54 protein-coding genes and 1 pseudogene are annotated in these 55,610 nt (G+C 70.7%); 25 read left to right on the top strand and 30 right to left on the bottom strand.

Annotated elements, in window-relative coordinates; genetic code table 11:
* Positions 1–195: 195 nt before the first annotated feature.
* Positions 196–1,167: an asparaginase gene (locus ADK57_RS41420; protein ID WP_053754900.1), complete on the bottom strand. Its 972-nt coding sequence runs from the start codon at positions 1,165–1,167 to the stop codon at positions 196–198.
* Positions 1,168–1,258: 91 nt separating this feature from the next.
* Entirely contained in the window at positions 1,259–1,852 is a 594-nt protein-coding gene (locus ADK57_RS41415; RefSeq protein WP_053754899.1) for a hypothetical protein, read from the bottom strand.
* A gap of 156 nt (positions 1,853–2,008) precedes the next feature.
* Between ADK57_RS41415 and dtd the strand changes: the two genes are divergently transcribed.
* A complete protein-coding gene (gene dtd, locus ADK57_RS41410) occupies positions 2,009–2,434 on the top strand; it encodes a D-aminoacyl-tRNA deacylase (protein ID WP_053754898.1) in 426 nt (141 codons plus the stop codon).
* Positions 2,435–2,494: 60 nt separating this feature from the next.
* Here dtd and ADK57_RS41405 read toward each other — a convergent pair whose 3' ends face one another.
* The 6 genes from ADK57_RS41405 to ADK57_RS41380 all read right to left on the bottom strand — a co-directional run bounded on the left by ADK57_RS41405 (position 2,495) and on the right by ADK57_RS41380 (position 7,397).
* Positions 2,495–3,460, bottom strand: a complete 966-nt coding sequence (locus ADK57_RS41405; protein WP_053754897.1) for a YgfZ/GcvT domain-containing protein — start codon at positions 3,458–3,460, stop codon at positions 2,495–2,497.
* 10 nt (positions 3,461–3,470) lie between these two features.
* On the bottom strand, positions 3,471–3,908 hold the full coding sequence (locus ADK57_RS41400) for a Fur family transcriptional regulator (protein ID WP_053754896.1): 438 nt from the start codon (positions 3,906–3,908) through the stop codon (positions 3,471–3,473).
* A 45-nt stretch (positions 3,909–3,953) separates the two neighbouring features.
* Complete coding sequence (locus ADK57_RS41395) at positions 3,954–4,529, bottom strand: FABP family protein (protein ID WP_053754895.1); 576 nt, start codon at positions 4,527–4,529, stop codon at positions 3,954–3,956.
* A gap of 248 nt (positions 4,530–4,777) precedes the next feature.
* Positions 4,778–5,776, bottom strand: a complete 999-nt coding sequence (locus ADK57_RS41390) for a hypothetical protein (protein ID WP_234390572.1) — start codon at positions 5,774–5,776, stop codon at positions 4,778–4,780.
* On the bottom strand, positions 5,773–6,678 hold the full coding sequence (locus ADK57_RS41385) for a hypothetical protein (RefSeq protein ID WP_199830796.1): 906 nt from the start codon (positions 6,676–6,678) through the stop codon (positions 5,773–5,775). The genes ADK57_RS41390 and ADK57_RS41385 overlap by 4 nt, the downstream gene beginning before the upstream one ends.
* Positions 6,675–7,397 carry a hypothetical protein gene (locus tag ADK57_RS41380; protein ID WP_199830795.1) on the bottom strand — a complete coding sequence of 241 codons (723 nt, stop codon included), beginning with the start codon at positions 7,395–7,397 and terminating at the stop codon, positions 6,675–6,677. The genes ADK57_RS41385 and ADK57_RS41380 overlap by 4 nt, the downstream gene beginning before the upstream one ends.
* A 228-nt stretch (positions 7,398–7,625) precedes the next feature.
* Here ADK57_RS41380 and ADK57_RS41375 point away from each other — a divergent pair, with 228 nt between their 5' ends.
* The gene (locus ADK57_RS41375) at positions 7,626–7,988 is read left to right on the top strand and encodes a DsrE family protein (RefSeq protein ID WP_053754893.1); all 363 of its coding nucleotides are present in this window, start codon (positions 7,626–7,628) and stop codon (positions 7,986–7,988) included.
* Between the two features lie 43 nt (positions 7,989–8,031).
* On the opposite strand, the gene ADK57_RS41370 is transcribed toward ADK57_RS41375, so the two are convergent.
* The 9 genes and pseudogenes from ADK57_RS41370 to ADK57_RS41335 form a co-directional block, all read right to left on the bottom strand.
* Positions 8,032–8,418: a VOC family protein gene (locus ADK57_RS41370; RefSeq protein ID WP_053754892.1), complete on the bottom strand. Its 387-nt coding sequence runs from the start codon at positions 8,416–8,418 to the stop codon at positions 8,032–8,034.
* A 10-nt stretch (positions 8,419–8,428) separates the two neighbouring features.
* Positions 8,429–8,689: a DUF3099 domain-containing protein gene (locus tag ADK57_RS41365; protein ID WP_053754891.1), complete on the bottom strand. Its 261-nt coding sequence runs from the start codon at positions 8,687–8,689 to the stop codon at positions 8,429–8,431.
* Positions 8,690–8,773: 84 nt separating this feature from the next.
* The gene (locus ADK57_RS41360) at positions 8,774–9,061 is read right to left on the bottom strand and encodes a DUF1416 domain-containing protein (protein WP_004986406.1); all 288 of its coding nucleotides are present in this window, start codon (positions 9,059–9,061) and stop codon (positions 8,774–8,776) included.
* A 30-nt stretch (positions 9,062–9,091) separates the two neighbouring features.
* Positions 9,092–9,931: a sulfurtransferase gene (locus ADK57_RS41355; RefSeq protein WP_053754890.1), complete on the bottom strand. Its 840-nt coding sequence runs from the start codon at positions 9,929–9,931 to the stop codon at positions 9,092–9,094.
* 129 nt (positions 9,932–10,060) lie between these two features.
* Entirely contained in the window at positions 10,061–10,141 is an 81-nt protein-coding gene (locus ADK57_RS52690; RefSeq protein WP_350310325.1) for a putative leader peptide, read from the bottom strand.
* Between the two features lie 290 nt (positions 10,142–10,431).
* On the bottom strand, positions 10,432–11,169 hold the full coding sequence (locus ADK57_RS41350; protein WP_053754889.1) for a DUF2993 domain-containing protein: 738 nt from the start codon (positions 11,167–11,169) through the stop codon (positions 10,432–10,434).
* Positions 11,170–11,309: 140 nt separating this feature from the next.
* A pseudogene (locus ADK57_RS41345) lies at positions 11,310–12,588 on the bottom strand (hypothetical protein).
* A gap of 2 nt (positions 12,589–12,590) precedes the next feature.
* Complete coding sequence (locus ADK57_RS41340) at positions 12,591–12,845, bottom strand: MoaD/ThiS family protein (protein WP_053754888.1); 255 nt, start codon at positions 12,843–12,845, stop codon at positions 12,591–12,593.
* Positions 12,846–12,882: 37 nt separating this feature from the next.
* Complete coding sequence (locus ADK57_RS41335; RefSeq protein ID WP_199830794.1) at positions 12,883–13,755, bottom strand: alpha/beta hydrolase; 873 nt, start codon at positions 13,753–13,755, stop codon at positions 12,883–12,885.
* Between the two features lie 180 nt (positions 13,756–13,935).
* On the opposite strand from ADK57_RS41335, the gene ADK57_RS41330 reads away from it, so the two are divergent.
* From ADK57_RS41330 to ADK57_RS41280, 11 genes are all read left to right on the top strand, one after another.
* A complete protein-coding gene (locus tag ADK57_RS41330) occupies positions 13,936–14,715 on the top strand; it encodes a winged helix-turn-helix transcriptional regulator (protein WP_053754886.1) in 780 nt (259 codons plus the stop codon).
* A 94-nt stretch (positions 14,716–14,809) separates the two neighbouring features.
* Positions 14,810–15,832 carry a LacI family DNA-binding transcriptional regulator gene (locus ADK57_RS41325; protein ID WP_078973622.1) on the top strand — a complete coding sequence of 341 codons (1,023 nt, stop codon included), beginning with the start codon at positions 14,810–14,812 and terminating at the stop codon, positions 15,830–15,832.
* Between the two features lie 142 nt (positions 15,833–15,974).
* Positions 15,975–17,189, top strand: a complete 1,215-nt coding sequence (locus tag ADK57_RS41320) for a S1C family serine protease (RefSeq protein ID WP_053754884.1) — start codon at positions 15,975–15,977, stop codon at positions 17,187–17,189.
* 33 nt (positions 17,190–17,222) lie between these two features.
* On the top strand, positions 17,223–17,405 hold the full coding sequence (locus ADK57_RS41315; RefSeq protein ID WP_053754883.1) for a hypothetical protein: 183 nt from the start codon (positions 17,223–17,225) through the stop codon (positions 17,403–17,405).
* Between the two features lie 105 nt (positions 17,406–17,510).
* Positions 17,511–18,248, top strand: a complete 738-nt coding sequence (locus ADK57_RS41310; protein WP_053754882.1) for a response regulator transcription factor — start codon at positions 17,511–17,513, stop codon at positions 18,246–18,248.
* The gene (locus ADK57_RS41305; RefSeq protein ID WP_053754881.1) at positions 18,245–19,702 is read left to right on the top strand and encodes a HAMP domain-containing sensor histidine kinase; all 1,458 of its coding nucleotides are present in this window, start codon (positions 18,245–18,247) and stop codon (positions 19,700–19,702) included. Before ADK57_RS41310 ends, ADK57_RS41305 begins: the two co-directional genes overlap by 4 nt.
* Positions 19,703–19,760: 58 nt before the next feature.
* Positions 19,761–20,702, top strand: coding sequence for an aminoglycoside phosphotransferase family protein (locus tag ADK57_RS41300; protein ID WP_053754880.1), 942 nt, complete (start codon positions 19,761–19,763; stop codon positions 20,700–20,702).
* A gap of 162 nt (positions 20,703–20,864) precedes the next feature.
* Positions 20,865–21,752 (top strand): hypothetical protein, encoded by an 888-nt coding sequence (locus ADK57_RS41295; RefSeq protein WP_053754879.1) that lies wholly within the window; start codon positions 20,865–20,867, stop codon positions 21,750–21,752.
* 192 nt (positions 21,753–21,944) lie between these two features.
* On the top strand, positions 21,945–24,014 hold the full coding sequence (locus ADK57_RS41290) for a pectinesterase family protein (RefSeq protein ID WP_053754878.1): 2,070 nt from the start codon (positions 21,945–21,947) through the stop codon (positions 24,012–24,014).
* A 149-nt stretch (positions 24,015–24,163) separates the two neighbouring features.
* Positions 24,164–24,898 (top strand): PH domain-containing protein, encoded by a 735-nt coding sequence (locus ADK57_RS41285; RefSeq protein ID WP_053754877.1) that lies wholly within the window; start codon positions 24,164–24,166, stop codon positions 24,896–24,898.
* 67 nt (positions 24,899–24,965) lie between these two features.
* Positions 24,966–25,661: a response regulator transcription factor gene (locus ADK57_RS41280; protein ID WP_053754876.1), complete on the top strand. Its 696-nt coding sequence runs from the start codon at positions 24,966–24,968 to the stop codon at positions 25,659–25,661.
* Positions 25,662–25,755: 94 nt separating this feature from the next.
* Here ADK57_RS41280 and ADK57_RS41275 read toward each other — a convergent pair whose 3' ends face one another.
* The 8 genes from ADK57_RS41275 to ADK57_RS41240 all read right to left on the bottom strand — a co-directional run bounded on the left by ADK57_RS41275 (position 25,756) and on the right by ADK57_RS41240 (position 36,793).
* Complete coding sequence (locus tag ADK57_RS41275; RefSeq protein WP_053754875.1) at positions 25,756–26,793, bottom strand: hypothetical protein; 1,038 nt, start codon at positions 26,791–26,793, stop codon at positions 25,756–25,758.
* Between the two features lie 10 nt (positions 26,794–26,803).
* Positions 26,804–28,021, bottom strand: a complete 1,218-nt coding sequence (locus tag ADK57_RS41270; protein ID WP_053754874.1) for an ABC transporter permease — start codon at positions 28,019–28,021, stop codon at positions 26,804–26,806.
* Positions 28,018–28,761, bottom strand: coding sequence for an ABC transporter ATP-binding protein (locus tag ADK57_RS41265; RefSeq protein ID WP_199830797.1), 744 nt, complete (start codon positions 28,759–28,761; stop codon positions 28,018–28,020). The genes ADK57_RS41270 and ADK57_RS41265 overlap by 4 nt, the downstream gene beginning before the upstream one ends.
* An 11-nt stretch (positions 28,762–28,772) precedes the next feature.
* Positions 28,773–30,461 (bottom strand): hypothetical protein, encoded by a 1,689-nt coding sequence (locus ADK57_RS41260; RefSeq protein ID WP_234390571.1) that lies wholly within the window; start codon positions 30,459–30,461, stop codon positions 28,773–28,775.
* Positions 30,462–30,581: 120 nt separating this feature from the next.
* Positions 30,582–31,079: a hypothetical protein gene (locus ADK57_RS41255; RefSeq protein WP_234390570.1), complete on the bottom strand. Its 498-nt coding sequence runs from the start codon at positions 31,077–31,079 to the stop codon at positions 30,582–30,584.
* Between the two features lie 233 nt (positions 31,080–31,312).
* The gene (locus ADK57_RS41250) at positions 31,313–33,061 is read right to left on the bottom strand and encodes an ABC transporter ATP-binding protein (protein ID WP_053754872.1); all 1,749 of its coding nucleotides are present in this window, start codon (positions 33,059–33,061) and stop codon (positions 31,313–31,315) included.
* A 621-nt stretch (positions 33,062–33,682) separates the two neighbouring features.
* Entirely contained in the window at positions 33,683–34,837 is a 1,155-nt protein-coding gene (locus ADK57_RS41245) for a DUF2993 domain-containing protein (RefSeq protein ID WP_053754871.1), read from the bottom strand.
* A gap of 141 nt (positions 34,838–34,978) precedes the next feature.
* A complete protein-coding gene (locus ADK57_RS41240; RefSeq protein ID WP_053754870.1) occupies positions 34,979–36,793 on the bottom strand; it encodes a bifunctional metallophosphatase/5'-nucleotidase in 1,815 nt (604 codons plus the stop codon).
* Positions 36,794–36,951: 158 nt separating this feature from the next.
* Between ADK57_RS41240 and mshD the strand changes: the two genes are divergently transcribed.
* A complete protein-coding gene (mshD, locus tag ADK57_RS41235) occupies positions 36,952–37,878 on the top strand; it encodes a mycothiol synthase (RefSeq protein ID WP_053754869.1) in 927 nt (308 codons plus the stop codon).
* Between the two features lie 426 nt (positions 37,879–38,304).
* Here the strand turns inward: mshD and ADK57_RS41230 are convergent, their stop codons facing one another.
* From ADK57_RS41230 to ADK57_RS41210, 5 genes are read right to left on the bottom strand one after another with little or no spacing between them, the layout of a single operon-like run.
* Positions 38,305–39,003 carry a hypothetical protein gene (locus tag ADK57_RS41230; protein ID WP_053754904.1) on the bottom strand — a complete coding sequence of 233 codons (699 nt, stop codon included), beginning with the start codon at positions 39,001–39,003 and terminating at the stop codon, positions 38,305–38,307.
* Positions 39,004–39,045: 42 nt separating this feature from the next.
* The gene (locus ADK57_RS41225; RefSeq protein ID WP_063786096.1) at positions 39,046–40,578 is read right to left on the bottom strand and encodes a hypothetical protein; all 1,533 of its coding nucleotides are present in this window, start codon (positions 40,576–40,578) and stop codon (positions 39,046–39,048) included.
* The gene (locus ADK57_RS41220) at positions 40,575–41,438 is read right to left on the bottom strand and encodes an ABC transporter ATP-binding protein (RefSeq protein WP_053754868.1); all 864 of its coding nucleotides are present in this window, start codon (positions 41,436–41,438) and stop codon (positions 40,575–40,577) included. Before ADK57_RS41220 ends, ADK57_RS41225 begins: the two co-directional genes overlap by 4 nt.
* Positions 41,435–42,271, bottom strand: coding sequence for a hypothetical protein (locus ADK57_RS41215; RefSeq protein ID WP_053754867.1), 837 nt, complete (start codon positions 42,269–42,271; stop codon positions 41,435–41,437). Before ADK57_RS41215 ends, ADK57_RS41220 begins: the two co-directional genes overlap by 4 nt.
* Before the next feature lie 31 nt (positions 42,272–42,302).
* Positions 42,303–42,854 carry an RNA polymerase sigma factor gene (locus tag ADK57_RS41210; protein WP_053754866.1) on the bottom strand — a complete coding sequence of 184 codons (552 nt, stop codon included), beginning with the start codon at positions 42,852–42,854 and terminating at the stop codon, positions 42,303–42,305.
* A gap of 111 nt (positions 42,855–42,965) precedes the next feature.
* Here ADK57_RS41210 and ADK57_RS41205 point away from each other — a divergent pair, with 111 nt between their 5' ends.
* From ADK57_RS41205 to pstB, 11 genes are all read left to right on the top strand, one after another.
* Positions 42,966–43,391 carry a GntR family transcriptional regulator gene (locus ADK57_RS41205; protein WP_053754865.1) on the top strand — a complete coding sequence of 142 codons (426 nt, stop codon included), beginning with the start codon at positions 42,966–42,968 and terminating at the stop codon, positions 43,389–43,391.
* Positions 43,388–44,278 carry an ABC transporter ATP-binding protein gene (locus ADK57_RS41200; RefSeq protein ID WP_053754864.1) on the top strand — a complete coding sequence of 297 codons (891 nt, stop codon included), beginning with the start codon at positions 43,388–43,390 and terminating at the stop codon, positions 44,276–44,278. The genes ADK57_RS41205 and ADK57_RS41200 overlap by 4 nt, the downstream gene beginning before the upstream one ends.
* Positions 44,275–45,300: an ABC transporter permease gene (locus ADK57_RS41195; RefSeq protein WP_107091778.1), complete on the top strand. Its 1,026-nt coding sequence runs from the start codon at positions 44,275–44,277 to the stop codon at positions 45,298–45,300. The genes ADK57_RS41200 and ADK57_RS41195 overlap by 4 nt, the downstream gene beginning before the upstream one ends.
* Complete coding sequence (locus ADK57_RS41190) at positions 45,297–46,127, top strand: hypothetical protein (RefSeq protein WP_063786095.1); 831 nt, start codon at positions 45,297–45,299, stop codon at positions 46,125–46,127. Before ADK57_RS41195 ends, ADK57_RS41190 begins: the two co-directional genes overlap by 4 nt.
* A gap of 221 nt (positions 46,128–46,348) precedes the next feature.
* Positions 46,349–48,715 carry an RNA degradosome polyphosphate kinase gene (locus ADK57_RS41185; RefSeq protein WP_107091777.1) on the top strand — a complete coding sequence of 789 codons (2,367 nt, stop codon included), beginning with the start codon at positions 46,349–46,351 and terminating at the stop codon, positions 48,713–48,715.
* Positions 48,696–50,087, top strand: coding sequence for a CHAD domain-containing protein (locus ADK57_RS41180; RefSeq protein WP_053754862.1), 1,392 nt, complete (start codon positions 48,696–48,698; stop codon positions 50,085–50,087). Before ADK57_RS41185 ends, ADK57_RS41180 begins: the two co-directional genes overlap by 20 nt.
* A gap of 45 nt (positions 50,088–50,132) precedes the next feature.
* Positions 50,133–50,564, top strand: a complete 432-nt coding sequence (locus ADK57_RS41175; RefSeq protein WP_053754861.1) for an NUDIX hydrolase — start codon at positions 50,133–50,135, stop codon at positions 50,562–50,564.
* A 260-nt stretch (positions 50,565–50,824) separates the two neighbouring features.
* Entirely contained in the window at positions 50,825–51,949 is a 1,125-nt protein-coding gene (gene pstS, locus ADK57_RS41170; RefSeq protein ID WP_053754860.1) for a phosphate ABC transporter substrate-binding protein PstS, read from the top strand.
* Between the two features lie 140 nt (positions 51,950–52,089).
* Complete coding sequence (gene pstC / locus ADK57_RS41165; protein ID WP_053754859.1) at positions 52,090–53,100, top strand: phosphate ABC transporter permease subunit PstC; 1,011 nt, start codon at positions 52,090–52,092, stop codon at positions 53,098–53,100.
* The gene (gene pstA, locus ADK57_RS41160; protein WP_053754858.1) at positions 53,097–54,155 is read left to right on the top strand and encodes a phosphate ABC transporter permease PstA; all 1,059 of its coding nucleotides are present in this window, start codon (positions 53,097–53,099) and stop codon (positions 54,153–54,155) included. The genes pstC and pstA overlap by 4 nt, the downstream gene beginning before the upstream one ends.
* 39 nt (positions 54,156–54,194) lie before the next feature.
* A complete protein-coding gene (pstB, locus tag ADK57_RS41155) occupies positions 54,195–54,971 on the top strand; it encodes a phosphate ABC transporter ATP-binding protein PstB (protein WP_053754857.1) in 777 nt (258 codons plus the stop codon).
* Positions 54,972–55,610 lie beyond the last annotated feature (639 nt).

The raw sequence follows: 55,610 nt of genomic DNA, 5'->3' as shown, positions 1-55,610 counted from the left end.
GGCCCCGCCCCCTCCGCCCCCCCCCAGGGGGCACGGCCCCCTGGACCCCCGCCATCCGCCCCCCCGCCACCCGACTCGGGCGGTCAAGAAGTAGCACCCGCCACCAGGCTCGGTCGGACAACAAGCGCACCCCGAAAACAACCCCGCCGACCACCTCGGCCAGTCAGCAGCGCACCCCGAGAACAACCCCTCCCGTCAGAAAGTCGCCCGGATCTCCCCCACCACCCGGCCCCCGCCCTCCAGCGGTGCCCGTCCGATTCGCTCCACCACCGGCGACTCCACCCCCATCAGCGCCAGCGCCCGCCCCAGGACCGGCCCCAGTGCCCGCCCGCCGCCGTCCTCCACCTTGAACGCCAGCGCCCGCCCGTCGGGCAGGGCAACCGCCTGGACCGCCTCCGCGCCCATCTTCGACAGGGTGCCCGGGACCTCGCGCATCAGCCAGGTGTCGGGGCGGCGGGTGCCGGCGACGTACTCGGGGTGGGTGCGCATGGCGTCCGCGACCCGGCGTTCGGCGGAGCCGGGGGCGGCGAGGACGAAGGTGCGGTAGGCGCGGGCCAGGCCCGTGAGGCTGATCGCCATCAGGGGCGCCCCGCAGCCGTCCGTGCCCACCGCGGCCACCTCCTCGCCCGCCGCCTCCTCCACAACCCTGTGGATGAGCTGCTGCAACGGATGGTCGGCCGCCAGATACGTGTCCAGCGGCCAGTCCCGCAGCGCGCACACGGCCAGCATCGCCGTGTGCTTGCCGGAGCAGTTCATGGTCACGCGGGAACGCACCGCCCCCGACGCCAGATACGTCTCCCGCTCCTCCGCGTCCAGCGGCAGGTCCGGCGGGCACTGGAGCCGGGAGGCGTCCAGCCCGTGTTCGTCCAGCATCTTCTGGACCAGGTCGCGGTGGAAGGACTCCCCGGAGTGGCTGGCCGCGGCCAGTGCCAGCCGTTCCCCCGCCAGGTCCAGGCCCGCCCGCAGCACGCCCGCCGCCTGCATCGGCTTGTTCGAGGAGCGCGGGAAGACCGGGGACGTCACATCGCCGAGCGCCAGCTCCACCGCCCCGTCCGCGTCCAGCAGGACCAGACTCCCCCGGTGCCGCCCCTCGACGAACCCGGAGCGCACGACCTCGGCGAGGACGGGCGGTATGGCAGGCAGGACAGCGGAACGGGACTCGGACATCGGCGGTGGCCTTCCGGAGATCGGGAGATCGCGAGATCGGGGTGACCCGCCCCGACCGCGGGCCCCCGGGATCGCCGGTGCGGCCGCCGCCTCAGGTGAGCAGGTCGTCGACTTGTGCTTCCCCTTCACGGTACCTGCGGGCGATCTCCGCGCTGCAGTCGTCGGCCGTGCGCTGCAGCCGCTGCCGGCGCCGGGACACCTGCTGCTCGTACCGCACCAGTCGGCCCATCGCGGTGCTCAGCTCCAGGTCGGTCCGGGCCCCCAGGTCCGACAGCTCGACCTCGGCGAGCATCTCCGCGGCCAGCAGCCGGTACTCCTCGCTGTGCGGAGTGCCCAGCGTCACATGGCGGGCGGAGGAGCGGTGCCGGGCCGGGGCGTCGGTGAGGATCTCCGGCAGCCGGTCGACCACGGACATCGCCCCCACCGCCACGACGGACGCCGCCCCCGCGGGGGCTCGCCGCACCAGCTCCGCCCGCAGGATGTCGATACGGCCCTGGAGCAGTCGCCGTACGTAGCTGAGGTCGGCCTCGTCCCGCTGCGCGTCCCGGCGCAGGGTGCGCAGTTCGGGCAGGCTCAGTACGGCCAGATGGTGCTCGGTCGGGTCCGCGGGCAGCAGCGGGCTGTCCGTGCGCTGCATGGGGGGCCGCTGGGTGCCCAGCCGCCCCTCGGTACTCGGTGTGCTCATGTGCCTCTACCGTCCCCTCGACCGGATGTGGAAGCATCGTGCCACCCCAAGTGGCCGCTATGTGACCGAGTGCCCCCGATCAGCCCCAGATGGCCTGTTAAGGATCAAAAAAAACCACGTGAAAGAGCACCACCCGCCGCCCGGCATGATGGTCGTATGCGTGCAGTGGTGCAGAGAGTGGACGGCGCGAGCGTCGTCGTGGACGGCGAGACGGTCGGGGAGATCAACGGCGAGGGACTGTGTGTCCTGGTCGGCGTGACCCACGAGGACACCAAGGAGAAGGCGGCTCAGCTCGCCCGCAAACTCTGGTCGATCCGCATGCTCGCCGACGAGCGGTCGTGCAGCGACATCGACGCCCCGCTCCTGGTCATCAGCCAGTTCACCCTTTACGGCGACGCCTGCAAGGGCCGCCGCCCCACCTGGAACGCGGCCGCCCCCGGCGACGTCGCCGAGCCCCTCGTCGACGAGGTGGTCGCCCAGCTGCGCTCCCTGGGCGCGACGGTGGAGACGGGCCGCTTCGGCGCGCGGATGCGGGTGTCGCTGACGAACGACGGCCCGTTCACCGTGCTCGTGGAGATATAGGGCTCTGCAGACCTAGGACTCAGCAGACCTAGGACTCAGCAGCCCTAGAGCTCTACAGCCCTAGGGCTCTACGACGACTTCCTGCGCCGCGGCCGTCGTGTCGGCCAGCAGCCGGGCGTCCAACGGCACGTTCCGCTTCACCAGCGCCAGCGCGACCGGGCCCAGCTCGTGGTGTCGTACGGACGTCGTGATGAAGCCGATCTTGCGGCCGTCGGGGCCCTCGTCCGCGAGGCGGATGTCCGTGCCGGCGGTCGGGAGGTGGACCTCGCTGCCGTCGAGGTGGAGGAAGACGAGCCTCCTCGGCGGCTTCCCGAGATTCTGCACCCGGGCCACCGTCTCCTGGCCGCGGTAGCACCCCTTCTGGAGGTGCACCGCGCTGCCGATCCAGCCCAGCTCGTGCGGGATCGTACGGTGGTCGGTCTCGAAGCCGAGGCGGGGGCGGTGGTGCTCGACGCGGAGCGCCTCGTACGCGAGGATCCCGGCCGCGGGGCCTGCCTTCTCGGCGTACGACTCCAGGTCCGCGCGGGGGAGGAAGAGATCACGGCCGTACGCCGTCTCACGTACGACGACGCCCTCGGGCACCCCGGCGATGGAACCGGCCGGCAGGTGGACGAGCGCGAAGTCGGCGGTGCGGTCGGCGACTTCGACCCGGTAGAAGAACTTCATCGACTCCAGGTAGGCGATCAGCGCCTCCTGGGTGCCGGGCTCGACGTGGATCCAGACCGTCCCGCCGTCGTCCACCAGGTACAGGGCGTGCTCGATGTGACCGTGCGCGGACAGGATCAGGGCCTCGGTGGCCTGCCCGGTCGGGAGGTCGCTGACGTGCTGGGTGAGCAGGAGGTGCAGCCAGTTCAGCCGGTCGTCACCGGTGACGGTGACGACGCCGCGGTGCGAGAGGTCGACGAATCCGATGCCGTCGGCAAGGGCGCGCTGTTCGCGGAACAGGTCGCCGTAGTGGGCGGCGACGCCTTCGTCCACACCCTCGGCGGGAACGGCGCCGGACAGGGACAGCAGAGGGCTCTTCATAGGCCTAAGCCTACGACTCGGTAGTTGAACCCTTCAGAGAGCAGTCCTTGCACCGGCCGAAGATCGCGAAGTGCTTCATGTCGGTCTCGAAGCCGAACTCCTTGCGGAGCTTGGCGGTGAACTCGGCCGCCACCGAGACGTCGGCCTCGATGACGTTCGTGCAGTCGCGGCAGACCAGATGGATGTGGTGGTGCCGGTCGGCCAGGTGGTACGTCGGCGCGCCGTGCCCCAGGTGGGCATGGCTGACCAGCCCGAGCTCCTCCAGGAGCTCCAGGGTCCGGTAGACCGTGGAAATGTTGACCCCCGACGCGGTCTTCCTCACCTCGATGAGGATGTCGTCGGGGGTCGCGTGCTCCAGGGCGTCCACGGCTTCGAGCACGAGTTGCCGCTGCGGCGTCAGCCGGTAGCCGCGCTGCCTGAGGTCGCTCTTCCAGTCGGTGCTCACCACACCAGAGAGTCTAGGACCACTGGGAAGCCGACCCGGGAGGTCGGCCTACTTGAAGAACGCGATGCCGTCGTCCGGCATGTCGTCGGGGAGGGCCTTGGCCCAGCGCTCGACGTCCTCGGGGGTGACGACCTTCTTCAGGTGGGCGGACATGTAGGGGCGCAGCTCGACCTCGGGGGTCTGCTTCTCGCCGACCCACATGAGGTCGCTGTTGACATAGCCGTACAGCCGCTTGCCGCCGGTGTACGGGCCGGAGGCCGCCGTACGCGCCACCGCGTCCGTGACCAGGTCGATCTGCGGCTTCTTGGCGGCCAGTTCGCCGTACCAGACCTCGACGACACCGTCGTCGCGGACCATGGTGACCTCGACCTTGCGGTCGGCGTCGATCCGCCAGAAGCCGGACTCGGACTCCAGCGGCCTGACCTTGTTGCCGTCGTTGTCGAGCACCCAGGTGTGGGAGTGGTACTCCAGGAAGTCCCGACCGTCGTGCGTGAAGGTGACCTCCTGTCCGAAGTTGCACTTCTCGGAACCGGGGAAGTCGTGCACGCCCGCGCCCGCCCAGTTGCCGAGCAGGAAGACGAGGGGGACGAGGTCCTTGTGGAGGTCGGACGGGATCTCGATCATGAGCAGCAGTTCCTAGACGTGGGTCAGCGCTGGCCCTGGTACAGCTTCTTCACCGTCAGCCCGGCGAAGGCGAGCACGCCGACGCAGACCAGAACCAGCAGGGCTTCGAAGAAAACCTCAAGCACGGAGTGCTCCTCGGACGATCGTGGATGGCAGTACACAGTGGGATGGCAGTACACAAAAGCCGGGCCCCAGCTTACGCGGCCGGGGCCCGGCTCCCTGCGTGAGGTGTGCCCTCGCGCGGGGGGTCACCCGAGCAGCTGGCTCTGCAGGGTCACCGTCTGCTGGAACGGAACGGCCTTCGCCGTGCCCTTCCGGGACTGGATGATCACGGCGAGGACGTCGCCGGCGGCCAGGTAGGCCTGCCGGACGTGCTCGGCGCCGTACGGCTTCGCCTCCGTGTAGACCGAGCGCTGGACGTCGTCGACCCGGGCCGGCTCCGGGAAGTCCTCGTCGGTGACGGAGTCCGGGGCGCCGCGCACCGCGCGGCCGGGGCCGCTGTAGGGGCCGATGTCCCCGGAGAACACCTCGTCCACCACGGCCGCGGTGTCGAAGTGCAGGAGATAGATCCGCGTGTGCGTGCCGTCCTCGGTGGTCCAGCCGCGGGCCGCGATGTGCCGCAGGCCGTCGTCGACGAGTTGCTGACGGAGGTCGTCGCGCTCGTCCGACTCGTACTCCGCCAGGAAGTCCTTCGTCGCCAGCCAGCCGTCCTCGCCGCGCAGCGCCTTGTCGTCCGTGGCGCCCGTGGGGGCGGGCAGGACGAGCGCCCGCAGGTCGGCGTAGTGCGCGCCGGCCTTGTTCGCCTCGGCGAAGGGCTCCGGGCTGCCCGACGGCAGCGGCGGCTTCGTCAGCTGCGGGTAGTCCCACCGCCCGTCCGACTCCGTGGCAAGGCCCGGTACGTCCGTCCGCTCCATCCGCGTGATCCCGTACGCGGCCGACGCCCCGACCGCCGCGAACACGACGACGGCGGCGGTCCAACGCAGGACGGCGCGCAGGACTCGGCGGTCCTTGGGCGCGGGGGGTGCCTGGAGGGGCGGCCCGTAGGGCGGGGGCGGGGAGAGGGGCGGTGCCGCAAGGGGCGGTGCCGCGGGGGGCGGGGAGAGCACGGACTGTGGTTGGTCCACGACGGCTACGGGGGTGGTGTCCTGCGTCGCCGTCGGTTCCGTCGCTGCCGGTTGGGTGGTCTGCGGCTCGGTGGCCGTCGGCTCCGTGGCTGTCGGCTCCGTGGTCTGCGACTGCTCGGTCATACCGCCTCCCCCGGTTCGGCTATGCGGTCGAGCTGCTCGCTCAGCAGCATCGCGACCCCCTTGGTGTCGAGTGGCTTGACGCCGTCCGCGGTGGCGGTGACCAGGACGTCGCCCTGGTAGGCGGAGCAGTACATGGTGTCGAGGTCCGTGTCGTCGTCCGCGGGCGGCAGGAAGCACTCGGCGTTCTTGTGGCCCTTGATCTCGGGGCCCTTACGGAAGACGTCCAGGGCGTCGAGGAACTCGTTCTGGAACGTGGCCATGTCCCGCACGGCCGCCCGGCTCTCCATCTGCGCCAGCACGATGCTCACCGTGAAGGTGCCCTCGTTCTCGCTGAGGGCGTCGGCGTCTCCGCTGAGGTAGCTGCGCATCGCCATGCCCGTGACGCGCTGCCGGTCGATCTCCTTCTCCAGCTTCTTGCGCTGGGTGCGGGGCAGATCGCTCAACGACTCCTTCCGCAGGGCGGTCGCCTGGGCACCGCTGAGCTGCGCGTCCGAGCCGAACTCACCGAGGTCGGGGCCCCGGGTCCAGCCGTCGGTGCCGTACGGCACGAGCACGCCGGCGAGGCCCTTGGCGGTGGCCGCCTTCTCGTCCTCGGCCGTGGTCTTCGGGAACTTCCAGACGGGGGCGCCGGCGTCACGGTCGGCGTCGTTCACGGTCACCACGGTGTAGCCGACACCGGCGACGACGGCGCCGACCAGCACGAGGGATCCGACCACGGCGGCGACACGGCCACGGAGGAAGGGCTTCTTGGCGGGCGGCGGGACGGGCCCGGGAACGGGGCCGCCGTAGGCGTCGGACGCGGCGGGCGCCGGAAGTTGGACGAACTCGACGGGCCCGACCTGGCCGACCGGCTCGCTCGGGGCCTGGGCGCTCGGAACCGGCTCGTTCTGGTTCTCGGTCACAGCCGCTCCATCTGCCGCTCGGCCAGGTCCATGATCTTCTTCTTGCTGATCCGCTTGGTGTCGTAGATCAGAATCTCCATGGCGATGTCGCCACGCGAGGCGTAGGCCTCCGCGCTGTACAGCGGCAGGTATCCGGCCTCGCGCTCGGGCTCCGTGTGGACGTACGCCATGCCGTTCCCGGTGCCGGGGATGGTCCAGCTCTCGGTGGCATCCTCGGCCTCCGCCCAGTACTGGCTGTTGTCCGTCGAGTCGGCGGCCGCGGGGGCCTCCTCCTGGCGGAACTGGATCAGACGGATCTCCAGGGTGGTCGTGCCGGACTCCCACCCGGTGACGGCCGCGCGGCGGAACTCGTCGCCGACGAGGTCGCCGAAGATCTCGTCCGGCGACTCGTACAGGTCGGCGTAGGCGGCCAGGTCCATCCAGCCGTCGGCGCCGGTCAGCCAGTCGGCGTCCTTCGCGCCGCCCGGCTTCTTCAGCAGCAGCTTGCGCAGGTCGCCGTCGGTCTTCACCCGGCGGTCCCGGGCGGCGGACAGCGGCTCGGGCCCCTTGCCCTTCGCCTGCGGCAGCGCCGGCTGGGAGAGCGGGGGCAGCTTCGTCGGCTCGCGGTCGGCCTGCACGAGGTAGCCGCCGCAGGTGCCGGCGACCAGGCCCAGGACGGCGGCACCGGCGATCAGCAGTGCGGTACGCCCGCGACGGCGGGGCCGGGGCGCGACCTGCACAGACGGAGCAAACGCACCGACCGGGTCGACAGGGCCGACCGGATCGACAGGGCCGACCGGATCAAACGGGTTTACCGGAGCAACCGGGTCGACTGGGGCGTCGGCTACTTCTTCGGGTACTTCCAAGACGTCCCCCCACAGAACGTGAAGTGCGCATTCCGTATGCGCGCTCACAGGAGACTCTTGGTCGACGCACCGAGTTGTAAGGGAGTTGATTACGATTCGGCCATGGCTAAGAAGCTCGTGATCAAGGTGACGGCGGGGGCGGATTCCCCCGAGCGGTGCTCGCAGGCGTTCACGGTGGCGGCGGTGGCCGTGGCCAGCGGGGTCGACGTCTCCCTGTGGCTGACCGGCGAGTCCGCGTGGTTCGCCCTCCCGGGCCGGGCAGCCGAGTTCGAGCTCCCGCACGCGGCCCCGCTGCCCGACCTCCTCGACTCGGTACTGGCGGCCGGCCGCGTGACCCTGTGCACCCAGTGCGCGGCCCGCCGGGACATCACGGAGAAGGACGTCATCGAGGGCGTACGCATCGCGGGAGCCCAGGTGTTCGTCCAGGAGGCACTGGGGGACGAGACGCAGGCGCTCGTCTACTGAGATGTACCGAGTACTGCCGGGACCTACGGCGGCCTACGGAGACCTACGGAGACTCCTGCACCCACAGACAGAAGGGGTGCCCCGACGGGTCGTACAGCACGCGTACGTCGCTCTGGGGCTGGTACTCGGCGAGCCGCGCCCCCTCGGCGACGGCCCGCGCGGTCTCGGCCTCCAGGTCGTCGACCTCGATGTCCAGGTGCAGCATCATCTGCTGGTCGCCGGGCCTGCGGGTGGGCCAGACGGGCGGGACGTACTCGGGTTCGGTCTCGAAGGAGAGCGCCGTGCCCCCGGCGCCGGGCGGCGGGCCGATGAGCACCCAGTCGGGCTCCTCGGCGCGCACCTCGTATCCGAGCAGACGCAGGTAGAACCCGGCCAGCTCGTGCGCGTCACGCGCGTCGAGCACCACGGTGGACAGCCTCGCAGGCGACATGCGCCTCTTCCTACTGCCGCCGCCTCTTCCCGTCCAGCTCGTCCCACCACTCGTCGGACTTCGGGTCGCCTGAGGGGTCGTCCCACCAGCGGTCGTCAGGGCCGCGGCGGTTGGCGACCACGGCGGCGAGCGGCGGAATCACCATGGCCACCACGCACATCCCCACGGCCACGGGGACCGACCAGAGGCGCACGACAGCCCAGGCCAGGACGAACAGACCGATGCAGCTGCCCATCATGGCGAAGTAGATGTGCCGGCGCCGTGCGTACATGACTCCAGCGTAGGTCGGTGCACGCCGAAGGGCCGCACCCCAGGTGTCGGGGTGCGGCCCTTCAGTCGTTCATGAGGCGCTGCCTCAGACCGCGATCGCGACCTCCGCGAGACCGCCCTGCTGGGCGACGACCGTGCGGTCGGCGGTGCCGCCGGGCACGAGGGCGCGTACGGTCCAGGTGCCTTCGGCCGCGTAGAAGCGGAACTGGCCCGTCGCGGAGGTCGGGACCTCCGCCGTGAACTCGCCGGTCGAGTCCAGCAGTCGGACGTAGCCGGTCACCGGCTCACCGTCGCGGGTCACCTGACCCTGAATCGTGGTCTCACCGGGCTTGATCGTCGAGGCGTCCGGGCCGCCGGCCTTCGCTCCACACATGTCTGTCTCCAGAGGTCGTTCAGGTCGGGATTACTTGTTGGCGCCGAGCTCGATCGGCACGCCCACGAGGGAGCCGTACTCGGTCCACGAGCCGTCGTAGTTCTTGACGTTCTCCACACCGAGCAGCTCGTGCAGCACGAACCAGGTCAGCGCGGAGCGCTCACCGATGCGGCAGTAGGCGATGGTGTCCTTGGCGAGGTCGACCTGCTCCTCGGCGTAGAGCTCCTTGAGCTCTTCGTCCGACTTGAAGGTGCCGTCGTCGTTGGCGTTCTTCGACCACGGGATGTTGCGGGCGGACGGGACGTGACCCGGACGCTGCGACTGCTCCTGCGGCAGGTGGGCGGGGGCGAGCAGCTTGCCGGAGAACTCGTCGGGCGAGCGGACGTCGACCAGGTTCTGCACGCCGATCGCGGCGACGACGTCGTCACGGAAGGCACGGATGGCCGTGTTCTGCGGCTTGGCCTTGTAGTCGGTCGTGGCGCGCTCGGGCACGTCCTCGACCAGCTCACGGGCGTCCAGTTCCCACTTCTTGCGGCCGCCGTCGAGAAGCTTGACGTTCTCGTGGCCGTACAGCTTGAAGTACCAGTAGGCGTACGACGCGAACCAGTTGTTGTTGCCGCCGTAGAGGATCACCAGCGTGTCGTTGGCGATGCCCTTCGCGGAGAGGAGCTTCTCGAAGCCCTCCTGGTCGACGAAGTCGCGGCGGACCGGGTCCTGGAGGTCGTCGGTCCAGTCGATGCGGATCGCGTTGCGGATGTGGTTCTTCTCGTAGGCGGACGTGTCCTCGTCCACCTCGACGATGGCGATGCTCGGGCTGTCGAGGTTGGCCTCGACCCAGTCGGCGTCAACCAGGACGTCGCTGCGGCTCATGCTCTTTCTCCTCCGGGGCAGTTACGGCGGGGCGTGCAAGTGAGAGGCGTGCGCGTGCAGGCCGGAAGCGGCGTATGCGCACGAGTGCCCTGGGCAGGGCGGCGGGGATGCGGAAGGCAGCGCTTCCACTCAGAAGGTGCGACAGAGCATGGCGGCGACGCGGCACAGGTCTACTGCCCGCCGCTTCGTGAGATCCGCCTGTCGCTTCATGGCCTCGATCGTAGGGACGGACAGGCGCGCGTGTCACCGGCGTGTCGTATTTTGAGACGCGATCGTCCGGGATGTGAGAACAGACGACAGCCCGGGCCGTGGGGGCACGGTTCCCGGGCGGCTGTATCCGTCGTCACATCTGCGGTACGGACAGCGGCGTCTCGCCTTTCGGACAGCCCTGTCAGGACAGCCCTGTCAGGGCACCGCCTGCCGGGACACCCCCTGCCGGATGAACCCTGGCCTATGAGCCCTGACCTATGGACCCTGGCCCATGAACCCTGTCGTCCGCCTTACCCGGCCAGCCGGACGTTCGAACCCTTCACCGTGATCTCCACACCGTTCTCCGCCGCCTGCACCTTGTCGAGCTGGATGCCGCCCGGGAGCCCGTCGATCTTCTGCTCGAAGTCGGTGACCGTCCGGGCCCGGTTCTCGGCGAGGTCGACACCGCCGAACGACGGCAGCGTGTCGGCGTGCACCTTCACGGTGTCGCCCTCGGCGGTGACCGTGCTGAGCACGTAGACCGGATCGGGCAGTTCGGTGCCGAGCACCGTCGCCTTGATCTCGACCTTGATCTTCCCGCTGCCGCCGTCGGAGAGGCCGACGACCTCGGCGGTGACGCCGGGGGCGACCTGCGTGGGCTCGGACTTGGCGGTCTTGAGCAGCTCGTCGTACGTGATGGACGCGGTGCCGGTGGCGCTGTTCGCGGTGGCGGAGCTGTAGTCGCCGGAGAACTCGACGCCCTTCATGTTCGCCTTGAGGTCGTCGATACGGATCTTCCCGTCACTGGTGCCGGTGTCCGCCTCGTAGTCCTTGATGCCGACCTCGACGTCGTCGAGCACGCCGCCGACGACCTGGGTGAGGAAGGGGAAGCCCTTGATGGAGACGTCGGGGGTGGCGGCCAGGCCCTCGGTGGTCTTCAGCTTGTCCGCCGCCTCGTCCTCCGCGAAGTTGACCGCGAGACGGTCGGCGAGGACGAAGAGACCGCCGACGATCACGACGAGGATCAGAAGTATTCGCAGTGCACGCATGCGGTGTCCCCCACAACGGCGGTCAGACGACGGTCGGTTGACGGACCGGGTGGCCGTCGAGCGTGAGAGTAACCCTGCATCGGTCAGGGGCCGGCAAATTGTCGATCACCTGTGACAGGGGAGGTGGCGGCCCGGAAGGGTCAGATCAGCGCCCGTCCCAGCAGGTACACGGCGGGCGCAGCCGCCGCCAGCGGCAGGGCAACACCCGCCGTGAAGTGCACGAACCGCGACGGGTAGTCGTAGCTCGCCACGCGGTGGCCGATCAGCGCGCAGACCGCCGCGCCCGCGCCGAGCAGCGCGCCCTTCGCACCCAGCCCCGTCATTCCGCCGACCGCGATGCCCGCGCCCGCCGCGGCGAGCAGGGAGACGACCACGGAGGCCGGGGTCGGCAGGGGCAGTGCGCGGGCCAGGACGGCGACCGCCACCGCGGCCGCGCCGACCGTGACCGCGTCCGGCTCGGCCGCGAGGTGGCCGGCCGCGATGACCGAAAGTGCCGCCGAGGCGACCGTCGCCATCAGGCCGTACATCCGCTCGTCCGGGTCGGCGTGCGAGCGCAGTTGGAGGACGAGGGAGAGGAGGACCCAGACGCCCAGCGTGCCGAGAATCGCGGCGGGCCCGTTCTCCCGGCCGGCCGCGAGGAGCACGGCGTCCGCCACCAGCGCCCCCAGGAACGCCAGCGCGATGCCCTGCCGGGCGGGCCACATGCCGTTGAGCCGGAACCAGCCCGCCGCCGTGACGGCCTGGAGGACGACGAGCGGTACGAGGAGGGCGTACGACCCGATCGCCGCCGTACCGGAGAGGAGCAGGCCGAGCAGCGCGGTGAGCGCGGCGGGCTGCATGCCGGGCTCGATGATCGGGGAACGCCCTTCGAGGCGGGCCCGCTGCGCGTCGGTGATGCGGGCGTTGCCCGCGACGGTGGCGGGGCCGTAGCCGGCGGCCGTCTCCTCGGATGCGGGCGCCTGCGGCTGAGGAGCCGCGGGCTGCTGCGCCTGCTGTGCTCGGTGGGCGCCGTGAGACGGCTGCGCCTGCTGTGGTGCTCCCTGGGCGCCGTACGACGGCTGCCCCGTACGACGGCTGCCCTTGCTGTCCTCCATGGGCGCCGTGAGACGGCTGCGCCTGCTGTGGTGCTCCCTGGGCGCCGTACGACGGCTGCCCTTGCTGTGCTCCATGGGCGCCGTGAGACGGCTGCGCCTGCTGCACCGGCGCCTGCTGTGGCAGATACGCCGTCTCGGCCGCCGGCGTCGGCGACACCGGCGGCTGCTGCATCTGGGTCTCCCAGGTCTGCCCCTGCCACTGCTGCGTGTACTGCTGGGCGGCCTGCGGATCCTCGTAGGCCTGCTGCCAGTACGGGTCGTACCCCTCGTATCCCTCGTACCCCTGCTGGTACGGGGTACCGCCCTCATACGGCTGGTCGCTCATCGTCACCCTCCTGCGAACGGCGGCAGCACCTCGACCGTGCCGCCGTCGGCCAGCCGAACCGTCTCATGTCCGCGGGTACCCACGGGGTCACCGTCGACGAGGAACGAGCATCGCTGCAGGACGCGCACGAGCTCGCCGGGGTGTCGCCCGCGCACGGCGTCGAGCGCCTCTGCGAGCGTCGCCGCGTCGAACGACTCCTCGGCGATCCCGGCCGCGGCCTTCGCGGCGGCCCAGTAGCGCACCGTGACCTTTGCCATCGGGTTCCTCAATCAATCGGCGGTGTACACGGTCAGGCTAGCCCGGCCGCGAGAGCACCCAGTCCCCGATCCGGGCCAGCAGCTCGTCGGTGGCCGCGTGCTCCGCGTGCCCCATACCGGGCTCCAGCCAGAGTTCGCCGTGGTCACCGGCGGCGGTGGCCAGCATGCGGGGGTGGTCCAGCGGGAAGTAGCCGTCCCGGTCGCCGTGCACGATCAGCAGCGGGGTGGGCGCGATCCGGGGCGCCGCCTCCACGGGGGACAGCGGCACCGGGTTCCACTCCCGGTGGTGGATGCGCGTCCGGAGCCCGTACCGGCCCACCAGGCGGCCTTCGGGGCGGGTTACCAGCCAGTGGAGGCGGCGCATAGGGGCCGTGCCCCGGTAGTACCAGCGGGCGGGAGCGCTCACCGAAACCACCGCATCCGTTCCCGCTTCCGTGCGCCCCTCGCGCCCCGATCCCTCCGGCGAATGCAGCGCCGCGTGCCGCAGCACCACCGAGCCGCCCATGGAGAAGCCGACGGTGGCCACGCGCGCGTGCCCGAAGGAACGTGCCCACTCCACCGCGGCGGCGAGGTCGAGCACCTCCTTGTCGCCGACCGTGGAGCGCCCGCCGGAGGCTCCGTGGCCTCGGAAGGAGAACGTGACCACGGCCCCGTACTGGGCGAACGCCCGCGCGATCCGGCGTACGTGCGGGCGGTCCACATCGCCGGTGAACCCGTGCGCGATCACGAACACGAGGTCACGGGAAGATGGCCTTCCGGCGTCGTATACGACCGCACCCGGGTCGTATACGGAATCAATGGAAATGCCGTCGGCCGTGTGCAGAAACGTCCGGAAAGGTGCGCGTCTGCTCGTCTCGGAGTACGGACGAACGGTGGAACGCGCCACATGACCTGCCCGACCAGTGCTCATGTGGGCTATTCTCCTAAGCAGAGGACTCGGGCAGCGTAGCCCCCGGGTCCTTTTGTGCTTTCGGACGCGTTGTATACGAAGCGGAAAACCGCAGGTGTACGGGGCCCCGGGAATGCAGAGCAGTCCGCAGTGCCGCAGTGCCGCAAACGTCCTCGCAGGGACCGAGGAGGAACCAGACGTATGAGTTCTCTGCTGCTCCTGACCAATGCCCTCCAGCCGTCGACGGAGGTGCTTCCCGCCCTCGGCCTGCTCCTGCACAACGTGCGAGTGGCTCCGGCGGAAGGCCCCGCCCTCGTCGACACCCCGGGTGCCGACGTCATCCTCATCGACGGACGCCGCGACCTCCCGCAGGTCCGCAGCCTGTGCCAGCTGCTGCGGTCCACCGGGCCCGGCTGTCCACTCATCCTCGTAGTGACCGAAGGCGGCCTCGCCGCCGTCACCGCCGACTGGGGCATCGACGACGTCCTGCTGGACACCGCCGGACCGGCGGAGGTCGAGGCGCGCCTGCGCCTGGCCATGGGCCGCCAGCAGATCGTCAACGACGACTCCCCCATGGAGATCCGCAACGGCGACCTGTCGGTCGACGAGGCGACCTACTCCGCCAAGCTCAAGGGCCGCGTCCTCGACCTCACCTTCAAGGAGTTCGAGCTCCTGAAGTACCTCGCCCAGCACCCGGGCCGCGTCTTCACGCGCGCACAGCTGCTGCAGGAGGTCTGGGGCTACGACTACTTCGGCGGCACCCGCACGGTCGACGTGCACGTACGACGACTGCGCGCCAAGCTCGGACCCGAGCACGAGTCGCTCATCGGGACCGTCCGGAACGTCGGTTATCGATTCGTTACTCCGGAGAAGGCCGACCGCACCACGGACGAGGCGAAGGCCAAGTCGGCCCCGTCAAAGCCGGAGGATGCGGACGAGGCGGCCGCCCTGGACGGCACGGAGATCCCGGCAGAAGCATGACGGACGCACGGACGCTCGGGCCGGGCACCGCTTCCGCACAGGGAGCCTGCTTGACGCCCTGCCCAGAGCGGGTCCATCCGCGTAGACTCCGCGCGTGGCCAAGGTAACCAGGGATGACGTGGCGCGGCTGGCAGGGACGTCCACTGCCGTCGTCAGTTATGTCATCAACAACGGACCCCGGCCGGTTGCCCCGGCCACGCGCGAGCGTGTCCTCGCCGCGATCAAGGAACTGGGGTACCGGCCGGACCGGGTCGCCCAGGCGATGGCGTCCCGGCGCACGGATCTCATAGGCCTGATCGTGCCGGACGCGCGCCAGCCCTTCTTCGGGGAGATGGCGCACGCGGTCGAACAGGCCGCATCCGAGCGCGGAAAAATGGTACTCGTCGGCAACTCCGACTACATCGGCGAGCGCGAGGTCCACTACCTGCGCGCCTTCCTCGGGATGCGCGTCTCCGGGCTCATCCTCGTCAGCCACGCGTTGAACGACAACGCCGCCGCCGAGATCGAGGCCTGGGACGCCCGCGTCGTCCTCCTGCACGAGCGGCCCGAGGCCATCGACGACGTCGCCGTCGTCACGGACGACCTGGGCGGCGCCCACCTCGCCGTGACCCATCTGCTGCAGCACGGCTACGAGTACGTCGCCTGTATGGGCGGCACCGCGGAAACCCCCGCGGTCGGCGACCCGGTCTCCGACCACGTCGAGGGCTGGCGGCGCGCGATGGAGGAGGCCGGCGTCCCCACCGAGGGCCGGCTCTTCGAGGCGCCGTACAACCGCTACGACGCCTACGAGATAGCCCTGGGCATCCTCTCCGGTCCCCGGCGCCCGCCCGCGATCTTCTGCTCCACCGACGACCAGGCCATCGGCCTGCTGCGCGCGGCGCGCGAGCTGCGTATCGACGTGCCGGGCGAGCTGGCGGTCATCGGCTTCGACGACATCAAGGAAGCCGCCCTCGCCGACCCGCCTCTGACGACGATCGCCTCGGACCGCTCCGCGATGGCGCGCGCCGCCGTCGACCTCGTACTCGACGAGGGGCTGCGGGTGGCGGGGTCCCGGCGGGAGCGGCTGAAGGTGTTTCCGTCGCGGCTGGTGGTCCGGCGGTCCTGCGGCTGCCTGTGAGGTCCCGAGAGCCTTTATGAGGGCTCTCTGAGAGACGTCGCCGAGCTGCGAGAGACGCCTTTACATCGGACGAACGAGGTTCTGCCGGGCTTCTCAGGGAGCGCTCAGGGAGCTCTCATGGTCGACGGACAAGCTACTTGCCATGACCGAGAGCTTCCGCCGCAGCGGCGAGTACGAGAACCCCGAGCAGTACCAGGGTCACGGCGAGCAGACTCCCGACCCCCTGCAGTCGGCGTACCCCCAGCAGCACGCCTCCTCCCCCGTGAACCCCGAGTGGCCGCCCCCGCCGGCACACCAGCCGGTGCAGCCGGTCACCGTCGAGCCGGGCACCACCGTGTGGCCGTCCCAGGCCTCGCAGGCGTCCACGCCGGCCGGATACGCGGCCGCGGGTGCCTACGGCGGCGGTGACGGCAACGGCGGCGGTACGGCCGTGATGACGGCGGTCCCCGCCGAGCCCGCGGCGCCTGCGCCCGCGCCGACGAAGCGCACGCGGGGCCCGCTCGCCCTGCTCGCCGCCGTGGCGATCGTCGCCGCGGCCATAGGCGGCGGTACCGCGTACGGCATCCAGGAGCTGACCGGCAACGACACGGTCGCCACCAGCAGCACCAGCACCAGCGTGATCCCGTCCGCCGACAAGGGCACGGTCGCCGGGGTCGCCAAGGCGGTCAGCCCGAGCATCGTCGAGATCAACGCCACCTCCAACGCCGGCGAGTCCACCGGCTCCGGCGTGATCATCACCGGCGACGGCGAGATCATCACCAACAACCACGTCATCTCCGGCGCCTCCTCGATCAAGGTGAGCACCAGCGACGGCAAGACGTACACCGCGAAGGTCGTCGGCACCGACAGCAAGAAGGACCTCGCCCTGATCAAGCTGGAGAACGCCTCCGGCCTGACCGCGGCCACCCTCGGCGACTCCTCCGGCGTCCAGGTCGGCGACACGGTCGTGGCGATCGGCTCCCCCGAGGGTCTGACCGGCACCGTCACCAGCGGCATCGTCTCCGCCCTGGACCGTGACGTCACGGTCTCGACCGACGAGAGCCAGAGCCAGGGCCAGAGCGGCGGCAGCGGCCAGTGGCCGTTCGAGTTCGGCGGCCAGCAGTTCAACGGCGACACGGGTTCCTCGACGACCACGTACAAGGCGCTCCAGACCGACGCCTCGCTGAACCCCGGCAACTCCGGCGGCGCGCTCATCGACATGAACGGCAACATCGTCGGCATCAACTCCGCGATGTACTCGGCCGCCGACGCCACCAGCTCGTCGAGCGCCGGCAGCGTGGGCCTCGGCTTCGCCATCCCGATCAACACCGTCAAGTCCGACCTGGCCACGCTGCGGGCCGGCGGTTCCGACAGCTGAGCCCAACCCCACCCAGTCCGTAGGGAGTACGTCATGATCAAGCAGGTTTCGCACACGGTGGCCGGCACCGACCCGGCCGGCTTCGCCCTGGCCCTTGAGGTGGCGTACGAGCTGCACGCGCCGGAGACGACGCGGGCGCCCGAAGTGGCCGCCGCCCACGGCGCGGGGCGCCGCGCGGTTGCCGCCCGCAGCCGCCGCCGTACGGTTCGGGGCTGATCTCACCCGACTCTTCCTTCAGCGCCAGCCGGGAACCATGCGAGGCTGAAAGCGTTCAGTAGTTTCAGCCCTCCTGTCCCACCGCACCCGAGGAATTCGAAGCCCATGAGCCCCGCCGATGGCGACCGTGACACCCAGCGCATCCTGATCGTCGACGACGAGCCGGCAGTGCGCGAAGCACTCCAGCGCAGCCTCGCCTTCGAGGGCTACGACACGGAGGTCGCGGTCGACGGCGCCGACGCCCTGGAGAAGGCGACGTCCTACCAGCCCGACCTGGTCGTCCTCGACATCCAGATGCCCCGCATGGACGGCCTGACGGCCGCCCGCCGGATCCGCGGTGCGGGCGACACCACCCCCATCCTGATGCTGACGGCCCGTGACACGGTCGGCGACCGGGTGACGGGGCTGGACGCGGGGGCGGACGACTACCTGGTCAAGCCCTTCGAACTCGACGAGTTGTTCGCCCGCGTCCGTGCGCTGCTGCGCCGCAGCTCGTACGCGGCGGCGGCCGGGGCGGGCGCGGTCGAGGTGGACGATGCGCTGACCTTCGCGGATCTGCGCATGGACCTCGCGACGCGGGAAGTCACCCGTGCCGGGCGGCCGGTGGAACTGACCCGGACCGAGTTCACGCTGCTGGAGATGTTCATGGCGCACCCTCGCCAGGTCCTCACGCGTGAGCAGATCCTGAAGGCGGTCTGGGGCTTCGACTTCGAGCCCTCCTCCAACTCCCTCGACGTGTACGTGATGTACCTCCGCCGCAAGACCGAGGCGGGCGGCGAGCCGCGGCTCGTGCACACGGTTCGGGGCGTGGGGTATGTCCTGAGGCAGGGCGGGGCGGAGTGAACAGGGTTGTACGACGGTTCCGGACGCTGCCGATCCGGGCGCGGCTGTCGATGCTGGTCGCTGCCGCGGTGGCGTTTGCCGTGGCGGCGGTTTCGGTGACCTGTTGGTTCATCGTGCAGGGGAAGCTGTACGACCAGCTGAACAGCGATCTGCAGAGGGGAATGAAGGGACCGGGGCAGATGGGGCAGATCCAGCAGGCCCAGACCGCCCTCGCCAACTGCTCCGCGACCCCGCAGGGCAACGGTTTCTTCCGGAACAACTACTCCCAGGTGGTGACGGAGACCGGAAAGATCTGTGTCACCGACGACTCCACGGGCACGGTCAAGGTCACGCAGTCCGACAAGGACAAGATCAAGGACGGCGACATCAGCCGGATCTACTTCCGCAACGGCACCGACGAGGACGGCAACGAAGTCCGCGTGATGACCCGTCCGCTGGGTGCCACCACTACCGTCACCGGGGAGGCCGGACCCAACGTCGGGCTCGTCGTCGCCGTACCGCTGAAGAGCACCCAGTCCACCCTCAACGAACTCGCCCTGATCCTGCTCCTCGTCTCCGGCGTCGGAGTCGTCGGTGCCGGAGCCGCCGGCCTCATGGTCGCCCGGGCCGGTCTCCGACCGGTCGACAAGCTCACCGAGGCCGTCGAGCACGTGGCCCGCACCGAGGATCTGAGCATCCGCATCCCCGTCGAGGACGACAGCGACGACGAGGTCGCCCGCCTCTCCCGCTCCTTCAACTCGATGACGTCGTCCCTGGCCAACTCCCGCGAGCTGCAGCAGCAGCTCATCGCGGACGCCGGTCACGAACTCCGCACCCCCCTCACCTCCCTCCGAACCAACATCGAACTCCTCACCCGCAGCGAGGAGACCGGCCGCCCCATCCCGGAGGCGGACCGCAAGGCACTGCTCGCCTCCGTCAAGGCGCAGATGACCGAACTGGCCGCCCTCATAGGCGACTTGCAGGAACTGTCCCGTTCGGAGGGACAGCGCGGCGAACGCCTTCAGGTGGTCGCGATGGAGGACGCCGTCGAGTCGGCCCTGCGCCGGGCACGGCTCCGTGGGCCCGAGCTGACCATCACCGCGGACCTCCAGCCCTGGTTCGTACGGGCGGAACCGGCCGCGTTGGAGCGCGCGGTCGTCAACATCCTGGACAACGCGGTGAAGTTCAGCCCCGAGGGCGGCAGCGTCGAGGTGCAGCTCGCCCACGGCGTTCTCACCGTCCGCGACCACGGCCCGGGCATCCCCGCCGAGGAACTCCCGCACGTCTTCGACCGCTTCTGGCGCTCCCCGAGCGCGAGGGCCCTCCCGGGCTCGGGCCTCGGCCTGTCGATCGTCGCCCGCACGGTGGAACAGGCCGGCGGCGAGGTCACGCTGGCCCGCGCGGAGGGCGGCGGCACGGTGGCGACCGTACGACTGCCGGGGGCGCCGACAGCGCCTCCCGCCGAGCCGCAATAGCGCCTCCGTACGACGGCTTCCGGCCTCCCTGCCTCCCCACCTCCCTTAAGGTGCCCGGATGATCGCCGTACCGGAGACATTCGCGCGGAGCACCGTCGAGCGTGAGGGCGAGCAGGGAGCGGCCTGGCTGGCCGAACTGCCCGGCATCGTGGAGGAGTTACTGGGGCGCTGGGGGTGTGTGCCGGACTCCCGTGAGGTGTTGCACGGGGGCGTCGGCGTGATCGTCCCGGTGCGGCGGGACGGTGAAGCGGCCGTCGTGCTGAAGGTGTCGTTCCCCCATCCCGGCAACGTCCATGAGCCCGACGCGTTCGCCGCGTGGGGCGGGCGGGGTGCCGTCCTGCTGTACGAGCGGGACGACGAGCGGTTCGCGATGCTGCTGGAGCGGGCGCGGACGCAGACCCTGGCGGAGGGCGAGGCCGGTGACGAGGACGAGATCGTGACCGTTGCGGGACGGCTCAACCGTCGGCTGGCCGTGCCCGCGCCGACCGGGCCGCCCGAGCTCCCCCGGCTGCGCGACCGGGCCGACACTTGGGAGCGGGAACTGCGCACCGATGCCCGGGAGTTGGCGCACACCATGCCGCCCCGCACGCTGGACGCCGCCCTCGCGACCGTCCGCGAACTGGGCCGCGTCCAGCCGGACACCCTCGTCCACGGCGACCTCCACGCCCGCAATATCCTGCGCGCCGACCGTGAGCCGTGGCTGGCCGTCGATCCCAAGGGATACGCCGGTGACCCCGCCTACGACGGCGGCACCCTGCTCAAGTCACGTGCCCTGGCCCTTCTCCAGGCGGACGACCTGTCCAAGGCCGCCCACCGCGCCCTGGACGTCTTCGCCGAGTCCGCGGAGCTCGACCGCGAACGCGTCCGGCGCTGGGCCCAGTTCCACGCCGTCCAGACCGCGTTCCACGGGCGGCGGCACGGGTTCCGGGTCGCCCGGGGAGGTCGGCAGCGGGACTGGCTCGTCCGGTTCGCCGACGAATTGGCGCAGTTGCTTACGTGAAGCGGAAACGGACAAAGGGCGTCAGACAGCCCTGCCGGCTGTCAATGTCCTGTCATCCCTACCGCATCTTTGCCCCTACCCGTGAGTACTCTGAGACCTTCCTGGCTGTCAGACAGGTGCCATCGGCACCCGTGCACAGCACTCGGGAGTGAGCCAACCCCCATGCGACTCATTCGCAAATCGACGCTCAAGAAGAGCGCCAAGAAGAGCACCAAGAAGAGCGCCCTGATCACCGCCGCCACCGCCCTCGCCCTGACCGGCCTGCTGGCCGGCACCGGCTCCGCGCAGGCGGCCGGCAGCGGTCCGGGCGGCGCGATGAACATCCGGGGCACGGACCCCGGCGACACCGACCTGATGATCGAGCGGCTCTGCAGCCAGGAGACCAGCCTGACCGGCGTCTACGGCGCCTACAACGTCCAGACCGGCGAGTTCAAGACCCACGACGAGTACCTCCGGGACGTCGCCCCGCTGTGGGTACCCGCCGGGCCGTGGGAGGTCTTCCGCGGCTGGTGCGGTTACGCGCAGGCCTCGACCTGGTCCACCAAGGGCGAGTCGGTCCGCGTCTCCCCCTGGATCGGCAACCGGGGTTCGAAGGACGACAAGGAGACCTTCGTCAGCAGCTACAGCACCAAGACGTTCGCCAAGAAGAGCGTCGGCGCCTCGATCAGCCTCTCCATAGCCAAGAGCATCTTCTCGGGCACCGCGGGCGGCAGCTTCAGCTACGAGTGGGGCTGGGAGAAGACCTCGTCCTTCGAGCGCCGCAGCGAGAAGACGATCCCGCCGTGCACCCAGGTCGCCGTGACCTGGACGCCGTACCAGCGCGTGGTGCGCGTCAACCCGATCTTCCAGGTGGAGGACTACAGCTGGGACCAGGGGAACGGCAACAAGGCCACGGTGTCCACCTGGCGCGGCCGGGACGCCGGCTGGAAGACGATCTACTCCTACGGGTATTACATCGACGGCACCTCGGACAAGCTCCTGCCCAACGGCCAGCCCGACGGCCGTGAGGACAAGTGGGAACAGAAGCTGGACCCGAAGACCTGCGCCTGATTCGGGCGCGGGCCCGGGTCCGGGTCCGGGTCCGGGCCCGGGTCTGGGCCCGGGTCTGGGTCCAGGCCCGGGTCTGGTTCCAGGCCCGGACCCGGGTCCCCTGATCCGGACCGGCGCGGCAACCTTTTCCCCATCGGCTCCGACAGACAAGTGACTTGATCCTCCCGTCACTTGACTCGATCGGATGCGTTCGTGAGTGAAACCCGCAGCAAGCCCCGCCACCGCAGGAGGAAGACCGCGCTGGCGGTCGGCGTCCCCCTGGCGCTGACCGCCGCCGGAACCCTCGCCTACGGCACGGACTTCGGTGTCTTCGGCGAGGGCGCTCAGAGGACGGCCTCCGCGGCCACCGCCGCGCCCGCCTGGGCGACCGCCACCGCCGACGGCTTCGCCTCCGTCAACGCCCGGGACCAGAACGGCACTTACGGCGGCCGGGACGGCAAGACGGTCACCGTGAAGACGCTCGCGGATCTGGAGAAGTACGCCACCGCCGCCGAGCCGTACGTCATCGTCGTCGCCGCCGCCATCAACATGGACCCGGTCGGCAAGGAGATCAAGGTCGCCTCCGACAAGACGATCGTCGGCGCCGGGACCTCCGGGCACATCGTCGGCGGCGGGTTCTTCCTCGGCTCCGGCGTCCACAACGTGATCATCCGGAACCTCACGATCCGGGACGCCTACCAGGGCATCTGGAACGACAAGGACCACGACTTCGACGCCGTCCAGATGGACGGCGCCCACCACGTGTGGATCGACCACAACGACCTGCGGCACATGGCCGACGGGCTGATCGACGTCCGCAAGGACAGCACGAACGTGACCGTGTCCTGGAACAAGCTCAGCCAGGACAACAAGGCCTTCGGCATCGGCTGGACCGAGAACGTCGTCACCGACATCACGATCCACCACAACTGGGTCCGCGAGACGGAGCAGCGCAACCCGTCGACGGACAACGCCGCCCACGCGCACCTCTACAACAACTTCCTGGAGGACGTGGCCGGCACCGACATCAACTCCTCCTACGGCAACTACTCGCGCGGCGCGACCAAGATGGTCCTGGAGAACTCCTACTTCCAGGGCATGAAGAACCCCGTCATCAAGGACAGCACCGCGAGCATCGTCCAGAAGGGCAACACCTTCGTCGGGACCAGCGGGCGCAACGAGAGCGGTGGTACGGCCTTCGACCCGAAGTCGTACTACGCCTACACGCTGGACAAGACGGCGGACGTGCCGGCGCTGCTCAAGTCCGGGGTGGGGCCGAGGAGTTCGATCGGCACGACGACCGCCTCGACGACCGCCGCGGCCGCCACCACCCTCACCGTCGCCAAGGACGGCAGCGGGCAGTACTCGACCGTGCAGGCCGCCGTGAACGCCGTACCGGCGAACAACCCCTCGCGGGTCGTCATCTCCGTGAAGCCGGGGACGTACCGCGAGGTCGTCAAGGTTCCCTCCAACAAGCCGCACGTGACGATCCAGGGGGCGGGCGGCAGCCGCAAGGACACCGTGATCGTCTACGGCAACGCGGCCGGCATGCAGAAGCCGGACGGTTCGGGGACGTACGGCACGCCGGGCAGCGCCACCATGTCCGTCCAGTCCGACGACTCCCAGGTCCGCAACCTCACCGTCACCAACGACTTCGACGAGGCGGCCAACCAGTCCCTGTCCGGGCACCAGGCGGTCGCCCTGCTGACGACGGCCGACAAGGTCGTCCTCGACTCGCTGATCGTCAACGGCGACCAGGACACGCTGGAGCTGGAGACCGCGGCGAAGGACAAGCTCGGCCGCGTGTACGTGACCAACTCCTACATCACCGGCAACGTCGACTTCATCTTCGGCCGGGCCACGGCGGTGATCGACCGGTCGATCATCACGCTCAAGAAGCGCTGGAACGGCACCTCGGCCGGCTACATCACCGCCCCGAGCACCCCCGGCAACCGCAAGGGCCTCCTGATCAGCCGCTCCACGGTCAACGGCGACGTCTCCGCCGCCACCTTCTTCCTCGGCCGCAACTGGCACCCCGGCGGCGACACCACGGTCGACCCGCAGACCACGGTCCGCGAGACGAGCCTCAGCGCCGCGATCAAGTCGACCCCCTGGTCCGACATGGGCGGCTTCTCCTGGAAGGACGACCGCTTCGCCGAGTACAAGAACACCGGCGCGGGCGCGGGTTCCGCGAGCTCCGACCGTCCCCAGCTGACCGACGCCCAGGCGACCGGTCAGGAGATCGCCGACTGGCTGGGCGACTGGACGCCTTCGGCTTCCTGACGTCCGCTTTCCCCCTCATCCCCGGCCTGTCCGCGGGGGTGAGGGGCATCGGCGTCGGCCACGCTCCACCGGCGCGGGAGCTTCTCGGAACCACTGACCGTACGATCTCCCCGGTCGCGCATCTGTTCGCGCGGCTCGGGAGGGCGTGGATGAGCGACGGCAGCGGTGTCAGCGGCGGGGTCGAGCGGGAGTACGGGCGGCGCGGATCCATGCCCCGCAGTTGGTTCGTCTTGCTCGGTCTCCTCGCCTTGAACGGCGTCTATCAGCTGACGCGCAGTACCAGCCTGCCGGCGTGGGTCAAGCCGGCAATGGCCGCACTCACGGTGCTGCTCGTCGTGTGCGGGGTGCGGCATCACAGGCGTGCCCGCACGTTCGTCGGAGCGGAGGGGATCGCCGTACGGCTCGGCGTGGGCGTGCGCCGTCGGGCCTGGCACCAGGTCTACGACATCCGGGTCGAGGCCAACCCGTACAGGAACGGCATGTTCCAGCCGCAGCAGCTCACCTACCTGTACGACACCGACGGTCGGCGCATGCTCCTTCCCCACCTCGACGATCTGCAACTGGAGGCTGTCAACACCGAGGTCACGGAGCTGCGTGCCGTCGTCGCCCGGCACCGGGGCATGGCATGGGACCGGCGTCCGGAGGTGGAAGCGCGGATCCTGCGGCGGGCGGGGCATCGAAGGGCCTGGTGGCGGGCCTATGCGGGCGCCTTCGTGGTCTTCTTCGGAATGCTGGCGGTGCTGATCATCCAGCTGATCACCGGCGAGCAGCCCCGGCCCGCCCTTCTGCTCCTCTGCATCCCGCTGGCCTCCTTCGCCGCCCTGGCCGCGTTCCTCAACTGGCGCTGGGAGTCCCAGGTGCCACCCCACCTCCGCGAGACGTAACCGGATCCGCAGGGCACCCATATCCGTCTGCCAGCCCCACCACAGCCCTCCCCCGCACGTTGGACGGATGGCTCGGAAGATTCTGCTCGCCGACGACGACGAGGCCGTGCGAGAGGGGGTCGGGCGGCTGCTGAGGTTCGAGGGGTACGAGACGGTGCTTGCCGGGGACGGTCGTACCGCCCTCGAACTGATCGGCGTACCGGAGGACGCTCCCGACCTGGTGCTGATGGACGTGACCATGCCGGAGCTGGACGGCCTGGCCGCGACCCGGCGGATCCGGGCGTCCGGGTCCACCGTGCCGATCCTGATGATCACCGGTCGGCACGCCGTGGGCGACCGTATCGTCGCCCTCGACAACGGCGCCGACGGCTACCTCACGAAGCCCTTCGCCACGGAGGAACTCCTCGCCCGGGTGCGGGCCCTGCTGCGGCGCGCCCCGCGGGTGCCCGCCGTAGAGGCCGACGACCGGCTGTCCTTCCAGGACGTCGTCCTCGACCCCCGCGTCCGTACGGTCACCCGCGCCGGCCGCCCCCTCGACCTCACCCCGACCGAGTACGCCTTGCTGGAGTACCTGATGCGGCATCCGGAGAGAGTGCTCGGCCGGTCCCGGATCCTCAAGGACGTCTGGGGGTTCGACTTCGAGCCCGCCTCCAACACGCTGGACGTGTACGTGATGTATCTGCGCCGGAAGTTGGAGCGTTGCGGGCGGCCTCGGCTCATTCGGACGGTGCGGGGGCTGGGTTACGCGCTGCGCGCCGCGTGAGTCGGGAACGACGCGTGAGTCGGGAACGACGCGTGCCAGGCCCCGGCGGCTCCCCCGCGCACCGGGTGGGCGAGCGCCGGGGAGCTCGAGCCGCTCAGCTGTCCAGCAGCGTCCCCGGCAGGTCGAAGGTCTTCGTGCGGCCCGTCGCCGGGTCCACGCGGGTCACCGACTTCTCGGTGTAGAGCAGCCAGCCCGCCGAGCCGGCGGTGACGTCCAGGGAGGCCGCCACTCCCTTGACCCGGGCCCGGTGGAGTTCCTTGCCGGTGGTGGTGTCGAGCTCCACGATCTCGGTGTCGTCGCCCGTCGCCGCCGCGAGCAGGAGCGAGGAGCCGGTGGTGGCCACCGCGTCGACACGGCCGCCGGTGACGGAGACCGTCGTCGCGGCGTCGGTGCGCTTCAGCGTCGCCTTCACCGTGCCCGGGGAATCCGACGTGCCCGACGCGCCCACGATCACGGGGTGGCCCCCCGGACACGCCAGGTTCTGCACGTCCAGGCCGCTCGGCACGGCCACCGGCGCCACCTTGCCGGTGGTGAGGTCGGCGGCGAAGACCTTTGTGTCGCCGGCGAGGCAGATCCGGTCCGCGGCGGGATCGGAGGCGGCGAGGCCGATGGTGCCGGGGATCTTCAGCTCGCGCTCGGTGGTCCAGTTCGCGGGGTTCTTGACCAGCACGCTGGAGGCGGTGGTGTCCTGCGCGGACTTCGTGTCGGGCAGTCCGGCCACCTCGGCGACCAGCGTCTTGCCGGGGAGGATCCGGCGCAGCCGTTCGTCGGCCTTCATGCCGTCGAGGACGTGGTCCGTGCGGTCGAGCTCGTAACGCCGGTCGGGCTTGTTCCCCTTGCGCGGCACGGTGAGCAGCCTGCGGCCGTCGGCGAGTTCGACTATCTGCGGGCTGACGGAGTCGTCGTCATCGGCCTGCTGGGGGACGACCGCGAGGCTCTCGGCGTGCGCCTTGTCCGGGTTGATCCCGACGACCGTGACCAGGCCGTCGACCTTGGCGAGCACGAAGGTGGTCGAGCCCTTCCAGTCCTTGCCCAGGTCCACGCCGCCGGGGCCGGAGCAGGCGGTCGTCAGTACGGCCGTGGCGGCGAGTGCGGACAGAAACAGGGGGTGCCGTGTCGTGAAACGTGCCATGGGGGGTGGCTCACCAGTCCTTCATTGCATCTGTGGGGGACATCCTCGCGGCCCTGCGTGCCGGGGCCAGCGAACCCATCGCCACCACCAACACCGTCAGTCCGAGGAGAAGCAGCAGGGTGCTCGCCGACGGCAGCAGCACCCAGCCCTTGACGTACGGCGCCAGGTCCGCGCTGCCGCGCAGCAGGGCCGCGGCGCCTCCGGCGAGCGCCGCGCCGAGCACGGTGCCGATCAGTGCGGCCACGGCTCCGACCAGCGCCATCTCGGTGACCAGCATCGTCAGTACGGACCTCGTACGGAATCCGACCGCCTTGAGGATGCCGATCTCCTGCGCCCGCTGCCGCGACAGCGCGCCGGTCACGGTGACCGCGCCGACGAACGCCAGCACCCCGAGCACCCCGAGCAGCACCTGCCCGACCACCTTGATCATCTCCAGGACCCCGGGCAGCGCGTTGAGCTGCTGCTGAAGGGTGACTGCCGGATAACCCAGCTTCTGCACGGACTTCGTCACGTCCGGCACATCCGCGGCGGTCTTCGCGACCACGGTCAGCTGGTCGTAGCCGATGGTGGAGAGGTAGCTCTTCTCCGGCTCGCCGGAACGCTGGGCGGCCCACTTGACCACGGTGGCGTCGGCGGCGTACGCGGCGTCCGGGTTGTCCAGCTGCCAGGTCGGGTCGTACACCCCGACCAGGCGGGCATGGCCGGAGACCCCGGTGCCCTCGCCCTGCCGTACGAAGCGGGTGGTCTCGATGTCGATCTCCTGGCCCACCAGCTTGCTCAGGTCCACGCCCTGGGACGCGGCCGGGGCCACGATCTCGCCCGGCTTCAGCGGGAAGAGGTCCTTGCGGACGGACTTGGTGACCGGCGGGGTGAGAGCGGGACGGTAGGTCGTCGCGTACAGCAGGACCGTGTCGCCCGCCTTGGTCAGCACGCCGAACGACACCTGCGCCCGGTGCTGGACCGACTCGACGTGCGGCAGCTTCGCGAGCCGGGCGGCCGTACGGTCCGTCAGCTGCGGGGTGTCGGGGCGGGAGTCGGGGCGGTCGACGGTGATGCTGCGGTTGGCGCTGCTCTCCTTGACACCCGAGTCGGTGACGCCCTGGGCGCTGTCGGCGATGCCCAGCGCGCCGAGACAGACGGCGGCGGCGACCGAGACCAGGGCCGCGAGGCCGATCAGGCGGCGTCGCAGGGCGCGGACGTTGGCCAGCGCCAGACTGAAGACGTTCATTCGGCGCTCTCCGTCCGCGTGTTGGCCCTGGCCCGCTCGCCGGTGGCCTTCTCGGCCGTCACGGACGGCTCCGCCGCGACCTGCGTGAACGCACCCTTCTCCAAGCGGTGCACCACGTCCGCGAAGTCCGACACCGCCGGATTGTGGGTGACCAGGAGCACCGCCCGGCCCTCGTCGGCCAGTTCGCGGAACAGCCCGAGCAGCACGTCCTCGCTCTCCGAGTCGAGGTTGCCGGTCGGCTCGTCGGCCAGTACCGCGGGCGGGTCGTTGACCAGTGCCCGCGCCAGCGCCACCCGCTGCTGCTCGCCGCCGGAGAGTTCGCCGGGCAGATGGTCGGCGCGCTCCGCGAGGCCGACCCGCTCCAGCAACGTACGCGCGCGTGCCTCGCCCTCTGCCCGGCGGCCGACGTACGGCAGGACGACGTTGCGCAGCGCCGAGTGCTGTGGCAGCAGGTTGTACGACTGGAAGACGAATCCGAGCCGACTGCGGCGCAGATCCGCCAGTGCCCCGTCGCCCAGGCCCGAGACGTCCGTGTCCCCGACATACACCCGGCCGCTGTCCGGCGGGGTCAGCAGCCCGAGGATGTGCAGGAGGGTCGTCTTCCCGGAGCCGGAGTGGCCGACGAGGGCCGTGACCTCGCCGCCTCTCACGGCGAGGTCGACTTCGCGCAGGACGTCGACCCTCCTTCCGCGCAGGGTGTAGGACTTGCCCACACCCTCGGCCCGCAGCAGTGCGTTCACCGAACTCTCGCTCACTTTCCGTTCTTCGGGGCCGGCAACCAGCCCATGGCGCCGTGCAGTTGACGGTCCAGCGTCCACACGGCCCAGGTCGTCTTGAGATCGCAGGCGGGGTCCCCGCCGCCGACCTGGTAGAGGCCGGGCAACCCGGGACAGCCCTGGTACGGCGTGATGCCGCGTCCGAGTGCTTCGCGGATCGGTGCGTCCAGTGCGCCACCGAGCAGCGAATACGCCCGTACGACCAGGGCGTAGGTGTAGACGGAGGTGAACCGGCCCGGGTTCTGCGCCCAGTGTCGCAGTGTGTCGGCGGTGATCCAGGACGGGATGCTGTCACGACGTCCGCCGTCGGCCAGTCCGACGGCGACCGTGGCCGCCGCCACCACCCGGTCCGGGGTGTCCGGGCTCCAGGTGTCGATCTTCGGTACGGCCGTCGGGGCCCCGGCATCGGTGCAGTTGAGGGTGGTGCGCTGCCACTGGGTGGCGTTCTGCTCGGTCACGGTGGCGGGCAGCACCTGCGGGTCGGCGCACAGCTGCTCGGCCTGCTCGCCGGTGCCGCCACCCGCGGTGACCTTGCGCAGGGCGGCCCGGGTCAGCCGCTCGGCGCCTTCCTGGCCGGCGTCGTCGGACTTCTCCTCGCGCCCGAGGGCCGCCAGCAGTCCGGGGTCCTTCCTCGACCAGCCGGCCAGCGCCCGCAGGCGTTGCACGAAGAGGGAGGCGTCCGGGTTGCCGATGTAGGCGTCGGGGTCGCGTACCGTCCCGTCGTCGAGCCGTTCGCCGTCGAGCCGCTTCAGCACCGGCGCGAACACGGTCTTGGGTGAACCGGCCGCCTCGAGCACGTGGACGAGTTCGTAGAGCTGCTCGTACGGGAGCGTCGCGGCGCCGTCCCGGAGGACCGGCTCCCACACCTGACGGTTCACGCCGGGCCGCTTCCCCGCGGCCTCCTGGATCAGCGTGTAGCTGTACGTGTCGTCGAGCCTGGTCGCCCGGGCGTCGGGCGTGAGGTCGGCGAAGTCGTCCGTGCGCGGCGCGGCGATCCGGGTGACAGCGTCGGGGACGGGTTCGTGCAGCAGCTGCAGCGAGCGGGCCAGGGCGCTGCCCTCGTCGAGCGGCAGGGGCTTCGTCGTGGGCGTCGTCAGCGAGCGCAGCCAGGAGACGGTGACGGCCCGGTCCGCCGCCGGGAGGTCGTCCAGCGCCCCGAGGGCGTCGAGCACTTCGAGGGCTGCCCAGGTGCCGCCGAGGCGTGCCGCGTCGCTGTCGTCGCCGAGGGCGGAGTCGACGTACCAGCCGCCCTTGGCCCGGAGCCTGTTCACGGCTGCCGTGTCGCCCGCGCCCAGCGCGGTGCCGGCGCCGGCCCGCCGCAGCGGGATCAGCCAGTCGCGGCCCCAGAGAGGGGAGGTCTCCAGCGCTTCCCCGCGCATCGACGCGACCTGTGCCGAAGCCGCGCTCGTCTTCGGATCACGGCCCAGCTCGGAAAGCGTCCGCAGCGCATAGGACTGCGCCTGAGGGCCGGCGGGCTGCTCACGCAGGAACGGGTGGTAGTAGTAGCCGTTCTGCTTGCTGACCAGAACGTCGAATTGCCGGGCGGCGGCGGATTCACGCCGCGCGGACTCATCGGAATCAGATGTGGATGTACATGAAGTGACGAGAGCGGCGCACATCGCCGCCCCGGCCAACCGGGACGCCAGCTTTCCGCCACGCGTCACCGAACCGAATTTCACCGAACGCCCCCGTGCGTCGTCCTCCTACAAATTCGCTGCGGCACCGCAGCGAAAAGTGTCACACCGCCGGGCCCTGACGGTGTGACACCCTCACCTACCGAAAGATCAGGCAGCGCCCGCGTACGCGCACTTCTCGCTGACCTTGATCGAGCTGGTCACCTGAGCCGAACCGCAGCTCTTGGTCGAGACGTACGTGGTGGTGCCGCCCGGCTTCATCTGGCCGTAGGTGTCGGAGATGTTGGCGTTGGTGTTCTTCCAACGCACCTCACCCAGGGACCGGCTCTTCATCGTGAGCGTGGCCTCGGGGTTCTTGGAGATCGTGATGGAGACGCTGATGCCGTGAGCAGCCAGTTCCGTGCGGTTCTGGATCCACTTCGCCTTGCGGGGGTTGGTCCCGGACATCTTCGTGGACGCCTTCCAGTCACAGGCGGACACGTAGAAACCGCAGTGCCAGGCGTTGATCGTGACCTTGTTGCCACCCGGGATGCCCACCGAGGTGGAGGCCGAGGTGGCGTGAGCCGGCGCCGCCGTCAGTACGAGGGCACCCGCCGCGATCGCGGTGGCGGCCCCGGACATCAGGCGCGTGCGTATGGACTTGTTCATTCGATTGTCTCCCCGTGAGATACCGAAGCGGTTTCGGGTCAAGAAACCGCAAACGCTCCGGACCTGAATCTCAAGATCCGGTTTGGCGTTCCCAATTGATACAGGAGATCGAACCGACAGCACAATCCAGCCAGCCGCCAGGGGACATGCCCTATGTCACACCGGGGAAATGGAACCCGACCCCGGAAAATGACATCAGAGAAGCAAACCTCCGTAAGTTCGTTGCACTACCTTCACACGCCGATGGTGGTTCGTTTACCCGGACAAGTCAGCCGCGCGTAGACCCCGTCCCGCGCGAGCAGCTCCATATGGGTACCGACCTCCACCACCCGCCCGTCGTCCACGACCAGGATGCGGTCGGCGTCCGGGGCGAGGCTCAGGTCGTGGGTGATCAGGATGGTCGTGCGGCTGGACATCAGGTGGCGCAGCGGCTGGACGACCTGGCGGGCGGCGACCGAGTCGAGGCCGGCGGTGGGTTCGTCCAGGACCAGGACCGGGGCGGCGCGGAGCATCGCACGGGCGATGGTGATGCGCTTGAGCTGACCGCCGGACAGGGCGGCCGTGCCGGGGGCGATCGGTGTGTCGTATCCCCGGGGGAGCGCGGTGATGAAGTCGTGCGCTGCGGCGGACCTGGCGGCCCGTTCGACGTCCGCGTCGCTAGCGCCGGGGCGGCCGCACTCGATGTTCTCGCGGATGGTGCCGTTGAGGATCAGCGTCTCCTGGGGCAGGAGGGCGACCTGCTCGCGCAGGAACTCCAGGGGTACGTCCGGGAGCGGGACGCCGTCCAGGGTGATCACGCCCGCCGACGGGTCGTAGAAGCGGGTGAGGAGTTTGGACAGGGTGGACTTGCCGGCGCCGCTCGCACCGGTGACGAGGACCAGTTCGCCGGGGGAGGCGGTGAAGGTCACGCCGTCGAGCGATTCGCGGGTCGCACCCGGGTAGCGGAAGGACACCCCGTGGAAGCCGACCCAGCCTCGGACGGGCCAGGCGCGGACCGGGTCGGCGGGGTCCTTGACCGACGGCTGGGCGTCGAGGATCTCGTTCAGGCGCTGGGCGCCGGCCGTCGCCGCGGTGAGCGTGAGGCCGAGTTGGCCGAGGTTGCGGACCGGGGGGTAGAGGTAGCCGATGAAGGCGGCGAAGGCGAGGAGTTGGCCGAGGGTCATGCGGTCGGCGGAGATCTCCCAGACGCCGAGGCCGATCACCGTGAGCACGCACACCGTCTCGACGACCTCGACGAACTGCTCGTACATCTCGCTCAACCGCGCCCCGCGGACGGACGCCCTCATCCAGGCGCGGGCCTCGCGGTCGAGGCGGCGTGCCTCGTCGCCCTGGCGGTTGTACGCCTGGGTGAGGACGACGTTGCCGAGGGACTCCTCGACCACCGACGTGATCGCGCCGTCGGCGACCCGTTCGTCCTGGGAGGCCTCCTTGATGCGGCCGGAGAAGCGACGGGCGGCGAGGAGGAAGAAGGGGGCGAGAACAAAGGTGACGAGGGCCAGGTCCCAGCGGAGCCAGAAGGCGGCGGCCGCGTAGAAGACGGCGGAGAAGGCGGCGGAGACCGTGCCGACGACACCCGACACGACCATCTGCTCGATGGCCTCCACGTCTCCGGTCAGACGCTCGACCAGGTCGCCCTGACGGTGCTTCTGGAAGAAGTGCGGGGGAAGGTCCTGGACATGACGGAAGACACCGGCCCGCAGGCGCAGGACGAATCTCTCCGCCGTCCAGGTGGCGAGAGAGTTGCCGAGGTAGCCGACCAGCGCGCCGAGCGCGGCAACGGCCAGCCAGGCTCCGGCCGGGCCCCAGAAGGCGGAGAGCGAGCCGGCCTCCAGGGCGTTGTCGGTGAGCTCCGCGAACAGCAGGATCGAGGCGGTCTCGGCGAGCGCTGACACCACCACGCAGGCGATGATCGCCAGCAGCCACCTGCGGTCGCCGCGCGTCAGCGGCCAGAAACGGCGGAAGGCCTCGCGGACTTCCCTCATCGTCGACTCCCTTTGGTTACGGCGGACTCCGTACGGCGGACATGGCCGAGGCGGGGCCCCCGGCGCGAGTCGTGCTCGCCGACCGGTGGCCCCGCCTCGTGGCGTGGAGCCTCAGCCCTTGTGCGCGACCGGGCGGCGCTTCGGAGCAGCCTTCTTCGGAGCGGCCTTCTTGGGCGCCGGGGCGGCCTTGCGGTTCTTCTTCACGGGGGTGACCTTGTGGAAGCTCATGTCTGTGTCCCTTTCTGCTGCGGTTCTGCAACAGTCCCTCTACCGATCTGCTGCAATTACCTGTGAATTACTTTGATTTACGTAGGTGAATGCTTTGTCAGCCCTTGTGGGCCACCGGGCGACGCTTCGGCGCGGCCTTCCTGGGTGCGGCCTTCTTGGGCGCCGGGGCAGCCTTGCGGGTCTTCTTCACCGGGGCGACCTTGTGGAAGCTCATGCGACTCTCCTTCTTTCCTTCTTTGCTTTCATGTCGTTCGCTTTCGACATGGAAAACATTACGGGATCCGAGAGCCAGGAAAAGCCAAATCCGCTTAGAGATCGATGAATTGAGCCTGAAAGCATTTTTCAGGAGGCCTGCGGAACCAAAGCAGAACTCACACAGGCTTTAATACGGCCTCAGTCGCCGAAGGCCAGCCCCTGCCCCGCCAGCCGGACCCTGATGCCGTCCTTCTCCACCCGTACGTCCCGCAGCCGGAGCTCACCCCGGGGCGGCTCGGGCAGCCGGAAGCCGAGGGAGAGCTGGTCGACGAGGACCGGGCGGGTGAGCCGGGAGAGGGCGTCGAGGAGCGTCGGGTCGAAGCCGAGGCGGTCGAGCACCTCGGGGTGGGCCAGGGTCAGGTCCAGGAGGTTGACCCGCATGGCCTGGTGGACGAAGTCGGGGGAACCGGTCAGGGCGGCGAGCTTGTCGTCGTTGCCCAGTGCCTGGCGGACCTTCGCGTCCGGCACCCCCATGCGCCGTACGACCGACGGGACCCCGAGCAGCGCCCGCACCTTGCTCGTCTCCCGGGCCAGCCGGCCCGCCGACTTCGGCGTCAGATGCAGGCCCTCCGAGGCACCGGCGCCGGGCCGGTACGTCGCCAGGTCCCCCACGTCCAGACGCATTCCGCCGATCGTCGTGGCGATGCCCTGGTCGCCGTCGCGCCCGATGCGGGCGTCGGCCCGCAGCCGCAGATCGTGACCGGCGACCGGCAGCGTGCCGCGCGCCAGGATCCGGTTTCGGCCGACGCCCGTGAACGTCACCTGGGACGCGCCGAGTTCACGGTTCATGTCGGCGAAGGAGAGCAGGACGTCGCCGTGCAGCTCGGGAACGCGGGCCCCGCGTACGGAGGTCGGCCCGTCGCCGTCGAGCGTGATGTCGTGTGCCGTCGCCGACACCGAGGCCAGCGTGATCCGGTCGGCCGCCACGTCCGGGACGGTCACCTTCACCGAGTCCAGCTGCCCGTCGATGAGTTGGGGCAGGAAGGGGAAGCCGTCGATCTCCACCTCGGGGGCCGCGGTCAGCTTCATGCGGTCCTTGAGGGCGTCCGCCGCCCGGTGCTCGGCGTAGAGCACGGCCCAGCGGTCGCCGAGGGTGAGGAAGGCGGCGAGCACCAACAGGCCCACCACCGCCTTCAGCGCGAACGGCAGCCCGGCGAAGCGGCTGCGCGGACGGCGCCGGCCGCGCCGGCGGTGCTGGGGCGGGGACCAGTGCTCCTCGTCCCCGCCCGGCACTTCATACGGGTCGTTCAGGTCTGCGTAGGGATGCGTTGATATGTGGTGGGGGGCGTGCATCGATCCATCCGACCATGCGTGTGCCCCCCACCCGCAACCTCATCCCGAGGTATGCGACTCAGCTCACGAACTGCTGCTCGCGAAACCGCCGCTCACTGACTGCCGCTCGCGAACTGCTGCTCGCGAACTGCTGTTCACTGACTACTGCACGATCGTGATCCGGTTCGTCACCGGCGGCGCGATCGGGCTGGTGGCCGACGAGTTGGCCGTCAGGTACTGCTGCAGGGCCGCCAGGTCGTCGCCGCCGACCAGGTCGTTCGTGCCCAGGCCCAGCGTGGTGATGCCGTCGCCGCCGCCCGCGAGGAAGCTGTTCGTCGCGACGCGGTAGGTGGCCGCCGGGTCGATGGCCGTGCCGTTCAGCTTGACGGTGTCGGCGACCACGCGGTCCGCACCCGACTTCGTCATGTCGAGCGTGTACGTCAGACCCGTCGACGGCAGCAGGATCTTCGGCGAGGCCGCGTTCGAACCGCTCACCTGCTCCTTCAGGATCTGGATCAGCTGGGCGCCGGTGAAGTCCTGGAGGTTCACGGTGTTGGAGAAGGGCTGGACGGTGAAGCCCTCGGCGTACGTCACCACGCCGTCGCCCTCGGTCCCCTTGGCCGCGTAGGTGAGGCCCGCCCGGACACCGCCCGGGTTCATCAGCGCGAGGTCCGTCTCCGGGTCGAGCTCCTTGCCGTACGCGAGTTGCGCGTCGGCGATGAGGTCGCCCATCGGGGACTCGGTGCCGGTGCTCGGTATGTCGGCGGAGATGTAGCCGATCGGGCGGTTGCCGATGGGCGCCGCGAGGGTGTTCCACTTGGCGATCAGCTCGGTCATGTCCGTCGCCTTGGGGACGGTCCGCGTGACCACGTGGTTCGCGGACGCCACGGCCGTACGGGCGATGTCACCCGTCCAACGGTCGTACGTCAGCGTGGTGTCCGTGTAGAGGCGGCCGAAGGACGCGGCCGAGGTGACCGTGCGCGGCTTGCCCGACGGGTCGTTGATGGTGCACGCGTACGCGGCGTGGGTGTGGCCGGTGACCAGCGCGTCGACCTGCGGGGTGATGTTCTTGGCGATGTCGACGATCGGGCCGGAGATGCCGTCGCCGGCGCCCGGGGAGTCGCAGTCGTAGTTGTACGACGCCGAGGCGGGCAGGCCGCCCTCGTGGATCAGCGCGACGATCGACTTCACGCCCTGCTTCTGCAGCACCTTGGCGTACTTGTTGATCGTCTCGACCTCGTCCTTGAACTTGAGGCCCTTGACGCCCTCGGCGGACACGACGCCCGGGGTGTCCTCCAGGGTGACGCCGATGAAGCCGACCTTGACGTCCTTCTTCTTCCACACCCAGTAGGGCTTGAGGATCGGCTTGCCGGTCTTCTCGTTCAGGACGTTCGCCGCGAGGTACGGGAAGTCGGCGCCCTCGAACTCCTCGTCCGTGTAGCAGCCGGCGGTCGGGTGGCAACCGCCGTTCTGCAGCCGGCCCAGCTCCTTGGCGCCCTCGTCGAACTCGTGGTTGCCGACGGACGTGACGTCCAGGTCGAGCTTGTTCAGCGCCTCGATGGTGGGCTCGTCGTGGAAGAGGCCCGAGATCAGCGGGGAGGCGCCGACCATGTCGCCGCCGGCCGCCGTGATGGAGTACTTGTTGCCCGCACGGGCCTCGCGCAGGTGGGTGGCGAGGTACTCGACACCACCGGCGTCGATCGTCTTGGTGGTGCCGTCCGCCTGGAGCTCGGTGACCCGGCCGGAGGAACCGGACGGCGGCTCCAGGTTGCCGTGCAGGTCGTTGAAGGACAGCAGCTGTACGTCCTGGTAGCGGCCCGGCGCCTGACCGCCGGGCTTGCCCTTGTTCTCGCCCGCGCTCGCCGCCGACGGCAGCGCGGCCGCCAGCGCGCCGACGGTGGCGAGACCGGCGGCCGCGGCCACCAGACGGTACGTACGACGTCTGCGGTGCTGGCGCGACTGGGATGTGGCTGGCATACGCCCCCCTGTGATTCTGGTGAGGAAGTGGGTGAGGAAGTGGCCCCGTCCCGGCGCAGCCTAGGGTCAACGCGCGTAGCGCGACAGAGGTTTCGTGGTTACATCCTGGTTGCTTCTTTGCCGCCACTTTGCCGGTACCTCCCCTTACCCTCGTACGCATGACCAGCGACGACACCGCACAGCCCGGCACCTCCCGCTCGATCGAAACCCATTCCGCGCTCTCCCCCGACCGGACCGAGGCCGTGCTCGCGCTGCTCGCGGAGGCCGCCCGGAACGACGGGCAGCAGGCGGTGTCCGAACAAGGGCGGTTGCAGTTGCGGGGCGGACCGCGCGAGGGCGTGTCCCATCTGCTCCTGTCCGTGGGTGCCGAACTGGTCGGCTACGCCCAGCTGGAGGACACCGACCCGGTGGAGGCGCCCGCCGCCGAACTGGTCGTCCACCCCTCGCACCGGGGCCACGGGCATGGGCGGGCGCTCGGCTCGGCCCTCCTCGCCGCGTCCGGCAAGCGGCTGCGGGTGTGGGCGCACGGCGGCCACTCCGCCGCGCGGCACCTGTCGCAGGTTCTCGGCCTCACGCTCTTTCGCGAACTACGGCAGATGCGACGCCCGTTGGCGGGGATGGACCTCCCCGACCCGGTGCTCCCCGAGGGCGTGACCGTCCGCACCTTCGTCCCCGGCACCGACGACGCGGCCTGGCTCGCGGTCAACGCGGCGGCCTTCGCCCACCACCCCGAACAGGGGTCGCTCACCCAGCGGGACCTCGACGACCGCAAGGCCGAGCCGTGGTTCGACCCCTCCGGCTTCTTCCTCGCCTTCCGCGGCGACGAACTGGTCGGCTTCCACTGGACGAAGGTCCACGCGGAGGAACGGCTCGGGGAGGTGTACGTCCTGGGCGTACGGCCCGGCGCCCAGGGCGGTGGACTGGGCAAGGCCCTTACGACGGTGGGGCTGCGGCACCTCGCGGGGCTGGGGTTGCCGACGGCGATGCTGTATGTCGACGCCGACAACAAGGCGGCGGTGTCGGTGTACGAGCGGCTGGGGTTCGTGACGTACGAAACGGACCTGATGTACCGCACGGAGACCTGACGCCGCGGGCGGCGCTGCTACGGGCCACGCTGGGGGCTCCGCCCCCAGACCCCCGGCCTATGCCCACCCACCACCCGACTCGGTCGGCCGAGAGGTGGCCGATTCGGTCGGACGAGCGGGGGGCGACTCGACGAACGGCCGAGAGCCGGACTCGGTGAACGAGCAAGGGCCGACACGGTGAACGAGTGACCCGCCCGACTCGATGGACGACTCAAGGCCCAACTCGACGGACGACTCAGGGCCCAACTCGGTGCACGAGTGACCGCCCGACTCGGTAGACGACCAAGGCCCGACTCAGTCGGACAGCCGAGGCCCGACACCGTCGGACAGCCAAGCACCCGGCTCGGTCGCACAGCCGAGGCCCGACACCGTCGGGCAGATGGAGGTCGTTCGGAGGCTCAGGTGTCCGGGGACGGGGCAGGGACGTCAGCCGCCGGACGGGCCGGCCACGGTGGGGCGGCGTCGCAGGAGGTGGCACCGTCGCACCGGCTCCGGTCCGCACGCCCCCCACACCAGCACCGCCGCCGACAGGACCAGCGCCCAGCGTTGGTGGGCGGCCTCCCACTGCGGGTCGGCGGTGGGTACGAACAGTGACCAGCGTTGCGGCAGGAGCAGCCGGGCCAGGATCGCCGTGGTCAGGATGCCGGCCGCCACGGACGGGCCCGGCTCGGGTTCGTCCGCGAGACGCACGGCCGTCGCGGCTGCGGCCAGGGCCAGGACTGCGGTCGCGGCGGCCTCCAGGGTGACGGCACCGACCGGGGGCCGTGCCTCCTCCGGTACGAGGGCCAGTGCGGCCGTCCACCAGAGCACCGCCACCGGCGCGACCCACGCCGCCCGCAGCCCCGTCCGCACCCAACGCCGGGTGGTGACGGGCGTGGTGAGGTGCCGGGCGGGGTCGTCCAGCAGGAACGCCAGGCCGAGGGCGAAGGCGAGAGCGGCGGCCCGCAGCAGGTTGAGCGCCAGCCATGCGTCCGGCGGTCCGTCGAACAGCCGCGGCAGCCCGGCGAGCAGCAGCCCTGCGACGGCCCCCGCGCCCACCGCCCGCCAGGGGACGGTACGCCCGACACCCCACACCAAGGCCCCGCTCACACCCCGCACCCGCCGCTCTCCCTCAACGCCCGTCATCACCACGACCCCCGACCTCCGGCCCCGCACCGCCACGACCTCTCACGCCTCACATTCGTCGTCCCCCTTGGGCACCTCGGTCCCCAGTACCCGGGCCACCTGAGCCGTGGTCACCCCCGGAGCCGTCAGCTCGCTCCAGTGCTCCTTGACCGCCGCCGTGACCTCCGTGCGCGGCCGCGACAGCAACTCGACGACCACAGACGTCTGCCCGGCGGACATGGACAGCGAGTTGGTGGGAGTCAGGACGATCGCCGAGCCGCTGAGGCTGTCGTCGAGGCGGACGTTCCGAAGGTCGGTCTTCGGGTCGGCGGCGCCTCCCACGGCCAGCCACATCACCGTCACCATGCGCCCGTCGCACAGTTCGCCGCCCTTGGCCTCGTCGCCCGCGACCAGCACGGAGGCGACGGCGGAGGCGAACTCCGGGACGCGGTTGCCGCCCCAGCGCGTGCCGACGGTGACCTGGCGGGGCGTGGTGGACGGCTCGACCGTAGTGTCGGCGCTGAGGCCGTACGTGGCGTCGAAGCGCTGCCGTACCAGCAACTGCTCCTCGGCCGCCGAGCCGCCCGCGAGGGACTGGACCCGCTCGACGACGCCCGCCCAGGTGCCCGCCCGGCCGGTCCACTCCGGGAACGCGCAGTACGTCGAGGCGCCGTGCCGGGTGCAGGACTGTTCCTTCTCCGGGGAGACGGTGGCCCGCTCCCGGGCCGCGGTCAACTCGGCCGAGACGCCCCCGGACTGCGCGACCGCGCCGGTCAGCGTCAGGGCGAGGGCGCCCGCGAGGCCCGCCTTGACGGGCCGGGTCCGGCCGCCGCCGGCCAGTACGGCAGCCGTTGCCGCCAGCAGGACGAGCCCGATCAGGTAGAGGGCGTGCCAGGCGGCGGGCCGCCCGATCAGGTCGGACGGCAGTGTCTCGCTGCCGCTCTCGCCGACGACCGGCGACAGCCAGCGGCTCCACTCGGCGTCGCTCGTGCCGGTGGAGATGAAGGTGGCGAGGGTGAACAGGCCGAGCACCAGGATCGGCGCGGCGAACACGGTCGGCACCAGGCGGGCGATCAGCACGCCGAGGGCGCCGCACAGCATCACGTAGAGCGGTCCGACGGCGAGTTCGGCCACCGAGCCGTGGCCCACCGCGCCCGGCCTGAGCGCCTGCCAGGTGAACTCGCCCAGCACGACCAGTGCGGTGAGCACGGCGAACGGCACGACCGACAGGACGTGCGCGACCGTACGCCGCCACGGCTCCATCACCAGCACGTCGAAGTGCCGGTCGGTGCCGCGCCGTCGGGAGCGCAGCGCGGCCCGGTTGACGCAGACGAGCAGCGCGATGCCGAGGAGCAGGGGCGCGCTCTGCGTGCCCCGGTCGGTGTCCTGGAGCGCCGGGAAGGCGTCCATGCCCTCGCGTTCGGACAGCAGCGTCCAGAGGGTGTAGCCGACGTAGACGAGGAGGGTGACCACCACCGGGATGTACCGCAGGAGGTCGCGTGCCTCGAAGCGGGCGAGGGCGATCACGGCCCCCCATGGCCGGCGCGGCTCGCTGTGCACGACGGGCGGGGCCGTCGGTTCCATGACCGTGTTCACGCTGCCGCCACCTCCGCGCCCGCGCCGTCGAGGGTGAGCAGGTAGCCGTCCTCCAGGGTGGGTTCGAGGAGGTCGGCGCCGGGCGGCGGATCGCCGACGTTACGGAAGGAGCCGGTGCCGGTGCGCCAGCCGGCCAGTGCGCCGGGGTCGCGTTCCGTGCTGCTCCACACCCGGCCGTCGGCCCGCGCGGTCAGTTCGGCCGGGGTGCCGTCGAAGCGGACCTGGCCGCCGGCCAGGACGACGACCCGGTTGCAGAGCATCGCCACGTCCTCCGTCTGGTGGGTGGACAGCAGCACGGTCCGCCCCTCGCCCGCCTGCGCGATCAACTCCCTGAAGCGCATGCGCTGTTCGGGGTCGAGGCCGACGGTCGGCTCGTCGAGGACGAGGAAGCCGGGGTCGCCGACGAGTGCGGCCGCCAGCGCGACCCGCTGCCGCATACCGCCGGACAGCTTCTTGATGCGCCGGCCGCGTACGTCGCCCAGGTCGACCTCTTCGAGGACCCGCCGCACCTCGCGGTGGCGGGCGCCCCGGTCGGTCAGCTCCTTCAGGATCGCCACGTAGTCGACGAACTCGAAGGCCGTGAAGTCCGGGTGGAAGCCGGGGGTCTGCGGCAGATAGCCGAGCGAGCGCCGTACCTCCTGCCGTCCGCGCGAGGTGCCCGGGTCGTTCCCGAGCACGGTGAACGCCCCCCGGTCCGGCGGCACGGCCGTGGCCAGTACCCGCAACAGGGTGGTCTTTCCTGCCCCGTTGGGCCCGAGCAGCCCGGTGACGCCCCGGGTCAGCCGCAGCGACACGTCGTCGAGGGCGCGGGTACCGCCGAAGCGGAGGCTCAGCCCGGAGGCGGAGACGGTGGGGGTCATACGGCACTCCCGTTGAAGAGGTCGAAGCGGTCACGAAGAAGGAAGAGCAGCCCGGCGGCGAGCGCGGCGACCGCCGCGGCCACGCCCTGCCCGGCCGCGGTGAACGGTGCGAGCGGATCGCCGTCGGCCGCCTGCTGCGCGTGCGCCGTCAGCAGCAGCGCGACCCAGGACCCGCCGACCAGGGCGGGCGCGAGCACCGGCCCCAGCCTCGGGGTGAGCGCCAGCCCGGTCGCGGTGAGGGCGAGCGCGGGCAGCAGCCAGGCGAGGGCGCGCAGCCCGTACCCGGGGAGCGCGAGCGTGGCGAGGCCGTTGAGGCCGAGGCCGGTGACGAGTACGGCGACCGTGCGGATCAGCAGCAGCCGGAAGCCGTGCGTCGGCGAGACGACGGCCATCTCGTACGTCGGGTCCAGCGCGGGTCCGTACGACAGCGCGACCCCGGCGAGCGGCAGCAGCGGCGCGAGCGCGAGGAACAGCGTGGGCGTGCCGGCATCGGGGCTGGTGTTGGCCACGGCGACGGTCATCAGCAGCACGGCGACGACCGAGCCCAGCCAGGAGCCGCGCAGCACCGGCGTGGCCGCGAGCAGCCGCGCGATGTGGTCGGCGACCCCGAGCCGGATCAGCAGCGACTCGAACAACCCCGGCCGGGGTGCGTCGAGTTCGGCGTCGAGCCGCTCCCACCCCGCGTCGAGGGCGACGGGGTCGCTGACGTCGGCGAGCACGCCCCTGCACTGCGCACAGGCGGTGAGGTGGGCGTCGGCGGACCAGAGGACCGGGGGCGCCAACTCGCCCCGGGCGTAGGCCCGTAGATCCTCCTCGGACACATGCCAGGTCATGCCGCCACCTCCCGCTCTCGTCGGTTCGTCCTCATGCCAGCGCCTCCCGCAACTGCTTCCGGGCCCGCATCGCCCGCGTCTTGACCGTGCCCGGCGGGATGCCGAGGAGGACGGCCGCCTCCCGGGTGGTCAGCCCGTCGATGACCGTCGCCTGGAGCACGGCGCGCAGTTCGGGCGAGAGCCGGACGAGCGCGCCCGCGAGGTCCCCGTGCTCCACCCCCGCGAGCACGCGCTCCTCCGCCGACGCCTCGTCCCGGTGCCGCAGCCGCGCCAGCGCCTGCCTGAGCCGCCCCCGCGCCCCGTCGCCGCGCAGCGCGTCGACCAGCCGCCGCGAGCCGATCCGCCACAGCCATCCGGCAGCGTCCGAGGCATGCCCTTCCTCGCGGTAGCGGGCAGTTCCCCGCCACACCGCCAGGAACGTCTCCTGTACGACGTCGTCGACAACCCCGGCGTCGGAGCAGCGGCCGCGCAGCCGCGCGGTGAGCCACGGCGCGAACCGCCGGTACAGCTCCTCGAAGGCGCGCCGGTCCCCGTCCGCCGCGATGGCCCGCAGCAGCTCCCCGTCGCTTCTCGTTTCGCTCACGTCTCCTCATCGGACGAGCCCGGTCGATCGGTTCACGCAATCACGCTTGACTTTCCGACGCCTCTTCCACCACCCTTTCACTACTCAATTAGTGAAAGGGTGGTTGAACGCGTGGTCGAGTACCGCATCGACCGGCACTCCGGCGTCGCCACGTACGTCCAGATCGTCCAGCAGACCAAACAGGCCCTGCGCCTGGGCCTGCTGGAGCCGGGCGACAAGCTGCCGACGGCCAGAGAGGTCGTCGAAGTCACCGCCATCAACCCGAACACCGTGCTGAAGGCCTACCGCGAGCTGGAGCGCGAGGGACTGGTCGAGGCGCGGCGGGGCCTCGGCACGTTCGTGCGCCGCGCGCTGAACACCACCCCGGCCGACTCGCCCCTGGCCACCGAGCTGGACGCGTGGACGGCCGGGGCCCGCGAGGCCGGCCTCGACCGCGAGGACGTGGCCGCGCTCTTCACCGCCGTACTCGAAAAGCACTTCGCTCAGCCGCCCGCAGAGCCCCACCGGGACAGGCACAACCAAGGAGACCCGTCATGACCGACACGGCGATAGCCGCGGCCGCGCTCGGCAAGCGCTTCGGCCGCCGAGGCGGCTGGGCGCTGCGCGAGTGCACCTTCCGGCTGCCCGCCGGCCGAGTCTGCGCCGTCGTCGGCCCCAACGGGGCGGGCAAGTCCACCCTGCTCGCCCTCGCCGCCGGCCTGCTGGCCCCGAGCGAGGGCACGGTGACCGTCCTCGGGACGACTCCGGGCGAGGCACGCGCACGCGTGGGCTTCGTCGGCCAGGACAAGCCGCTGTACCCGCAGCTCACCGTCGCCGAGACGCTGCGCATGGGCGCCGACCTCAACCCCGGCCACTGGGACGCGTCCGCCGCCGAGCGGATCGTGGCCGACGGCAAGCTGAACCCCAAGTCCCGCATCCGCACCCTCTCCGGCGGCCAGCGCACCCGCGTCGCACTCGCCCTCGCCCTCGCCAAGCGGCCCGAACTGCTGCTCCTGGACGAGCCGATGGCCGACCTCGACCCGCTGGCCCGGCACGAGCTGATGGGCGTCCTGATGGCGCGGGCCGCCGAGCACGGCACCACCATCGTGATGTCCTCGCACGTCGTCGCCGAACTGGAGGACTCCTGCGACCACCTCATGCTGATCGGCGGCGGCCGGGTCCGTCTGTCCGGTGAGATCGACGATCTGCTCGCCGCCCACGCGCGCGTGTCGGCCCCCGCGGAGACCGACCTCGCCCCGCACACGGTCGTCGAGTCCCGCACCACCGGCCGCCAGCTCACCGCTCTGATCCGCCCGGCGGGACCGCTCCCCGACGACTGGCGCACCGACGGCCGCCTCTCCCTGGAGGAGCTGGTCCTCGCGCACCTGCGCAACCCCGAAGCGCCGACCCCGACCCCGGTCGAGCTCGAGGAGAACGCCGCGTGAGCACTCTGACCACGTCCACCCCGACCGCGGTACCGGCTCCCGCCCCCGCCGCACCACCGCGCCAGCTCCGCTGGCTGCTGCGCCTGCACCGTCCGGCCCTGTGCCTCTGGACGGGCCTGGTCGTCGTCCTCGCCGCCCTGCTGCTGTGGCTCGGGGGCCCGCTCACCGACGCCTCGGCGGCGGCCTGGCAGCAGTGGGGGGCATGCCGGACGGAGGTGTGCACGTACGACCAGGAGTCGATCCTCCGCTACAAGGACGTCTCCCTGTACACGAGCTACGCCGTCCTCGTGCTGCCGTTCCTGGTCGCCTCCTGGGCGGGCGCCTCGCTGATCGGCCGCGAACTGGAGACCGGCACCGCACAGCTCGCCTGGACCCAGAGCGTCTCCCCCACGCGCTGGCTCGCCGCGAAGCTCGCTCTCCCGGCGGCCCTGGTCACGGCCGGAACGGCTCTGCTGACCCTGCTCCACCACCTGGCGTGGTCGGCGGGCCAGGGCCGCGTCGACAACGTCAAGCCCTGGTACAGCATCGAGGCCCTCTACGCGGGCGGCCCCGTGGTCGTCGCCCTCGCCCTGGCCGGCCTGGCCTCCGGCGCCCTCCTGGGCCTGCTGCTGGGCCGGTCCCTCGCCGCACTGATCGGCTCGGCCTGCGCCACGGGCGTGCTGTGGATCGGACTCTTCATCCTGGCCCTGCCCCGCCTGTGGCCGACCGTCACCCACGTCAGCAGCCTGCGGGAGGGCCCGTCGGGCTCCGGCATCACCATCGCCGAGGGCCTGCTCACCGCCGACGGCGACCGCCTCGACATCCCCCAGTACTGCGGCAGCAGCATCGACCCCTCGTGCAGCAGGCTCTTCGACCATCTCGGCGCCGTCAGCTTCTACCGGGACTACCACCCCGAGTCCCACTCCTGGCCCCTCAAGTTCATGGCGACCGCCGTCCTTCTCGCCGTCACCGCGCTGCTGACCGCCCTGGTGTTCCGCGTGCTGCGGCACCGGACCGCCGACCGCAGGGGGGCCGCCGTATGACCGCCGCCAGGGGTCTGGCCCGCACGGTGCTGCGGCTGCACCGCACGGCGGGGATCGTGTGGGTGCTCTTCGTCCTCGCCGCCGTCGCCTGGCTGGTGTGGCTGAACGAGGTCACCGCGGCCTCGGCGCGCGCCGCGGTGCACAGCTGCCCCCGGAGCATCGGCGTCTGCGACGCCGTCTGGGCCAGCCTCGACTACAGCGGGCCGACGGGCTGGATCAGCACGCTCGTCTACTACAGCTTCTGGGCCGTCGCCGCCTGGGCGGGCGGCTCTCTGATCGGCCGCGAGCTGGAGAGCGGCACCGCACGGCTCGCCTGGACGCAGGGCGTGACGCCGACCCGCTGGCTGGCCGTCAAACTCGCACTGCCCGCACTGCTGATCGTCCTCGGCGGCGCGGTCTTCGTCCCGGTCTACCGATGGGCCTGGTCGGCGAACCGGGACCTGATGGGCGACGACTGGACCTTCTCCGACGTGTTCGCCGCCCACGGCCCGGCGGTGGTGGCGTACGGCCTGTGCGCGCTCGCGGTCGGCACGCTCACCGCGCTCGTACTGCGCCGCTCACTGCCGGCGCTCGGCGTGGCGGTCGCCGTGATGGTGGTGCTCAACCAGTACCTGGAGCGGCGCCGGGAGGATTTCTGGCCGACGGTGACGCGGGCGTCCGCCGGGCGGTCCGAGGTGCCGAACAACTGGTGGCAGGCGGACACCGGCCGCTATCACCCCCCGTCCCACTTCTGGCCCATGCACCTGATCGAGACCGGCATCCTGCTCGCCGTCACCGCTGCCGCCACCGCCGCCGCCTTCTGGTTGCTGCGCCGCCGCACCCGCTGAACCGGACCGTACGTCTCTCCGCACGTCCCTCCCGTACGGGGTCCCTCCGTACGTCCCTCCGCGCGTCCCTCCGCGCGTCCCTCCGCGGGGGCGGGACGTACGGAGGGACGTACGGTCGAGGCGTGCGTCGCCCTGCGCAGACGCCCGCGAGCCGTGCCCCGGTGTCCCACACGCCATGTCGCCGTAACCATTGGTTCAGACAGGCTTGCGAGGCTCGGTGGATGAAGCCCGTCGTGCCAGAGCCTTCGCCGCCCCCCGAGGGAATCGCGCGGAACGGGGACGCCGGCGTTGCCGCCACGCTCCCTCCCGCACTGTCCGACGCGCCTGTATCACTCGTGGCGCGGAACAATGGGGCTATGAGCCAGCCAAACGCCCAGGCACAGGTCCAGCACGCCCAGCCCTCCGTGGGTTCCATAGCCGCGCACCGCCCGCACACCGTCGCGGCGGCCGTCTCCGACCTGGAACCCGACATCGACGCCGACCTCGACGCGTACGAGGAGTCGCCGTTCGACGGGCCCCAGCTTCCACAGGGCCGTTTCCTCGACCGGGAACGCAGCTGGCTCGCGTTCAACGAGCGGGTCCTCGAACTCGCCGAGGACCCGAACACCCCCCTTCTCGAGCGGGCGAACTTCCTCGCGATCTTCGCCAGCAACCTGGACGAGTTCTTCATGGTCCGGGTGGCCGGTCTGAAGCGCCGTATCGCCACCGGTGTCGCCACCCGGTCCGCGTCCGGCCTCCAGCCCCGCGAGGTCCTGGAGATGATCTGGGCCCGCTCGCGTGAGCTCATGGCCCGGCACGCCGCCTGCTACCACGAGGACATCGCCCCCGCGCTGGCCGAGGAGGGCGTCCACCTGGTCCGCTGGAACGAGCTCCAGGAGAAGGAACAGGCCCGCCTGTTCACCCTCTTCCGCCACCAGATCTTCCCGGTGCTGACCCCGCTGGCGGTCGACCCGGCGCACCCCTTCCCGTACATCTCCGGGCTGTCCCTCAATCTGGCCGTCGTCGTACGCAATCCCGTCACCGGCCATCGCCACTTCGCCCGCGTCAAGGTGCCGCCGCTGCTGTCCCGCTTCCTGGAGAGCTCCCCGGGCCGATTCGTCCCCATCGAGGACGTCATCGCCGCCCACCTGGAGGAGCTGTTCCCGGGCATGGAGGTCCTGGAGCACCACGCCTTCCGCCTCACCCGCAACGAGGACCTCGAAGTCGAGGAGGACGACGCCGAGAACCTCCTCCAGGCCCTGGAGAAGGAACTCATGCGGCGCCGCTTCGGGCCGCCGGTGCGCCTGGAGGTGGAGGAGTCCATCGACCGCGAGGTGCTCGACCTCCTCGTCCGCGAGCTGAAGATCAGCGAGGCGGAGGTGTACCCGCTCCCCGGTCCCCTGGACCTCACGGGCCTCTTCCGCATCGCCTCCCTCGACCGGCCCGAGCTGAAGTACAAGAAGTTCATCGCCGGTGTCCACCGCGACCTGGCCGAGGTCGAGTCGGCGTCCGCGGCCGACATATTCGCCGCGCTGCGCACCCGGGACGTGCTGCTGCACCACCCGTACGACTCCTTCTCGACGTCGGTCCAGGCCTTCCTGCAGCAGGCGGCCGACGACCCGGACGTCCTCGCCATCAAGCAGACCCTGTACCGGACCTCCGGCGACTCCCCCATAGTCGACGCGCTCATCGACGCCGCCGAGGCCGGCAAGCAGGTCCTCGTCCTGGTGGAGATCAAGGCCCGCTTCGACGAGCACGCCAACATCAAGTGGGCGCGCAAGCTGGAGGAGGCGGGCTGCCATGTCGTCTACGGCCTGGTCGGCCTGAAGACCCACTGCAAGCTGTCCCTGGTGGTCCGCCAGGAGGGCGACACGCTACGGCGGTACAGCCACGTCGGCACGGGCAACTACCACCCGAAGACGGCGAGGCTGTACGAGGACCTGGGCCTGCTCACGGCCGACCCGCAGGTCGGCGCGGACCTCTCGGACCTCTTCAACCGTCTCTCCGGCTACTCCCGCCGGGAGACCTACCGCCGCCTCCTCGTCGCCCCCAAGTCCCTCCGGGACGGCCTGATCGCGCGGATCAACAAGGAAGTCCAGCACCACCGTGCCGGACGCCCCGCCTTCGTCCGCATCAAGGTCAACTCGATGGTGGACGAGGCGATCATCGACGCCATGTACCGCGCGTCCCAGGCGGGCGTGCCGTGCGACGTCTGGGTGCGCGGCATCTGCGCGGTCCGCCCCGGCGTCGCGGGCCTGTCCGAGAACATCCGGGTCCGCTCGATCCTCGGCCGCTTCCTCGAACACTCCCGTGTGTTCGGCTTCGGCAACGGCGGCGAGCCCGAGGTGTGGATCGGCAGCGCCGACATGATGCACCGCAACCTCGACCGCCGTATCGAGGCACTGGTGAGGGTCACCGACCCGGCCCACCGGGCGGCCCTGAACCGGCTGTTGGAGACGGGCATGTCCGACACCACCGCGTCCTGGCACCTCGGCCCGGACGGCGAGTGGACCCGGCACGCGACCGACGCGGACGGTCAGCCCCTGCGCAACGTCCAGGAGATGCTCATAGACGCCCGGAGGCGCCGGCGTGGCACAGCAACACCTTGACCCGACGGACCCCCAGTCCAGGCACGCCGGGCCGGTCACCGGGGAAGCCCTCGCGGGCTACCTGCGGGCCCAGGCCACGGAGTTCCTCCGCGCGCTACGGCTGCACCGCGAGACCGGCGGCACGGCAGCCGGCGCGAACGGCGCGGAGGACTCCGTCGACGCGGCCCGGGCCCTACGCCGCTCGGTCCGCCGCATCAGCGGCAGCCTGCACACCTTCCGCCCCCTCCTCGACGCCGACTGGTCGGACGCCGTGCGCCCCGAGCTGTCGTGGCTGTCAGGGACGCTGGCGATGGAGCACGCGTACGGGGCCCGACTGGACCGCCTGCTGCTGGCGCTGCACCGGTTGTCGGGGGCGGTGTTTCCGGCCCCGGCCCAGTCGCCGAACATGACCGGCACGCTCGGCACGGCCACGGGGCGCTCCTCCGGGGGCTCCAGGGGCGGCGGCTTTCCCGCGGGGTCGGCTGCGGGCGGCTCCGCGGCGGACACCGCTCCAGGGGGCACCGCTGCGGACACCACTTCGGCAGGCGCGGCCAAAGGCACCCCCTCCGCTACAGCGCGCGCAGCCGCGGGCACCGCTCCCGCCGCCCGCGCAGCTGTGCCCACCCGTTCCGCCGGGGCGGAACGGGTGGGCACTGGGGGCACCTCCCAGGCCCTCAAGGCACTGGGGGAGGAACCCGGCAACGCCGGGCCCTCGGCGCTCCCGGCCCCCGCACCGGACCGCGGCAACCTGACGGTGGGTGCGGCAAAGGCGGGCGCCCTGCTCGAGCGGCAGCTCACCCTCGCCCGGACCCGGGCCCACAGCACCGCCCTCCAGGCCCTCGGCTCCTCCCGCTTCCACGCGGTCGCCGACAGCATCGCCTTACTCGCCAGCGAGGTCCCCCTCACCGCCACCGCGACCACCACCGCCCTGTACCCCTTCGCCGCCGCCGCCGAGGAACGCCTCACGGACGCGATCGCAGCCCTGCCCCTCGTCACCGCCGGCAACCCCTACAACGCGCAGGCCCTGATCCACGGCCTCTCCCCGGACCCGGCCCCGCACCCCCAGGACGCCCCCTGGCACCAGGTCCGCCTCCTCCTGCGCCTGCACCGCTACGCCCGCGAGGTCCTCGACGGCCATGGGGGCTCGAGCGCAGCCGAGATCGGGGGAGCGCCCGTCGACGTCCGGCTGCTCACCGCGGGACAGGCCCTGGACCGCCATCGCGACGCCTCGGAGGCGGCGGCAGCTGCGGCCCAGGCAGCCCGTACCCCCCGTATCGCCCCGGCGACGGCCTACGCCCTCGGCGTGCTCCACGCCGACCAGCGGCACGAGGTGGAGGCGGCCCGCTTCGCGTTCCAGCAGTCGTGGCAGAAGCAGGCGGTCGGCACGCCCTGACCCGTCTCGTCCCTGACCCATCTCCTCATGGAGGCGGTGACACCGATGATCCAGGCGAACGAAGCCACGGAACCCCCGGTCCAGGCGGCCGGCTGCGTCCTGTGGCGCCGCTCCCCGGTCGACGGCGAGCTGGAGGTCTGTCTCGTCCACCGGCCGAAGTACGACGACTGGTCGCACCCCAAGGGCAAGCTGAAACGCGGCGAGGACCACCTGGCCGGCGCCCTGCGCGAGGTCGAGGAGGAGACGGGCCACCGGGCCGCACCCGGCTCCCGGCTGCCCACCGTCTGCTACATGGCGAACGGCCGCGCCAAGGAGGTCCGCTACTGGGCGGCCGAGGCCACGGCCGGCGTCTTCACCCCGAACGACGAGGTGGACCGCATCCTCTGGCTCCCCCCGGTGGCCGCCCGGAACCGCCTGACCCAGGCGAGGGACCGGACCCTGGTCGACGCCCTGCTCCAGGCCCTCCGCCTGGCATAGTCGGCCGGAATCACTCCGTGTCCTCGACGTAAGCGTTCCGTGACCTCACCGCACCGTCCTCAGGGGTTCACCCCCCGTTCATTTATGGCCTTCGGCGCCTTCACCTGTTCTGCCTAATTTCAGCCTTACGCGGTGCGGAACGGACTTCGACGACGCACCTCGAAGACTTAACCGAAAAGCGCCTCGAACACGTGGCCGCATCACACGGACTTCGCACGCCGCCGGTTCAGGACGGCGGCTCCTGGAAGGAACTCCCTCAAGTGAAGCTTCAGCGCATGAACCGGCGGGCCCTCACCCTCGGTGCTCTCGCCGTCTCCGGCGCCCTGGCCCTCACGGCGTGCGGCTCCGACGACACCGGCACCGGCGGGGACAGCAGCGCCGCGTCGACCGCGGCGGCCGGCAACATCAAGTGTGACGACGCCAAGGGTCAGCTCCTCGCCGACGGCTCCTCCGCGCAGAAGAACGCGATCGACGCCTGGGTCAAGCAGTTCTCCGCCGCCTGCGGCGTGCAGATCAACTACAAGGGCGGCGGCTCCGGCGCCGGCGTCACCGCGTTCACCCAGGGCCAGGTGGCCTTCGCCGGCTCCGACTCCGCGCTGAAGCCCGAAGAGGTCACCGCCTCCAAGCAGGTCTGCTCCGGCGGCCAGGGCATCGACCTCCCGATGGTCGGCGGCCCGATCGCGGTCGGCTTCAACGTCTCCGGCGTCGACAAGCTCACCCTGGACGCCCCGACCCTCGCCAAGATCTTCAACAACGAGATCACCAACTGGAACGACGAGGCGATCAAGAAGCTGAACCCGGGCGTCGAACTGCCCAACCTCAAGATCCAGGCGTTCCACCGCTCGGACGAGTCCGGCACCACGGACAACTTCACCAAGTACCTGATCGCCACCGCCAAGAGCGACTTCCCCTACGAGGGCGGCAAGGCCTGGCAGGCCAAGGGCGGCCAGTCCGCTCCGCAGTCCTCCGGTGTCGCCCAGCAGGTGAAGCAGACCAACGGCGCCATCGGCTACTTCGAGCTGTCGTACGCCAAGGACGGCATCAAGACGGTCGCCCTCGACACCGGCGCCTCCGCCCCGGTCGAGGCCACCGTCGACAACGCCACCAAGGCCATCGCGGACGCCAAGGTCGTCGGCACCGGCAAGGACCTCTCGCTGCAGCTGAACTACGCGACCAAGGCCGACGGCGCCTACCCGATGGTCCTGGTCACCTACGAGATCGCCTGCGACAAGGGCAACAAGGCCGACACCCTGCCCGCCACCAAGGCGTTCCTGCGCTACATCGCCTCCGAGGACGGCCAGAAGATCCTCGCCGAGAACGACTACGCGCCCATCCCCGCCGACATCATCGCCAAGGTCCGCACCACCATCGAGGGCCTGAGCTGATCTGAGTGCGGTCCGGTCCAGGGCCTCGAACCCCGGACCGGACCGCACCGTCCGGTGCACCGCCGCCAGGAGCCGCCGCAGACCGCGAACGGCTCCACTGGGCCGTACGGCGCGTACGGCTCCGCAGACCGGAGAACCCGATGGACATAACCACGAAGAACACCGAAGCTCCTCCTCCCACTCCCGAGCCGCCCACCGCGGCCGAGCAGAAGCGCGCGGCCCGCGGTGCCACCCGACCCGGTGACCGGATCTTCCTCGGTCTCTCCCGCGGCTCGGGCATCCTGCTGCTGGTGATCATGGCCGCGATCGCGGTCTTCCTCACCTACCGCGCCTCCCTCGCGATCAGCAAGGACGAGGCCAACTTCCTCACCACCTTCGAGTGGAACGCCACCGCCATCCCGCCGAAGTTCGGCATCGCGGTCCTGGCCTTCGGCACGGTGGTCTCCTCGATCATCGCCATGGTCATCGCGGTCCCGATCGCCGTCGCCATCGCGCTGTTCCTCTCGCACTACGCCCCCCGCCGGCTGAGCGGTCCCATCGCCTACGTGGTCGACCTGCTCGCCGCCGTGCCGTCCATCGTGTACGGCCTGTGGGGCGCGCTGATCCTCGTACCGCACATGAACGGCCTCTTCGGCTGGCTGGACCAGTACCTCGGCTGGACCGGGATCTTCTCCTGGGAGGGCGGCGCCCCCCGGTCGATGCTCACGGTCGGCATCCTGCTCGCGATCATGATCCTGCCGATCGTCACCAACGTGAGCCGCGAGGTCTTCCGCCAGGCCCCGCTGATGATCGAAGAAGCGGCCCTCGCCCTCGGCGCCACCCGCTGGGAGGTCATCCGCATGGCCGTCCTGCCCTTCGGCCGCTCCGGCGTGATCTCCGCCTCGATGCTCGGCCTCGGCCGCGCCCTCGGCGAGACGATGGCCGTCGCCACCGTGCTCTCCCCGACCTTCGACATCCAGACCAGCCTGCTCGACCCGGGCGGCGGCACCTTCGCCCAGAACATCGCCAGCAAGTTCGGTGAGGCCACCGAACAGGGCCGTGACGCGCTCATCGCCTCCGGTCTCGTTCTGTTCGTCATCACCCTGCTGGTCAACGGCGCGGCCCGCGCGATCATCGCCCGCCGCAAGGAGTACTCGGGGGCCAACGCATGAGCACCGCACTCGCCGACAAGCAGCCCAGCACGCTGCAGGGCGCCCGCCTCCCGAAGTGGTCCCCGTACGCCATCGCCGCCGGCTCCGTCGCCGTCGCGGTCGGCATCGGCCTGGCCGGCGGCCTCGACAGCCGCATCCAGTGGGGCCTGATCGCCGCGATCCTCTTCGTCATCGGTACGTACGTCATCGCCGCCCGCGTCGAGGGCGTCCGCCAGGCCAAGGACCGCATCGCGACCTCGCTGGTCTGGGTGGCCTTCCTGCTCGCCGTGGTCCCGCTGGTCTCCCTGGTCTGGGTGACCGTCGCGCGCGGTGTGAAGGTCCTCGACGTCTACTTCCTGACCCACTCCATGGGGGTCGTCGCCGACACCGAGCCGGGCGGCGGCATCTACGCCGCCATCCTCGGCAGCCTGGAGCAGGTCGGCCTCGCCACGCTGATCGGTGCGCCGATCGGCGTGCTCACCGCGATCTACCTCGTGGAGTACGGGCGCGGCAACCTCTCCCGGGCCATCACGTTCTTCGTCGACGTGATGACCGGTATCCCGTCGATCGTCGCCGGTCTGTTCATCCTCAGCCTGATGCTGATGCTCGATCTGGAGCCCTTCGGCTTCGCCGGCTCGCTCGCGCTCGCGATCCTGATGATGCCGGTCGTCGTCCGCTCCACGGAGGAGATGCTCAAGCTCGTCCCGAACGAGCTGCGCGAGGCCTCCCTGGCACTGGGCGTCCCGAAGTGGCGCACGATCCTGAAGGTGGTCCTGCCGACCTCCATCGGCGGCATCACCACCGGCATCATGCTGGCGATCGCCCGTATCGCGGGCGAGACGGCTCCCGTACTGCTCCTGGTATGGGGGAACCCGTTCATCAACGCCAACCCCTTCGAGGGTGCGCAGGCGTCGCTGCCGTTGTACATCTATCAGCAGTACGCGAACAGCGCGGGTTCCGGAGCGGCGTACGACCGCGCCTGGGCGGCGTCGCTGACGCTGATCGCCTTCGTGATGATCCTGAACCTGGGGGCCCGCGGCATCGCCCGCTGGAAGGCCCCGAAGACCGGTCGCTGACGCGGCCTCGGCGACCGACTCTCTGGAAGTGAAGCAATCATGGCCAAGCGAATCGACGTAAGCGGGCTCACCGCCTACTACGGATCCCACAAGGCGATCGAGGACATCTCGATGACGGTCGAGCCGCGCTCGGTGACGGCCTTCATCGGCCCCTCCGGCTGCGGCAAGTCGACGTTCCTGCGCACGCTGAACCGTATGCACGAGGTCACCTCGGGCGGCCGCGTCGAGGGCAAGGTGCTCCTGGACGACGAGGACCTGTACGGCCACGGCATCGACCCGGTGTCCGTACGCCGCGAGGTCGGCATGGTGTTCCAGCGTCCCAACCCCTTCCCCACGATGTCGATCTTCGACAACGTGGCGGCGGGTCTGCGCCTGAACGGCAGTTACAAGAAGAGCGAGCTTCAGGACGTCGTCGAGAAGTCCCTCAAGGGCGCGAACCTCTGGAACGAGGTGAAGGACCGCCTCAACAAGCCCGGCTCGGGCCTGTCCGGCGGCCAGCAGCAGCGCCTGTGCATCGCGAGGGCGATCGCGGTGGAGCCGAACGTGCTGCTGATGGACGAACCGTGCTCGGCCCTGGACCCGATCTCGACCCTCGCGATCGAGGACCTGATCGGCGAGCTCAAGGAACGCTTCACGATCGTCATCGTCACGCACAACATGCAGCAGGCGGCCCGTGTCTCCGACCGCACCGCCTTCTTCAACCTCGCGGCGGTCGGCCAGCCCGGCAGGCTGATCGAGATAGACGAGACGGAGCGCATCTTCTCCAACCCGTCGGTCCAGGCCACGGAGGACTACATCTCCGGCCGCTTCGGCTGATCCGACACCTCCGAGACCCCTCGCGGTGCTGCATGGCGGTGCCACCGCGAGGCCGAAAGGGCCCGCCCTCCGGTTTCCGGGGGGCGGGCCCGTCGTCTTTGGAGGCCTGCGGCGGCGCGTTGCCGCCTTGTGTTGTGGTGGGGTCGGGGCCGTGTCGGGGGGTGTCCGTCCTCGGAACGGCGCGGAATCGGTTTCTCACGGGGGCGAACGCGTTGACGCGCCAACCGCTGCGGGCGGACACCCCCCGACACGTCCCCTTGCCGCCGTACGCGGGTGCGGGAGCATCCGCCTTGCGACGCCGGTCACATGACCGTGACCCGGGCGGTGTGCGGGCGGGACCTTACAATCCCGGTCCCATCCCGCGGCCGACCCGGCATCATCCAGCCCGTCCGGCGCCACATCCCGCGGCCCGCCCGATGCTGGAGAACGGGATCAACCATCCCAAACCCACACCCACCCGCTGGGGGCACCCCTTGCCACGCCGGTCGGCATCATCCAGCCCGTCCGGCGCCACATCCCGCGGCCGACCCGAAGTTGGAGAACGGGATCAACCATCCCAAACCCCCACCCACCCGCTGGGGGCACCCCCTGCCACGCCGGCCGGCATCATCCAGCCCGTCCGGCGCCACATCCCGCGGC

The sequence above is a fragment of the Streptomyces sp. MMG1533 genome (assembly GCF_001279775.1).
Classification (GTDB): Bacteria; Actinomycetota; Actinomycetes; order Streptomycetales; family Streptomycetaceae; genus Streptomyces.
This window is presented reverse-complemented; position numbering and strand designations above follow the sequence as displayed.

Bases quoted from the DNA above. Each gene is read 5' to 3' on its own strand.
- ADK57_RS41420 (WP_053754900.1), bottom strand. From the start codon at position 1,167: ATGTCCGAGTCCCGTTCCGCTGTCCTGCCTGCCATACCGCCCGTCCTC.
- ADK57_RS41415 (WP_053754899.1), bottom strand. From the start codon at position 1,852: ATGAGCACACCGAGTACCGAGGGGCGGCTGGGCACCCAGCGGCCCCCC.
- dtd (WP_053754898.1), top strand. From the start codon at position 2,009: ATGCGTGCAGTGGTGCAGAGAGTGGACGGCGCGAGCGTCGTCGTGGAC.
- ADK57_RS41405 (WP_053754897.1), bottom strand. From the start codon at position 3,460: ATGAAGAGCCCTCTGCTGTCCCTGTCCGGCGCCGTTCCCGCCGAGGGT.
- ADK57_RS41395 (WP_053754895.1), bottom strand. From the start codon at position 4,529: ATGATCGAGATCCCGTCCGACCTCCACAAGGACCTCGTCCCCCTCGTC.
- ADK57_RS41390 (WP_234390572.1), bottom strand. From the start codon at position 5,776: ATGACCGAGCAGTCGCAGACCACGGAGCCGACAGCCACGGAGCCGACG.
- ADK57_RS41375 (WP_053754893.1), top strand. From the start codon at position 7,626: ATGGCTAAGAAGCTCGTGATCAAGGTGACGGCGGGGGCGGATTCCCCC.
- ADK57_RS41370 (WP_053754892.1), bottom strand. From the start codon at position 8,418: ATGTCGCCTGCGAGGCTGTCCACCGTGGTGCTCGACGCGCGTGACGCG.
- ADK57_RS41365 (WP_053754891.1), bottom strand. From the start codon at position 8,689: ATGTACGCACGGCGCCGGCACATCTACTTCGCCATGATGGGCAGCTGC.
- ADK57_RS41360 (WP_004986406.1), bottom strand. From the start codon at position 9,061: ATGTGTGGAGCGAAGGCCGGCGGCCCGGACGCCTCGACGATCAAGCCC.
- ADK57_RS41355 (WP_053754890.1), bottom strand. From the start codon at position 9,931: ATGAGCCGCAGCGACGTCCTGGTTGACGCCGACTGGGTCGAGGCCAAC.
- ADK57_RS52690 (WP_350310325.1), bottom strand. From the start codon at position 10,141: ATGAAGCGACAGGCGGATCTCACGAAGCGGCGGGCAGTAGACCTGTGC.
- ADK57_RS41350 (WP_053754889.1), bottom strand. From the start codon at position 11,169: ATGCGTGCACTGCGAATACTTCTGATCCTCGTCGTGATCGTCGGCGGT.
- ADK57_RS41340 (WP_053754888.1), bottom strand. From the start codon at position 12,845: ATGGCAAAGGTCACGGTGCGCTACTGGGCCGCCGCGAAGGCCGCGGCC.
- ADK57_RS41335 (WP_199830794.1), bottom strand. From the start codon at position 13,755: ATGAGCACTGGTCGGGCAGGTCATGTGGCGCGTTCCACCGTTCGTCCG.
- ADK57_RS41330 (WP_053754886.1), top strand. From the start codon at position 13,936: ATGAGTTCTCTGCTGCTCCTGACCAATGCCCTCCAGCCGTCGACGGAG.
- ADK57_RS41320 (WP_053754884.1), top strand. From the start codon at position 15,975: ATGACCGAGAGCTTCCGCCGCAGCGGCGAGTACGAGAACCCCGAGCAG.
- ADK57_RS41315 (WP_053754883.1), top strand. From the start codon at position 17,223: ATGATCAAGCAGGTTTCGCACACGGTGGCCGGCACCGACCCGGCCGGC.
- ADK57_RS41310 (WP_053754882.1), top strand. From the start codon at position 17,511: ATGAGCCCCGCCGATGGCGACCGTGACACCCAGCGCATCCTGATCGTC.
- ADK57_RS41300 (WP_053754880.1), top strand. From the start codon at position 19,761: ATGATCGCCGTACCGGAGACATTCGCGCGGAGCACCGTCGAGCGTGAG.
- ADK57_RS41295 (WP_053754879.1), top strand. From the start codon at position 20,865: ATGCGACTCATTCGCAAATCGACGCTCAAGAAGAGCGCCAAGAAGAGC.
- ADK57_RS41285 (WP_053754877.1), top strand. From the start codon at position 24,164: ATGAGCGACGGCAGCGGTGTCAGCGGCGGGGTCGAGCGGGAGTACGGG.
- ADK57_RS41280 (WP_053754876.1), top strand. From the start codon at position 24,966: ATGGCTCGGAAGATTCTGCTCGCCGACGACGACGAGGCCGTGCGAGAG.
- ADK57_RS41275 (WP_053754875.1), bottom strand. From the start codon at position 26,793: ATGGCACGTTTCACGACACGGCACCCCCTGTTTCTGTCCGCACTCGCC.
- ADK57_RS41270 (WP_053754874.1), bottom strand. From the start codon at position 28,021: ATGAACGTCTTCAGTCTGGCGCTGGCCAACGTCCGCGCCCTGCGACGC.
- ADK57_RS41255 (WP_234390570.1), bottom strand. From the start codon at position 31,079: ATGAACAAGTCCATACGCACGCGCCTGATGTCCGGGGCCGCCACCGCG.
- ADK57_RS41250 (WP_053754872.1), bottom strand. From the start codon at position 33,061: ATGAGGGAAGTCCGCGAGGCCTTCCGCCGTTTCTGGCCGCTGACGCGC.
- ADK57_RS41245 (WP_053754871.1), bottom strand. From the start codon at position 34,837: ATGCACGCCCCCCACCACATATCAACGCATCCCTACGCAGACCTGAAC.
- ADK57_RS41240 (WP_053754870.1), bottom strand. From the start codon at position 36,793: ATGCCAGCCACATCCCAGTCGCGCCAGCACCGCAGACGTCGTACGTAC.
- mshD (WP_053754869.1), top strand. From the start codon at position 36,952: ATGACCAGCGACGACACCGCACAGCCCGGCACCTCCCGCTCGATCGAA.
- ADK57_RS41230 (WP_053754904.1), bottom strand. From the start codon at position 39,003: ATGACGGGCGTTGAGGGAGAGCGGCGGGTGCGGGGTGTGAGCGGGGCC.
- ADK57_RS41220 (WP_053754868.1), bottom strand. From the start codon at position 41,438: ATGACCCCCACCGTCTCCGCCTCCGGGCTGAGCCTCCGCTTCGGCGGT.
- ADK57_RS41215 (WP_053754867.1), bottom strand. From the start codon at position 42,271: ATGACCTGGCATGTGTCCGAGGAGGATCTACGGGCCTACGCCCGGGGC.
- ADK57_RS41200 (WP_053754864.1), top strand. From the start codon at position 43,388: ATGACCGACACGGCGATAGCCGCGGCCGCGCTCGGCAAGCGCTTCGGC.
- ADK57_RS41190 (WP_063786095.1), top strand. From the start codon at position 45,297: ATGACCGCCGCCAGGGGTCTGGCCCGCACGGTGCTGCGGCTGCACCGC.
- ADK57_RS41185 (WP_107091777.1), top strand. From the start codon at position 46,349: ATGAAGCCCGTCGTGCCAGAGCCTTCGCCGCCCCCCGAGGGAATCGCG.
- ADK57_RS41175 (WP_053754861.1), top strand. From the start codon at position 50,133: ATGATCCAGGCGAACGAAGCCACGGAACCCCCGGTCCAGGCGGCCGGC.
- pstC (WP_053754859.1), top strand. From the start codon at position 52,090: ATGGACATAACCACGAAGAACACCGAAGCTCCTCCTCCCACTCCCGAG.
- pstA (WP_053754858.1), top strand. From the start codon at position 53,097: ATGAGCACCGCACTCGCCGACAAGCAGCCCAGCACGCTGCAGGGCGCC.
- pstB (WP_053754857.1), top strand. From the start codon at position 54,195: ATGGCCAAGCGAATCGACGTAAGCGGGCTCACCGCCTACTACGGATCC.